The sequence below is a fragment of the Dyadobacter sp. CY312 genome, from assembly GCF_021390535.1.
Classification (GTDB): Bacteria; Bacteroidota; Bacteroidia; order Cytophagales; family Spirosomataceae; genus Dyadobacter.
The window spans coordinates 1-57671 of the sequence record NZ_JAJUXG010000020.1 but is presented as its reverse complement, the minus strand read 5'-3'; the positions used below and the strand labels follow the sequence as shown (position 1 = coordinate 57671).

The window sequence follows — 57671 nt, the reverse complement described above, 5'->3', positions numbered from 1 at the left end:
ACCCGGACAGAACCACCGGAAAGAGAATGGGAACATTTACGGATGCAAACTTCAAAATCAGAACTGTGCCTAAAACCGAAAAAGGGGAAAACCGTTTCAACATGTACAGCTCCGATGCATGGTGGCTCACACAATGGAACCTGAACGTGTTATGGGGGCTGGCCTGGCCAGAGGTAATGGACGAGATGTCGGCATCTATGATCGAGTATTCAAAAAATGGATATTTGCTTCCAAGAGGTCCGTCTGGCGGCGGGTATTCCTACATCATGACCAGCTGTCCGGCTGTAAACCTGATATCCTCTACGATCCAGAAGGGATTGCTCACCAAAGTTTCACAGAATGATGCCTACACAGCCATGAAACAAAATATGCTTCCCGGAGGCATGCTCGGCGACTCGGCAAACATTGAATTTTACACCAAAAACGGATATTGGCAAAATAACGCAGGTATTACCCTCGAAGCAGCTTTTCAGGATTATGCACTTTCGGAAGTTGCAGCCAAACTTGGAAAATCAGAGGATCAGAAGTTTTTCAGTACCAGGGCGAATGGTTGGAAAACATTGTTCAACAAAAAGCACAATCTGATTTTTCCTAAATCTCCGCAGGGAGAGTTCCTTCATGACGATCCGCTTTCGGGCAGAGGCTGGATAGAGGCAAACGCATGGCAGGCTACCTGGTCAGTATCTCATGACATTGGCGGACTGGCAAAGCTGATGGGGGGTAACGCTGTACTTTGCGATAAACTGAACTTCGCTTTTACCAAAGCAGAACCTTCCGACTTTGTATTTGCCTATAATGATGGTTACGTAAGTTATGCCAATCAGCCTGGTTGCTCGAATGCACACGTGTTCAACCATGCCGGCAAACCGTGGCTGAGTCAGTATTGGGTCAGAAAAGTGAGAGAGAAGGCTTATAGCGGAGTTACGCCAAATCTTGGATATGGAGGACATGACGAGGATCAGGGACAAATGGGAGCGATAAGCGCACTGATGTCCATCGGCCTTTTCAGTTTGAAGGGAAATGTAGATCAAAATCCAACATATGAGATCACAAGTCCAATTTTCGATACGGTAGAAATTGAACTGGATCCAAGGTATTATCAAGGCAAGAAATTTACGATTTCGACAAAAAACAACTCTGAGAAAAATATGTATATCCAAAGTGCAAGCCTGAGTGGAAAGCCTTTGAATTCTTACTGGTTCACGCACTCGGACTTCGCAAAAGGGGGAGTTTTACAACTGAACATGGGCTCCAAACCTAATGTAAACTGGGGAACGGGTATGACGGTAAATTCTAAAAAGTAGCGAGACAATTGTCAGTATCAGTCTCTGATTGCTAGATCCGTGAATTCAATTATATCGTCAAAGATGAATTTGCTTCGAATAATTATAAAAATGCTAAAATAAATGCATAATTAATTTTTTAAGTCTAAAATAATACTCATATTTGTTTTGTTCATATGTTCATACATATTAATCATGCTTTGAGCTGTTCAATAAATTCTTTCAATCCAAATCATATGCAACGTATACTACATCAATTAAGATTGATCCTGTGTTTGGTCGCTCTGCATTTCACTACAAGTGCCAGATCCCTCAATCCGAAGGATCCGGTATCCAACCGGGTTGGATACCCGGTTGCGATCCCGGTTGGAAACCCGGTTGGATACCGGATGGTTGACTCTGCAACCGAGCGTACGGTTGGCGGAAAGGTGACATCAGAAAGTGGCGAACCCTTGCCTGGTGTAAGTATTACTTTAAAGAATACGACTCAGGGAACGATAACCAATACCAGTGGAGAGTTCTCGCTCAAAGTACCGGATAACGATGCAATTCTCGTGTTCTCTTTTGTTGGTTATGAAAGTCAGGAGATTCAGACAGGAAGCCGTTCGGATCTGACAATCAAACTAGTTGAGTCCGAAAAGGCTCTTTCGGAAGTCGTAGTGATCGGTTATGGAACAGTGAAGAAATCGGATGTAACAGGCTCAGTGGTCTCTATCAAATCAGACGATCTTAAAGCAGTACCCGTTACTACATTTGACCAAGCGTTACAGGGACGCGCGGCAGGTGTGCAGGTGGTGCAGTCTACGGGTGCTCCGGGTGGAGAAACCAACATCCGTATCCGTGGAACAAGCTCGGTGAATGCAAGCAGCGAACCGCTGTATGTGATTGATGGTATGCTGATAAACGGAGACGGAGGCGAAATGTCTGTAGGAGGACGTGGGCCGAGAATAGGGGCTTTGTCGACGATCAATCCGGGTGATATAGAGTCAATAGAAATATTGAAGGACGCTTCTGCTACGGCCATCTATGGGTCTAGAGGTGCAAATGGTGTTGTTTTAATTACCACAAAAAAGGGAAAGGCGAATTCGGGAAGTATCAACTTTGAAAGTTATTATGGAACCCAGCAAGCAGCAAACAAGCTGGAATTATTGAGAGCAGACCAATTTGCTAATCTGGTCAATGAAGCGAACATTAATTCCGGCCGGGTTCCCGTATATACTAATCCGTCAACACTGGGTGCAGGTACAGACTGGCAAAATGAGCTGCTTCGTTCCGCTCCGATTGCCAATTATCAATTGTCTGTGAATGGCGGAACGACCAAAACAAAATATGCGCTTTCAGGAGGATACTTTACCCAGGATGGTATTGTCATTGGTTCCAATTTCAAAAGGTATTCACTCAGAACAAATCTTGAAACCGAGGTTACGAAATATCTGTCTGTGGGAGTCAATTTTTCTTACAACAGGTTGTCGTCTGACGGCGTTCTCACCGGTCCCGGGCAAATTGTGCCAGGCGTTATCACGGGAGCCATGCAGTTTAATCCGATTGCAACGGTTTATGATCCGAGACAAGCTCTTGGCTACACCTATGAGCACTATCTGAAAACAGGAATAGCAAACCCGGTTGCAGAAGCGCGGGAATATCAGGCCAATACGGGTACGAATCGTTTTCTTGGAAATGTGTTTGCCCAATTGAAACTCGCAAAGGATCTCAGTTTCAGATCCAGTTTTGGCATGGATGCATTGAATTCGAAATCAAATACTTTTGGTCCGTTCGGTCTCAAACGCACTGAAAACAGTTTGGGAGAGGCGAGCTCGGGAACATTACAAGCTTTTACCTGGCTAAGCACCAATACAGTTAACTATGATAAAAACATTGGTTCGGGAACGTTAAGTGCACTGGCAGGATTTGAGGTTCAGCAGTTTAAAAATGAATCTTTACAACTCCTGGTTTTCGATTTTCCTGATCCGCGTTCGGGTTATCACAATCTTGCAGCAGGACAAAATCCGCAACCACCTGCTAATGGTGAAACAGAATGGAGTCTGATGTCCTATCTGGGAAGGATCAATTATTCATTATCCAATAAATACCTGTTTACGGTTTCAGGTCGCGTGGATGGTTCTTCCAAGTTTGCAAAAGGAAACAAATATGGATTTTTCCCTTCGGCAGCTGTTGCATGGCGGGTTTCTGAGGAAAGTTTCCTGCAAGGAAATAACGTGATCAGTAATCTGAAGTTGAGAGGAAGTTACGGTGTAACCGGTAACCAGTCAATAGCGCCATATGGATCACTTGCGCTGATCACACCATTCGGAGAAGGTGTATTTAACAACGGAAGCGGCAGTCCATCCATTATTTACGGTCGCGAGCCGCTGTCATATCCGAATGAAAACCTGAAATGGGAAACAACAAGACAAACCAATCTGGGTATCGATCTGTCTGTACTGAAAGGCCGTCTTTCACTGACAACGGAATTGTATCATAAAAAAACGTCGGATCTGTTGCTTTCAACACCTATACCCGTTACAAGTGGATTTCAATACACACTGCTTAATGTTGGTAATGTAGAAAACAAGGGAGTTGATATTGAGCTAAGTTCGATCAATTTTGATGGTAAATTCAATTGGAACACATCTTTGAATGTTTCCCTAAACCGAAACAAAATTACGAACCTGGCTGGTGGCGGTGATGTATTACTTGCCGGCGGAAATATTCTCAGAGAGGGGCAGCCGTTGGGCTCATTTTATGGATATGTTTTCGACGGGATTTATCAGAGTGACGAAGAAGCCAAGAAGAGCCCGGCCATTGCGGGACAAAGTCCGGCTGCGGGAGACAGAAAATACAGAGACATCTCCGGAGCAGATGGCAAGCCGGACGGTGTGATCAACGACATGGACAGAACATTGATCGGTTCAGCTCAACCTAAGTTCTATTGGGGATTGAACAACACGCTTAGTTACCAAAATTTCGAACTTAACTTTTTCTTCCAGGGATCGCAGGGTAATAAAATGGTGAACATGAATTTACTAAATCTGCAAAATGTAAATGGTCAGCAAAACGTACTCCTGGATGCCTATGAAGATCGATGGACTCCGACCAATCCGAGCAACAAACATGCACGTCCGCTTGCAACTGCAAACGACAATATTTTCTCATCAAGGTTTGTAGAAAATGCTTCTTATCTGAGGTTGAGGAACGTCAGTCTGGGATACAATCTACCAAAGTCGGTTCTTGATAAAATCAAAGTAAACAGATTAAAAGTCTATGTGAGTGCAGCAAATCTACTGACTGTTACCAAATACAGTGGATACAACCCGGAGGGTAATGCATACGGCTCGTCGACAAACGTGGTGGGTGTGGATGATGGTAATTATCCTCAGACAAAAACCTTTTTAGTTGGAATTAACATTGGCCTTTAACAACTATTGAAATGAAGAATTTAACTTATAAAATTAAAATTGCCTTCCTGTCTCTGGTTTTGTGCACGGTCACTTTTTCCTGTCAGGATTTTTTGACCGAGAATCCACAAAACACGGTATCACAAAGTAATTATTATCGGACGGAGCAGGACGCAATAGCTGCGGTAAATGCTATTTATTCATATCTGGGATCGTATAATCTGGATTTTGCCGGCCCTTTCGCAGGAAATACTGCAGGAGCCTATCACAGTACATTTTGGGTCACGGCCGACCTGGCTTCCGATAACATGAAGAACAATCAGCTTGGTGCGATATACAACGACCAGCTGGCTAATTTTTCCTATAATTCAGATAATGCCAATCTGCTTGAAATATGGAGAATTCATTACAAAATTATCTATCTGGCCAACATCGCAGTAAACCGGATTCCAGGTATAAACATGAACGAAACCACCAGAAGCAGATTGGTAAATGAAGCCAAATTTTTACGTGGACTGATGTACTTCAATCTCGTGAGAATGTTTGGCAAAATACCTCTTCTTGTTGGTGAAAGTAATCCACTGAAACCGGATGCCGTAGCATCAGAGGTTGTATACGCACAAATTATTACAGATTTAAAAGACGCTTCGAATTTGCCGAAGGATGGGCAGATTCAGGATGGACGGGCAACACAGGGAGCCGCTCAGGCGCTTCTGGCAAAAGTGTACCTGACTCAAAAGGATTTTGGCAACGCTTCAACAGAGGCAAAAAAAGTGATTGATTCCAACGTTTACAGTCTGTGGGACAATTATGCCGACGCCTTCAAACTGGCTGCCAGGAATGGCAAAGAGGCTATCTTTTCGGTGGGTTTTGGAGATGGCGGTGGTACAATTTCCTTCTGGGAAGTAGGCCAGTTCAATGTGAGATTACTGCCTGTTGAGCTTTCGACGGCGAGAGATAAGGTAAACAATACGCAAGGGTGGCAAACAGTGACAAAGGAACTTCATGATTCATACTTACCTGCCGATAAAAGAAAGGCAGCAACCTACATGACTTCCTTCACCGGAGATGATGGCAAGGCCGTGACTCTAAATAATATATATATCAAAAAATATTGGGATGAAGCAGCCGACCCAACTGCAGGAGGTTCCACTAACGATTTTCCTGTGATCAGATACTCAGATGTGCTGCTGATGTATGCCGAAGCCCAGGCTGAGTTGGGAAATTTCCCGGCAGCGAACGAAAACATCAATAAAGTGAAAAAGCGTGCGGGATTACCTGTTGTAAATATCACTGCGATTGATGCTTTCAGAGAGGCGGTACTGGATGAGCGTCGTAAGGAATTTATTGGCGAAGGACAACGCTGGTTTGATCTCGTACGGATGAATAAACTTAGCGAAAGAGTGCACAAAGCCAAAGACGCGGAGTATACAACTCCAATTCCGGTTCTTAGCCAGAATTATCAGCTCTTTCCGATACCGCAGCAAGAACGGGATGTGAATCCAAATTTGCCTCAAAATCCTGGTTTTTAGTCTATAATCTATTATGAATATGAGCACAATTCAAAAATATATAAGCCGGTTGATTGCGGTACTATTACTGACGATCGTCATGGGCTGCGACGAAGAAAAACAAGGTCCCGATGATTTTTTTGACAATGACGGTTTCAAAGTTGAACTCGTTGCGGACAAAGCATTAGGTCACGGACAGTATGTTCTCAAAAGTGAATCGGGTCAAAAAATTACGGTGAAGGTAAATGTTGAATCGCCATCGGGATTGACAGGTTTTAAAATCAGGAAAACAAAAAATTTGACTCCGGACCTGACTTTTGGTACCAACGGAGAAATGACGGTAAACGCAAGCGGAAGTTCTTTTTCCTACGATTTTGCCTACAACACATTGAGCTCTGACGTAGATCAGCTGGTTGGTTTTTCTTTTGAAGCGCTTAATACTTCGGGGGCAAAAGAGGTTTCAGATTTGAACATGCAGGTAACGTTATCGCCTCGCGACAACATCCCTACAAAAAAATGGAGCCTGACTTCAATTTTACAAGTAAGTGATAAAAACAAGGAGGTGATCAATGATTGTGAAAAGGACAATGCGATCCTGTTTAATCAGAACGGGACGCTGGTTTACCTATATGGAAAGGATACCGCAACGGGAAGCTGCCAGTTCGACGGGTTTAATTTGTATGATAAATGGAGCCTGAGCGAAGATCAAAAAACATTCACGATTTCTTATCAGGGCTTGTTTAATCCTGCCACAACCGTCGATACTTACAAGGTACGGTCACTAACAACAGACGAGCTCAAACTGGAATTGACGGTCGATTTAACCGTGTTGGGACTGGGTATTGAAACATTCCTTTACACCTATAAAGCAGGACCAAAATAGCAGCTATGAAACTAGGTTTAGGGTTGTATTCAGAGTCGCTTACGGATGAAAACCTCCGGTTCGCAAACCAGTGCGGAGCAACACATATTGTGGCGCAGTTGGTGAATTATATCAAAGGTTCTAATCCCAAAGTGGCACGGGGAAATCTGGACGGATGGGGAGAAACCTATAACCAGGACAAACTTTGGACACTGGATCAATTGGTTTCTCTGAGAAAGAAGATTGAAGGGCATGGCCTGAAACTGGAAGCGATTGAGAATTTTGATCCGTCGCATTGGTATGATATCCTGCTGGATGGTCCACTGAAAGTAAAGCAGACCGAGAATCTGAAACAGCTGATCAGGAACGTGGGTAAAGCAGGAATACCGGTGATGGGTTACTATTTCAGTTTAGCAGGGGTTTGGGGCTGGACAACCGCTCCGGTAGGTCGTGGACAATCTAATTCCATTTTATTTGACACAAATCAGATTGATGTCAATGCCGAAATTCCGGAGGGTATGGTTTGGAATATGACCTATGCACCTAAAAATGGGAAATTCATTCCGAAGATAACAAGGGAGGAGCTGTGGAGCAGGCTGGATTACTTCCTGCAAAATATGCTTCCCATTGCCGAAGAGGAGGGCGTGAAACTGGTGGCGCATCCTGACGATCCTCCTTTGCCGACTTTGAGAAACAATCCAAGGTTGTTTTACAACACCACGGAGTACGAAAAACTTTTGACCAAATACCCGAGCGAGGCCAATGGTTATGAGTTTTGTATGGGAACGGTGCAGGAGATGCAGGATAGTGATGTGTATCAGATGCTTGACAAATACTCGGCTAATAACCGCATCGGTTATATACATTTTAGAAATGTGGTGGGAAAGGTGCCGCATTATCGTGAGGCGTTTGTGGACGAAGGAGATATAGACATGGTGAAAGCATTGAAAATTCTTAAAAAGAATAATTACGAAGGTGTCCTTATTCCGGATCACACACCCGAAATGTCATGTGATGCGCCATGGCATGCCGGAATGGCCTTTGCGTTGGGATATATGAAGGGTGCAATTCAAAGTTTAAATTCATTTTGAAAATGGAGAACTGCCGGGTCTGTGACGACTGGACTTACAAATCGATGAAGGTAGTGTTTATGGAAAACCGCTTTCTTAAAGTCGGCATTCTGGCTGATCGGGGAAGTGATATTTTCGAATTCACCTACAAACCTTTGGGAATAGATCCATTGCTTCGATTGGAAAAGGGCATCGCTAATCCCAACCAGCAGTTTAGCCAGATCCGGAATACGGCATCACAGTTTGAAGATTATTACTATGGAGGGTGGCAGGAAATTTTGCCCAATAGTCCTTCATTCAATTACAAAGGAGCTGTTTTGGGTCAGCACGGCGAAGTGTCCTTAATTCCCTGGAAATACGCCATTGTTGAAAATGACGATTCACAAATTGCAGTAAAGTTCTGGACAGAACCGCTAAGGATGCCGCTGCGCATTACCAAAACGCTTCGAATGAACGCCGGTGATCCGGTATTGTATATCGAAGAAACACTTGAAAACAGAGGCGGAGTGGAGCTGGATATTATGTGGGGGCATCACATTGCTTTCGGACTTCCTTTTCTGAAAAATGGTGCTAAAATAGAAACCAATGCGACCCAAATGATGGCAGAGGAATGTATGCCAGAGAAACGTCTGATCATTCCGGGGCAGCGGTTTCAATTCCCGATGGCAGTGAACAAAAACAATCAGGAAGTGAACGTCTCCGAGATTTCAGCAGAAGGTGAAAAGCAATATTCCGAGCTGATCTATTTGTCTGATTTTAAAAATGAAACCGGCAGATACTCCATTCGCAGCAATGAATCTGGTCTACGGTTCAATGTGGAGTGGGATACTGAAATTTTCAGATCACTTTGGTTTTGGCAGGAAAGAAATGGAATCACAGAGTTTCCCTGGTGGGGTAAGGCCTACACCGTTGCACTGGAACCCTGGACATCGCCCTGGACTTCCGAACCTGAAAAAGCCATTGAACGTGGAGAGTGGCTAAAAATCAGGGCGGGCCAGAAAGTTGAAACGAAGCTGAGTGCAGGAATATGTCAGGATTTGTAAGGCTATGAAAGAGATCAAAGTACAGGAAATTGAGATATATGCGGAAGGTCTGGATCATCCAGAATGTGTGATTTATCATCCGAATGGAAATTTGTATGCGGGAAGTGAAGCAGGGCTTATTTATGAAATTAATACCAATAGAGAAGTCTCTGAGATAGCCAATACCGGAGGGTTTATTCTTGGACTGGCTCTCAGTGCGGATTGCTCCTGGCTGGCGATTTGTGACTCGGGTAAAAAATGTGTGTGGAAGCTTGATCTTGTTAGCAAAGAGCTCACCCTATTGTTTAATACTGTGGAGAATAGGGCTCTTCAGATTCCAAACTTCTGCTGTTTTGATCAAAACGAAAATCTGTATGTGAGCGATAGTGGCGATTTTAGAAAAACAACCGGGTGCATCTATAAAATGGATCGGAGTGGCAAGGTAAGTATTTGGCATGTAGGTCCGTTCAACTTTGCAAATGGTTTGGCTTTGTCGCCGGACAATGATTTTCTATACGTTGTCTCCTCTTTTTTACCGGGTATTGAAAGGATCGCCATCATGGAAGACGGAAGTGCGGGAGCCCGTGAAGTTGTGTTGGAAATGCCTCAAACCGTACCTGACGGAATTGCATTTGATGCCAACGGCACTTTGTACATCTCCTGTTACGCTCCCAACAGCATTTATAACTATGAGCCAACCGGGAAGTTGAAGGAGTTGGTTCACGACTGGGAAGCGCATACAATCACCAACCCGACTAATATCGCTTTTGGAGGCACCAACTTCGATCAGTTATTTGTCGCCAATCTGGGCAGGTGGCATATTTCGAAAATTGATTTAGGAACTGTTGGTTTAAAACTGGTATGTCACATAAATCACAAAACTGAAAATGAATAAGAAACATGTGGTGATCAGCGGCGGAGCCAAGGGAATCGGCAGGGCTTGTGTAGAGGTTTTTCTGGAAAACAATTACAAGGTTTCTGTTCTGGATCTGGATGAGTTTACGGGTACGCAAAGTCCTGATCTGAAAAATTATATCTGTGATGTTTCCAGGTCTGTAATGGTGGAAAGGTGTTTAAATGAAGCCATTGGTAACTTTGGAGAAATAGATGTGTTGGTCAATAATGCAGGTATTTTAGGATACAGTAATGTGGTGGATACCAGTGAAGAAATGTGGGATAACATCATGAATGTGAATTTGAAAAGTGCATTTCTGTGCGCAAAGTTTGCCATACCATCCATGCAAAATGCGGGTAGCGGAGTGATTATCAATGTGGCAAGCGTTCAGGCTTTTATTACACAAAAACTGGTAGCTGCCTACACCACGTCGAAAACAGCCTTGCTGGGGCTTACCCGCAGCATCGCTGTTGATTTCGCACCAAATATCCGTTGTGTTGCAGTTTGTCCGGGAACGATTGATACACCCATGTTACAGGCAGCAATATCCGAATCGCCTGATCCCGCCGCTGTATTTCAGGAATGTGTGGATATGCATCCTTTAAAAAAAGTAGGCAGTCCGAATGAAGTTGCTGAACTGATCGCCTTTTTAGCTTCGGACAAAGCCTCTTTCATTACCGGACAGGCTTTTAGGGTGGATGGGGGTTTGGGTATAGGCATTGGAGGAAGCAGGCAGGAAGGCTGAGCTTTCAATTGGAATTGCCGAATAGCTAACAACATCTTAATTAGTTGGATTACATCATATTTAACCACAAAATAAGTTTAGCGATGAAATATTACATTCTGTTTTTTATGGCAATAATGGCCTCCTGTACTCCTAAAATTTCCGAGAAGGAAGAGGTGGCGGAGCAACCGGAAATTAATGAGAATGAATTTACCGCAGAACCCGCACCGGAATGGACGAACCTGTTTCTGAGAAAGTCTGGCTGGTTTGGCGGGGATGGGATTTTTGCTATTCCGTTTTCGGGAAAAGACTCGGAAAAAGGAGATAGTTTGATCTTCCTTTTCAGTGATACAATGATCGGGGAGATCAATGGTGAAAAACTGAAACCCGGTTATGTGATGATCAACAATTCGATTGCTGTTTTGAAAGACAAAACTCCGGATAGTACACACATCAAGTTTAAAATGGCAAAGGAAAATGAAACTTACAAAGCCATTTTTACACCAAAAACTGACAAACCCAATAAAGATACTTATTTCTGGCTTGGCGATGGATTTGTAAATCCGGCAGCAAATAAAGACCTGTTTGTATTCGCTTACAAAATCACCAATACCAACGATAAATCGGATTTCCCTTTTAAAGAAACGGGTAATACACTGATCCGAATTCCTGCAAACAGCAAGTTTCCATATACGGATCAGAAGCAGATGGAACTGCCGTTCAATAATTATAAAACAGGAGAAGAAACGATCTCCTTCGGAGCGGGTGTTTTCAACAACAGCGAGTCGGCTGGTGAGGTGGATGCAGACGGATTCGTTTATGTGTATGGAACCAAAGGTGTGAATAAAAAGCTGGTTTCTGCCCGGGTAAAACCGGATGCTATTGAGTCATTTGGACAATGGGAATTTTGGGATGGGAAATCCTGGTCAAAAGATGTGAAGTCGACGGCGGCATTGAGCGATTCTGTTTCTAACGAAATGAGTGTGAGCAGACTGGCAAAAGGAAAATATGCGCTCGTGTACCAGTTGGGCGGTATTTTTCCTGACATCTGTATGCAGGTTGGGCCTTCACCTGTGGGGCCGTTTGGACCTCGGATCACACTTTACAAGACATCTGCCGACATCCAGGATCCGGATCTGTTCACCTATAATGCCAAAGCACATCCTGCGCTTTCCGAGGATGGCGAACTGCTGATTTCCTACAACGTGAACAGTTTCAAATTCTTCAAAATAGTAGAAAGCAAGCCGAATCTATATCGTCCGAGGTTTATTCGGGTGAAATTTAAAGCGCAAACTAAACAAGCAAACCACTGAAAATGATTAATCAAGAGATCAAAAGTCCACCGACGGAAAGCAATATTCCGTACATCATTCTCATCACCAGTGTTGCCGCTTTTGGTGGATTCCTGTTTGGTTATGATACCGCTGTAATTGCAGGAGCCATCGGATATTTGCAAATCAAATTCAACCTCTCGCCACTGATGGTGGGCTGGGCGGCTAGTAGTGCTATCTGGGGGTGCGTGCTTGGTGCCATGTCTGCCGGTTACCTGAGCGATCGTTTTGGAAGACGGGCTGTGCTATTAGGAACAGCAGTACTTTTTGCAGTTCCCGCCTATGGTTCTGCCATTGCCAATGACCTCACAACGTTCATCATCATGCGTTTGCTGGGCGGTATTGGTGTAGGAGCCGCCTCTATGCTTTGTCCGATGTATATTTCTGAAATTGCCCCATCCAACATCCGCGGCAGGTTGGTTACTTTTTACCAGCTCGCTATTGTACTGGGAATCAATATTATTTATGTGATCAACCTGAAAATAAGCCAGGCAGGAGATGAAGCATGGAATATTGAGTACGGATGGCGATACATGCTTGGTTCTGAGGTTATTCCGGCGATTGTATTTTTTGTTCTGCTGTTTTTTGTTCCTGAAAGTCCGCGCTGGCTTGCTGCCAAATCCAGAGAAGGAAAGGCGATGAAAATCCTGGAAAAAATCAACGGAAAAAAGGTTTCTTTGGAAATTTTTGCAGAGATATCTGAAAGCCTAAAAAACGAAAAGGGCAGCCTGTCCGACCTGCTTGATATCAAACTAAGAAAGCCTCTGGTAATAGGTGTTGTTCTGGCGCTGTTTTCTCAAATTACAGGTATCAACGCCATTATTTACTATGCACCGGAAATTTTCAAAAGTATCGGTTTCGGAGCTGAATCCGCATTTACCCAGACCATTATTATCGGACTGGTCAATATGATCTTTACGCTGGTGGCAGTTTGGCTTATTGATATAACTGGAAGAAAAAGTCTGCTGATCTGGGGAGTTGCCGGCATGGTGATCTGTCTGTTTGCAACCGGCATCTGTTTTCATTTCCATTTCGACCAGGGGCCCTGGTTACTCATTTTCATTTTAGGTTATATTGCCAGTTTTGCCATCTCACTCGGGCCCATTCCCTGGGTTTTGATGTCGGAAATTTTTCCAACAAAAATACGCGGGATGGCCATGTCTCTGGCTACTTTGGTTTTGTGGATCGGCGTTGTCGCCATCACCCAACTGACACCCATTTTTCTGGAAACCCTCGGCGGAGCGGTAACCTTCTGGATATTCATGATCAACTCGATCATCATATTGGTTTTCACGATTAAGATGATCCCTGAAACGAAAGGCAAGACTTTGGAAGAAATAGAAAAAACGTGGTAAGATTTTTAAGCATGATGATATGAAAGAAGTATTTGCAGGTATTGATTTTGGAGGTACCAGAATAAAGATCGCACTCATTTTTGAGAATAAAATTCTTGTAGAGAGAAACATTGAGGCTGCATCTCAGCAAACCTTTGAAGAGCGGCTCGCTGACATTGCCCTGGAAATAAAGGATTTATTACCGGGTACTGATTTTAAAGTTTCAGGAATCGGATTTGCCTTTCCGGGAATTGTCAATTTTCAAACCAATGTCATTCTTTCCAAATATGTAAAATATCCCGGAGCAGAGAATATTGATTTAAATGCCTGGGCAACTGCAAATTTTGGTGTACCGTTGGTCATAGAAAATGATGCAAGAGCCGCGCTGATAGGAGAATGGAAACATGGAGCTGGCGTTGGTAGCTCGGATCTGGTGCTGGTTACACTGGGAACAGGTGTAGGAACTGGCGTGCTTGTGAATGGCGTTCCACTTCGCGGCAAGAATTTTATCGCAGGCAATCTGGGAGGGCACACCACAATCAATTTTGAAGGTAATGTCTGCAATTGTGGAAACATTGGCTGTGTAGAAAGCGAAAGTTCTACCTGGGTATTGACAGAGATAGCTCGAAAATCCCCAGACTTTTTAAGCAGTAAACTGTCTCAGGTGGAAGTGATTGACTTCAAGAACCTGTTTCAGCTTTCGGAAGCGGGGGATTCGCTGGCTATTGAACTTAAAAACCGTTGCCTTAAAGTATGGGCTTTGTGTGTGATCAATCTTGTACATGCATATGATCCTGAGAAGGTAATTTTTGGAGGAGGAATTATGAAAAGCAGCCACATTATCCTGCCTTACATCAAAGAAATGATTGACAAACACGCCTGGATAAATTCAGCAGATGTAGCGTTGATTGAAGCATTTCAGTTGGAAAGCGCCGGGATACTAGGGGTATATGAATTATTTAAACAAAAATATAAATGATGGTTTCCAATTACGAAAAATTTCCATTTGTAGAAGTAAGCAAGTCCGGCGATAAATGTGTGGTTGGATGGCAAAATATTGTCAATGAAATTAAAGATTTGATTCGTGCCAAAAGCAAAAATAGAACCATTGTCGGGATTGATCTTTACCACGGCGTACAGGCCGATCAGGTTCGCTCAGCAATAACGGAATACCTGAAACCTGATGTAATTATCAATACCAATGACTTTTTGAAAAGTGTGGATGAAATTCAGGAAATGGTGTATCCATTCGTGACCGACGACCAGATTTTTGGAAAAATGAACAGTCTGCAAATCTCGGATTTCTTCGATCTGGAAAAAGTAAATAATGAAAGAGAAGCAGTTGCTGAGTCAGGTTCCGGAACTGTGGTCATTTATGGTGAAGGTGCAGCCCTATTTGCAGATTGTGATGTACTGATTTATGTGGATTTGGCAAGATGGGAGATTCAGAAAAGAATGAAACGAAACGAGGTGGGCAACTTTGGAACGGATAACCTCGACGAAAGTTTTGCTCTAAAATACAAACAAGCCTACTTCCTTGACTGGCGGGTTCTGGATCGCCATAAAGTGGCTTTTTTTGACCAAATAGATTATTTTGTTGATGCGAATGTATCAGAACAAGCTAAAATGATCAGTGCCGAGGATTACAACGCAGGTCTGGATGCAGCCGTGAAACAGCCATTCAGAGTGGTTCCCTTCTTTGATCCTGGACCATGGGGTGGACAATGGTTAAAGGAAGTTGTGGATCTGGATCGAACAGAAGTGAACTTTGCCTGGGGATTCGACTGTGTACCCGAAGAAAACAGTCTGCTTTTCAAATTTGGTGAACATACCTTCGAGCTTCCATCGATTAACCTGGTTTTGAAACGACCAGAGCAACTACTCGGAAAATCGGTTTATGATGTTTTTGGAGCTGAATTCCCAATCCGTTTCGATTTTCTGGACACCATGGACGGCGGCAATCTGAGTTTACAGGTGCATCCAACCAAAGCGTATATCAAAGAGCACTTTGGCATGGATTACACTCAGGATGAAAGCTATTATTTTTTGGAGGCGGAGGAAGACGCCTGTGTTTATCTGGGCACCAAAAAGGATGTCGACAGCGAAGGAATGATAGCCGAGCTGGAAGAAGCACAAAAGGGAATCAGTGATTTTGATGCGGATAAGTATGTAAATAAGATGTCTGTCAAAAAACATGATCATATTTTAATCCCTGCCGGAACCATACATTGCTCCGGTAAAAACGCGGTCGTTTTAGAGATCTCTGCAACACCCTACATCTTCACTTTTAAATTGTGGGACTGGGGTAGATTGGGACTGGATGGTTTACCCCGCCCGATTAATATTGAGCACGGCAAAAAGGTAATTGACTGGACACGTGACGACGCCTGGGTGAAGGAAAATCTTTTTAATAACATTACGGAGATATCAAAGAACGAACATGTGAAGGAGGAGTCGACGGGATTATATCAAACGCAGTTTATTGAGACAAGAAGACATTGGTTCGATGATACTGTTGTGCACCAAACCAATGGTAACCTGAACGTGGTAAATTTGGTGGAAGGCGAAGAGGTGATAATAGAAAGTCCCGATAATCGGTTCGAACCCCAAATTATTCATTACGCTGAAACCTTTATTGTACCTGCAAATGTGGATGTTTACACGGTGCGTCCATATGGGAAATCAACTGGGAAGAAATGTGCAACGGTTAAAGCGTACGTAAGGGAGGGAATTTAAATCAGTATCAAATTACGTTTTGTATGTCCGGTTTTAAAAAATCCTGTCTGTTTTTCCAACTGCTGATGCTGGTTTCCGTATCAGCAGTTGGTCAGGTTAAAATGCCACAGATCTTTCAAAATAATATGGTTCTGCAAAGAGATAAACCTATTACTGTGTGGGGATGGGCGAAACCCGGTGAAGAAGTGATTGTGAAACTAGGCTCAGATCAAAAGGCGGTTAGGACCGACGGAAATGGTAAATGGCTGGTGAAAATGAATGCCGTGCCAGCAGGAGGACCTTATACCTTGCACATAAGCAGCAGCAATTCCATCAGTTTTGAAAATGTACTTATTGGTGACGTCTGGATTTGTGGAGGGCAGTCAAATATGCAATGGAAGGTTAAACAGACCGGATTTAAAGAAACAGATAGTTCGCTGATCAAGTCCAACCGAATCAGACTTTTTACAGTACTGACAGAAATGGATTACCAGCCAAGAACAGACCTCAAAGGCATTGGCTGGCAGGAACTGAGCTGGAATAATATTGAAGAGTTTTCGGCAGTGGCTTACCACTTTGGTAAAAAACTGAATAAGGATCTGGATGTACCCATCGGGCTTGTCAGTGACAACCTGGGGGCTACTTCTGTTGAAACCTGGATGAGTAATGAGTCTCTCCTTCAATTTCCTGTATTTCAGGAGGAGATGAAAGAAACAGTAAGTACCGGAAAGAGTTTCCTACAGTTGTATGCAGATTTTGAGACCTATAAGAAAAAGTGGTATCACAAGCACTATTACCGTGGAGAGGGTGTAGATCAGAAATGGTACTTGCCGGAGACCGACTTTTCGGATTGGAAACCCATTAATCTTGCAGGAAATACCTGGGAACAGGAACCTGACCTTAAAGATTTTGATGGGGCGGTATGGGTAAAGACAAGTTTTGATTTTGATAAAAGCAAACACCAGGATTCGCTTAACATCCAGTTATTACAAATTGATAATTATGACATTACCTGGGTAAACGGCGTCAAAATAGGAGAGACCTTCGGCAACCACAATCACCGTAACTACAAAGTTCCTGTGTCAATATTAAAACCAACGGGTAATGTTTTAGTAGTAAGAATTTTTGATACAGGAGGTATTGGCGGATTTACGACTTCTCCGTTTTGGGGCAATTCTATTTTGTGGGGAAAATGGTTTTACAAAAAAGGACTGAGTATTGATCCTGCAAAATTCCCGAAACCGGTTGTCCCTAACACAACGCCCTTTTCTTCACCCAGCGTACTGTTTAATGCCAACATAGCTCCTTTGGCCAATTTGGTTGTAAAGGGTGTAATCTGGTATCAGGGAGAAGCCAATGCGGATCGGGCTGAGGAATATGGGGCTCTGTTTCCGGCGATGATTGGTAGCTGGCGAAAGAATTGGAATGATGAAAATCTGCCGTTTATCTTCGTGCAACTTGCCAACTATATGAAGGAAAAGCAGGAGCCGGAGGAGAGTGCCTGGGCAGAATTAAGGGAAGCTCAGGCGAAGACATTAACGCTACCTTACACTGGCATGGTAACTGCTATTGATGTTGGCGAAGCCGCTGATATTCATCCGAAAAATAAGGAAGATGTCGGCAAACGCTTGGCTGTTGCTGCACTAAAAGTGGCTTACAAAAAGCAGATTGACGGACAAGGGCCGACATATAGTAAAATGAGTGTAAAAGGAAAGGAGGTTGCTTTGAATTTTACCAATATCACCGGGGGGATTTACACGACCGATAAATATGGTTATGTAAAAGGTTTTCAGATTGCTGGCAAAGAGGGAAAGTTTGTATGGGCGATGGCAAGAATTACAGGAGATCAGGTGATTGTCAGCTCAGATCAGATTAATGAACCTGTTGCAGTAAGGTATGCCTGGAGTGATAATCCTGGGGAGCTGAACTTGCTTAACAAGGAAGGTTTGCCTGCTGTGCCATTTCGGACAGACGACTGGAAAGGAATAACCGATGGTAAGAAGTTTCAAAGTGGTCCCCGTTTTTAGAATTCATGTGCGGATTTGGGAGGAAAGACTTAAATTGTGAGCTTAATATAGACCTGACGCATGGAAATTGAAAATAGTGAAGAAGTAGCTCAATTGGAATTTAAGATAGATCACAGCAGCCCATTGCCGTTGCACGTTCAGGTTGAAAGCCTTCTAAGGACGCTGATAGATTTGCCCGAGTACAAAAACGGTAAAATGCTTCCTAAGGAAGTGGAACTGGCAAAGCGTCTTGGAATATCCCGAAATACAATAAGACAGGCTACCAATAAGCTAAAAAATGAAAATCTTCTAGAGCGCAAAAAAGGTGTGGGAACCCGCACCATAAAAAACACGGTCAGTACAAAATTGGTGAATTGGGTAAGTTTTAGCTCCGAGATGAATTCTCAGGGAATGGACTTTCACAACTATAAAATAAAAGTGGATTGGGTTAAAGCCAGCACAGAGGTTGCTGATATGCTGCGCATCCAGAAAGACAAAGAAGTACTCCGTCTCGAAAGGGTCAGGGGATTGCAGGACGGGCCATTTGTTTTGTTCGTTTCTTATTTTCATCCGCGTGTTGGTCTAACAGGCAAGGAAGATTTTTCGAGACATTTGTATGAAATCCTTGAACATGAATATGCAACCGTACCTTTTGTTTCCAAAGAGCAGATCAAAGCAATTGGAGCTGATGAAGTCGTTGCTCACGAGTTGAAAATACACAAAGGGTCACCTGTTTTGTTCCGAAAGAGGTTAGTGCTTGATCCTGGTGAAAGACCAATAGAATACAATCTTGGCTATTATCGTGGAGACAGCTTTACCTATGAGATTGATATCAATCGCTAGGTAGAGGAAATTAACCGAACTTCACTGCAAACAAAATGGCCCGGGAAGATCTTCTTAGGCTAAGAGTTTTCTTGTTTTAATGCCATTATATTTGTGAGGTCGTCGGAAATTTACCATCCAGTTGATGCCAAGCTCCTGAAATTAGCCCATCACCGCACAACTTATTGTATTCCCAGAAGGTATAAAGGTCTCCCAGTTAGACCCTTTGCCCCAAATAAGACCTGTTACCGTTAGTGTATGGTCGACTTGCTTAGAGATGAGAAACTTCAACATGTCCAGGCACTTACTTTCTGTTCTGATTTCCCGTATGATATAAAAAAAGGTATATTTCCTCCAAAGCCTGGATGTAACTCTTGAAGGACTGACCTCGGGTGTACATATTTATTAACTCGTAAATCAACGGTCGGCCCTCTACTGTTTGGTTTGGGTTAAACCATTGTCAAAACATTTCCTAATTCCGTCAACAGAATGAATGCCGAAGTCAGTGATGATTTTATTTAAATAATCACTAGACTAAAAATCTGGTATTCGCTTGCAACCAGGGAAATTTCAGTGCACATGATTACTGTTTCTTTTTTTTCGGTTTTGGCATTGGTAGCTTCTTCTCAGAAATCCGTACCAGTTCGCTGAGCCATTTCCTGTTCTCAATTTTCTCTTCAATGAGAAAACTTGATTTTGCCCCTTCGTAGGCAGGTGCTTCAAGTAAATCATCACCTATAAATTTCCTTCCGGTGATTGCAGTTAGTTTTTCTATACTTTTGAATTTGAAACTGCGCAAAACATTACGATGATTGATAAGCGTTGCCGGATATTTGGCAAATTTAAGAAAGCGGTCTTTAGGAAAGGTGCGTCAAGATCATAACAATAAATCAAATATAGTTAATCTAAATTAATGAAAAGTATCTTTCTTCTGACTTCTCTTGTCGCCCTTTTCTTTACTTCCAGCAACTCTTTCGGACAGCAAAAAGGCAACTATGCAGTAAAAATCGATAGTTTGCTGCAAGCCACAAATCCAAGAAATTTTAACGGCGTAGTTTTCATCCAACAAAATGGAAAGGAAAAATATTCGAAAGCTTACGGTCATGGAAATTTCGATAAAAAGACACCTTTGAAAATTTCCGACAGGTTCTCGACCATGTCCATTGCCAAGCAGATTACCGCTACACTTGTTTTGCAAGAAGTGGAAAAAGGAAGCATCGATTTAAAAACACCAATTCGCAAATACCTGCCTGATTTTAAATACACCTGGGCAGACACGGTTACAGTACACCATTTGCTCAATAACACTTCCGGATTGTGGAGCGAAAACATGGACAAACCCTTGAAATTCAATCCGGGAGCGGCTTTCAGTTATTCCAACGTTGGCTATTACGTTGCAGGACTTGTTCTTGAAAAGCAAAGTGGGAAGAGCTTTGAAGAGCTGGTAACGGCTTTATTCAAAAAGTGTAAAATGAATAACAGTTATTATCCGAATGAAACAGCAAGCAAAAATTTGACCAACGGACATACCATCAAAAAAGACGGCGGTTTCCAGCTCAACGAACAATTGAGTTTTGATGCTCACAATTTTTTTGGGAGCCATTTGATCGTTACAGCACCCGATTTGGCAAAATGGAATGAATGTTTACACGGCGGAAAATTACTAAAACCGGCTACATACAAAATGATGACCAGTTATGTAATCACCAATACGCACCAGCTTTTCAGCGAAACGCCGATTGGGTATGGATATGGTTTGCGGATCAATGATAAAGGCAGCATCAATGAAATCGGACATACAGGCTTTCATCCAAGTGAAGGGTTTACGGCGGTCAATATATATTATCCTAAAACCAAAACCAGCGTGATTGTAATGGAAAATCAAGCCAATGAGAATTTTGATATTGCCTATTATTTCGAGCAGGAAATCAGGAAGATTGCCAGGGAAAGTGAACTTGTGAAATAATATTGTAGATGAAAAGACCAGTAGCAGTAAAAGTTGCTTCGCGAAGATTTCACTGCTATTGACCACACCACCTTAATAAACACACTCTTTTAACACAGTTAAGCCTCGAGCGTCAATGTTCCGGGCTTTTCTTTTGTCAGGCTTTCTGACAAATTACTATGGATAGTTAAATTTGAGATTCGGCATATCGCTCCTTACCCGATGTATGACTCAACTGCCTTGGCCGGATCGAATAGCCCGTGTACATCATCACTTGTTTTTTCGGTATGTATAGCAACCCTGCGTCATTTTCGTAATAGCAGTCAACAGGATCGGTCGCTGATGTTTCACCACGCCGACAACTTTCACTAACATCTGCATTTTGTATGAATTCAGGTCGAATCTGTTAATGCTTCAACCTATTCCGATTACCTACTGATATCATAACACAACGTTTGGTAAATGTTTTGAAAGACTTAATTAAATTGCATAATCAGTTTCTCGAAATTCTCTAAGTGATGATTCACAAGCTCATTTTGATGTTTAAAGTCTGTATAATCTTATTTTCTGTTTCTTCACTTGCATATTCTAAGACCGATACACTCAGGATCACGGGCTCTTCCTATTTTGATGAAAAAAGAACACAGATTTTAAGTCAATACATTTCTTCGAAGTTAAAAGTACCTGTCAAATATGAAAATATTGTATCCACCAAACGGATGCATACACTGCTCAGGCAGGGGCAGGTAGACCTGGCGATGATGAATACCTTTCAGTATGTGTTTGCCAAAAGCGATAGTATAAAAAACATTGAACCCTTCATGATTTTGGGCGACAGCGCTGGTAAGGCAAAAACCTACCGTAGTTGTCTGATTGTCGCTCCGTCAAGCAGTTACCGAAATATTCAGGAGGTTATAAATGATGCTGCTCATATTAGCCTGGACTTCGCGTACGTCTCATCTACATCGGGGCATATTGTGCCAAGAATGAAACTTGCTGCTTTAAACATTCCATATCCCGAAGCGCAGTTTGCGAGTATTCATTATTCAGGTGGGCATTTGGAGGCCATACAATCCGTTCTTGAGAAACGGGCCGACGCTGCTTTCGTTTCTTATGATGATCTGATCAATTTCGAGCTGACCGGAAAAGTTGGAAAAGATGCCGTCAGAGTCGTATGGACATCCGAGCCGATTACGCAAAGTCCTGTTGTCATTCGAAGTAACCTTCCGAAAAGTCTAAAAAAAGATCTTCGCAATCTTTTTCTGAATCTTCATCACGACAATCCTGCTGTATGGCGTCACGTTCAGGAAAACTGGGGTGCCGTGGATCCTGCCCGTTTCATGGATGCAACTGCGGCCGACTTTGTGTCGGTGCAGCAGGCGGCAGATAAGGTTGGAAAGCTTGTTTACTTTTTGAACTACTATGAAGAACGGCTTGCTCAGCAAGCGCAGGAGCTAACAAAAGGAGACCAATTGATCGGCAGACAGCAGACCGCAATCACGAAGCAAAAGACCATTCTCGATCAGCAGATCATTCAGATCAAAACACAAACATTTTCTCTGTATTTACTGGGTCTGGTGGTCTTGGGAATTATTGCAATCATTGTCGTGATCACGCAGGCGAGCCGGTCGAAGCAAAAGCTGAATGATGCCCTCACTACTAAAAATGAAGAACTCGAACATGCGGTATACGACCTGAGTATTGCCCAGGACAAACTTGTTCATTCCGAAAAAATGGCTTCCCTCGGTCTTCTGACCGCAGGCATCGCGCATGAGATCAACAATCCGGTTAACTTTATTTTTTCCGGTATAAATGGTCTTGAAAAGAACATGAAAGCGCTGATGAATGTGGTGGCCGAATACGAAAAGGCGGAGCACTTAACTTCGGATCAGCTTGCAATTCAGCGAGAGAAAATAGCGGAGATAAAGCGTAAAAACCGATACGATGCTGTAAAGGAGAGTCTGGCAGAATTTATCGTTGGCATACGGATCGGTGCCAAACGCACCGCCGATATTGTGAGCGGACTCAGAAATTTTGCGCGTACAGATGAGTCGGAACGTACACAGGCCCACGTGCACGATTGCCTGGATTCGACGCTTGTATTGCTTCACTTTAAACTCAAACAGGCGGGTATTGAACTTGTTAAAAAGTACGATGAGCGCGTTCCGGAAATGCTCTGTTATCCGGGTCCGCTCAACCAGGCCTTTATGAATTTGTTTACAAATGCTATCCAGGCGATTGAAGCCCGCACTGATCAAATCAGCAGTCGCATTGAGTTAAAAACCACTCAAAAAGATGAAATGGTTGAGATTGTGATCAGCGACAATGGGATAGGTATTCCGCAGAATATTATTGCGAAAATCTTTGATCCTTTTTTCACGACAAAACAGGTTGGAGAGGGTACCGGTCTTGGTTTGTCGATCACTTATGGTATTATCCAAAAGCATCAGGGGACTCTTGAAGTTAAGACCGAAGTAGGGGTGGGAACCACCTTTTTTATCTGTTTGCCTACAAACTTAATACTGACGTAATTTAAGAAAGCAGATCGATTCCTATGTTTAATATTTATTAACTAATGAGCATGGATCAGAAGTCTTATACCATTTTGTACGTTGACGATGAAGAAATCAATCTGACTTTCTTCTCGGCCACTTTTTCCTGGGAATACAATGTCATTACTGCCTTATCCGCGGCAGATGCGATCAGACTTTTTCAGGAAAATGAAGTGGACCTGGTCGTCGCCGATCAAAGGATGCCCGGTATGTCGGGTGTTGAATTTTTTGAGCATATATATGGTCTCAATCCGGAGCCGGCGCGTATACTACTTACGGGTTACGGAGACCTTGAAACAATTATTCAGGCAGTAAACCAGGGCAAGATTTTTCATTTTTTTCAAAAACCATGGGTTGAAGAAGACCTGATAGCTGCGTTCGAAAGGGCTTTGAAAATCCGCACGTTGCAGCGGGAAAACGCAGACCTGATTGCACATTTGAAAAAATCAAATGATGACCTGAGTCAAGCACTCGGGGAAGTGGAATCGCTGACAATACTGCTTGAAGAAGAGAACCAATTGTTACGTGAAGAGGTCAATGATAATTTTAACTTCGATGATATCGTTAGCAACAGCGTAAATTTTCAGGAAATTCTTCAGCGAACGGCCCGGGTGGCTGCCACTGAGGCAACAGTACTGATTACCGGTGAAACTGGTACGGGAAAAGAGTTGCTGGCAAGGGCCGTTCACCGGCTGAGTAAGCGCAGGCAGAAGCCGTTTATTAAGATAAATTGTGCCGCTCTGCCCATACAGCTCATTGAAAGTGAATTGTTTGGACATGAAAAAGGTGCTTTCACCGGAGCCATATCCTCCCGTCCCGGTCGCTTTGAGCTGGCACACCAGGGTACAATATTCCTTGATGAGATCGGTGATTTTCCGCTAGAATTACAAGCCAAGCTGTTGCGCGTTTTGCAGGAGGGCGAGTTTGACCGGCTAGGCGCAACAAAAACTACCAAAGTGGATGTTCGCGTGATCGCAGCCACACATGTTGATCTGGATTCAGCTGTTCGTCAGGGAAAGTTTCGCGCCGACTTGTTTTACAGACTTAATGTCTTTCCCATTCACACGCCTCCCCTAAGAGAAAGAAAAGAAGATATTCCCATGCTGGTGAGGCATTTTGTGCGAAAATACGCGCTCAAAAATGGGAAAGTAATCCGCCGTATCTCAAAAAAAACCTATCATATTTTACAGGCACATCACTGGCCGGGTAACATCCGCGAGCTCGAAAATGTGGTAGAACGTGGCGTGATCATGAGTAAAACCGATAAGTTCAAGATGCAACCGGATGAGCTTTGGTCAATGCCTGTGAGTAGCAGGACTAATAATGGCGCGATTCAATCTTTGGATGAAAACGAGCGTTTACACATCATCCGCGCTTTGCAGCAGACAAGCTGGCGTGTAACCGGCGATCAGGGTGCTGCCCGCCTTCTTCAGATAAACGAGCGCACACTGCAGTCTCGCATCCGGAAATTGGAGATCAAAAGACCGAAAGAGATTGATGATTAATCATCAGCATTTTTGTATTTAAATTCGTCGTCTTATCCGGGCATTGCTGCAACTATTCCAACAAGTCCTGATTAGGAAAAAATATAATAGCACTTTGCCTCTATTTACCTGAATCGTTTCAACTATTTGAACATCTGTACATTATCTGAATGTTTCCCTGGGAGGGGTAAGGTTTAGTTTTTGACTAAATATCATCAAATAAGGTGTTTTTAATCAAAATAGCTTGCTTTGTTTATATTAACTTGTTGTAAATCAATAATATAATATCTGGTTTGTTTTTTGAATATAGAGTAGCAAATGCTAATCACTCTATTGTATGAAAAACAAAATTTACTTCTTTAAAAGAAAGCAACTGTTGCAAGGGCTTCTTCAAGCCTCGCTTTTGCTGATCGCGGTAGTTTGCATTCCTGCGGGTGCGACGCCAGTTGCCAACTATCTCACAGGTAACACCAGCCCGACAGTCGAGACGATCAAGGGGAAGGTGGTTGACGCCTCTAACAGTGAGCCGTTGCCAGGTGTGAACGTCATGATTAAAGGAACATCCAAAGGTGCGATTACCGACGCATTTGGAAATTACTCTCTTGAAATGCAAAGCGCCAGCGATGTGTTAATCTTCTCTTTTCTGGGATTTACCAGCCAGGAAGTCCAGCTTGGAAACCGCACCGTAGTGGATGTCGCGTTAACTGCCGACCCAAGACAGCTTAATGAAGTAGTTGTAACAGCATTGGGTATTAAAAAAGAGAAAAAAGCAGTGGGTTACGCGGTGCAGGAAGTGAAAGGCGAAACAATGGTGAAAGCCCGTGAACCAAATGCTATTGCTTCACTGACAGGAAAAGTGGCTGGTCTTACCATTGCACAAAGTACAGACTTGTTTTCAAGTCCCGCAGTGACTTTGAGAGGACGTAGCGGCGTGCTGTATGTGGTGGATGGTGTGCCTGTCAGCACCGACTCCTGGAACCTGAGTCCGGATGATATTGAAACTTACTCCGTATTAAAAGGTGCCAGTGCAGCTGCATTGTATGGTAACCGCGGACAAAACGGTGCGATCATTATTACAACTAAAAAAGGATCTAGTAATAAAAGAGGCTTTCAGGTTGATTTCAATTCCAGCACCCAGCTGCAAGCCGGTTTCAACGCAATCCCAAAATATCAGACTGAATACGGTCCGGGCAGTAACTTCCGGTATTCCTTTGTGGATGGCCGCGGCGGCGGTATCAACGACAATGATTACAACATCTGGGGACCTCGCTTCGAAGGTCAGCCGATTACACAATACAATAGTCCGAAAGATCCTGCAACGGGTAAACTGGTGCCACTTCCCTGGATTGCAAGAGGCAAGGACAACTTCACCAACTTTTTGCGTAACGGTCTTCTGAGTACCAATAACATTGCTATTTCCAATAAAAGTGACTTTGGAGATTTCCGCTTATCGGTTTCACAACTCTTCCAGCGCGGACAGGTTCCCAACACAAAGCTGGGTGGTACAACCGTCAACATCGCAGGTGGGATTAACGCCGGAAACAAACTTCGCTTTGATGCTAGTATCAACTATAACCGTCAGTATTCACCCAATTATCCAACACTTGATTATGGCCCGGCAAGTCCTATTTACATTTTCACCGTTTGGGGTGGTGTAGATTATGACGTGATGGACATGCGCAACTACTGGCAACCAGGCAAAGAAAACGCGCAGCAGTTCAACCGTGAATACACCATTTACGACAATCCATGGATGACGGCTTATGAAGCTTTGAAAACCTACTACAAGAATGATACGTACGGGTTTTTACAGATGAATTACAAGCTGACAGACAAGCTGACTTTCAACCTGCGTACCAATGTAAGCACATGGAACAGGAACCGCAGCACACGTGCTCCGATCTCTTCCAACCTGTACAATTTCGGTTTCCCGAACCAGGCAGGGGGCTATTCTGAAACCTATGATACTTTCTTTGAAAACAACACAGAAGCTTCTTTGAAATATGATCAGAGGCTTTCGCCAGACCTTGGCATGAGTGCATCTCTTTACGGAAACCTTCGTTCGGTAAAAGTAACTTCACTGAATGGTATCACCACAAAAGGCCTGATCGTGCCGGGTGTGTATGCGTTGTCGAACTCGGTGCAGCCTGCTACTTCCAGCAATGACTATGCAAAACGTCAGGTAGGGAGTGTTTATGGTTTTGTGGATATGGATTACAAGAATTTCCTGTATCTGAACCTGACCGGACGGGTGGATAAATCCAGCACAATGCCTATGAAAAACAATACTTACTTCTATCCATCGGCTTCATTGAGTACCGTTTTGTCCGAAGTAATCTCGTTTCCCGAAAAAATTTCATTTGTGAAAGTAAGAGGTTCCTATGCGAACGTAGCCAGTGATTTTGTAGATGAAAACTATCAGTATGACATTTACAGTCTGATTCCTACTTATTCAAATTCCGGCCGCTGGAACAACTCTTATACCGGCGTGAACTACACGGGGACACTGTACAGTGATAACCTGGAAGCTGCCCGCGTGAAGACGCTGGAACTAGGACTGGAAATGCGTTTTTTCCAAAACCGCCTTGCCTTTGACGGAACGATATTCCGTAATGTAGAAGGTCCGGGTATTGTCAATGTGCCGACTTCGATCGCTTCTGGTGTTTCAGGAATTCAGCAAAATGCGAAAACGTATATTAGAAAGGGTATTGAGCTGACCGTAGACGGAACTGCCATTAAAACAGAAGATTTTTCGTGGAATGTTGCTGCAAACTGGTCAACGAACCACCGTTGGCTGGATAAGATTGACGGAACGCAAATGCGTGACGGGAACATCAGGGTAGGCGACCGCGCAGATGCGTATTACATTAAGGATTTCCAACGTGACGAGCAGGACAATATGATCGTGGGTTCAAATGGAATGCCTGCATACAATCCGTACAATACCAAAATAGGCTACTCCGACAACAAATTCACAGCCGGGATTAATAACACCTTCAAATACAAGTCATTGCTTGTCAGCTTCCAGGTGGATGGCCGTTTTGGCGGAAAGGTGAATAACTACATGTATACCAAACAGTTTGGTAGCGGAACTGCGCCGGAATCAGCAAACGAATTTCGTCTGAAAGATTGGGAGAACAGGGATGTGGCAGGATACAAAGGAAGTGTGATGACAGACGGTCAGCGCATTGTAAAAGGGCAGTTGAATACCGATCAGGATGGTGTTGTAATCTCAGATACACGTGAATTTGCGCCAAACGATGTTCCGGTACTTTGGCAGGCCTGGGCTACCAATTACTACCAGTCGGCATATGTGGCAGCAAAAAACCGGACTTACCTGAAACTTCGGGAAGTGGTAATCAGCTACAATCTGCCATCGAAACTATTGGCAAAAACCAAATTCGCATCTGCTGCCAGTATTTCACTTGTAGGTCGTAACCTGCTTTACATCACAGGTAAATACACGAAGAATATCGACCTGGATCAGTTTACCGGAACGATCACGAGCTTCCAGACTCCTTCTGTTAAAAGCTTCGGCGCCAACCTCAATCTGACATTCTAATCATTTCAATGATGAAAAAGCTAAAATATTTGATCCTTTCCCTCGCGGTATCCCTTGCATCCTGCGAAGACATTACCGATTTGCAAAAAGACCCGGGCGCAATCACAAGCCCATCTGCTGACCTGATTTTTACCGGGATCCTGCTGAATTCTTACGATTCGCCATGGAGCCTGGATCAGCGTCATAACCAGTATATGACGCAGAACGAAGCCTACTACGAAGGTCAGCCTTACAGCTGGACAACTGGTTCTTATGACGTGTTTTACACTAGTTTGAGAAATGTAAACCAGATGGAACAGGTTGCCGATCAGGCAGGAGCAGTGGGGGCGCAGTACAAAACAATGGCCAAGTTTTTCAAAGCCTACTTTTATGCCCGCGCTACCGAAATGTTTGGTGATGTGCCCATGACTGAGGCGATCCAGGGTGTGAGCAGCCAGAACTTCAAACCTAAATACGATAGCCAAAAGGATATCTATTTGCAGGTGTTGAAATGGCTGGATGAGGCTAACGCAGAAATGCCGGCTTTGATAGCGAACCGCGCAACATTACCAGGAGATTTTATCTACAACGGTGATCTTTCCAAATGGCAGAAACTCATCAATTCTTTCAGGCTGAGAACACTGATCAGTCTGAGTAAAAGGGCTGACGATACCCCCGAATTGAATGTTAAACAGCAATTTTCAACTATCCTTTCTAATCCTGATAAATACCCGCTCGTCCTGACCAACGCAGATAATTTCCAGATTGTATACAACACATTTAACACCTATCCGCTTTGGCCGAGCAATGGTGTGGTGGTTAAAAATGACAAAAGGAATACGTTGGGAGCAACTTACACCAACATCGCGAAGACAACCAGAGATCCGCGCCTGATGGTAGTAGCACTTCCTGCTGAGGCACTGGCGGGTAATCAGGATGCATTCGCAAAATATGCAGGAGGCAAAACCGGTGATTTGCAATCGACGCTACTGGACCAGGCCGGAAAAGGTCTTTTGTCTATGATCAATTTTGACTTCTGGGAAGCTTCGGCAGCGGGTGTACCTGCTATCCAGCTCGGAGCATCGGAAGTGAATTTCCTGATTGCAGAAGGTATAAATCGTGGCTGGGCAACCGGCAACGCCGCCAACTATTACAAAGCAGGTATCGAGGAATCCATGAAGTTTTACAACATCGGCACAGCAGACGTAGCCAGCTTTATTGCGAGCAATCCTTACCCGGCGACCCAGGCTGCTGCGTTAAATAAAATCCTGGAACAGAAGTATATGTCGTTCTTCGAGAACTCTGGTAAGCAGGCCTATTATCAGTACCGCCGGACAGGTGTGCCTACTTTTGACGTGGGGCAGTCCAATGGTAATAACAATCAGATTCCAACGCGTTGGGCTTATCCAACCTCGGAGTACACCACCAATGAAGCCAATGTAAAAGCTTCCATTCAGGTGCAGTACAATGGAGCGGATACTCAGAACGGTGGAATGTGGCTCGCCAAATAATATCTTAAACAAAGCTTAACATTCAATAATATGAAAACAAAAATCATATTCTTCTGTTTGCTGGCCTTTGCCCTCACCGGCAAGGCTCAACAAACTCAGAACATCGTCCTGATATCCATTGACGGTTACCGTTGGCAGGAGATCTTTCAGGGAGCAGATTCGACGTTGATCTTTAACAAAAAATACCGCAAGCAGGATTCAACTTTCCTTTTCAAAAAGTATTGGGCTGAATCTGCAAAGGAGAGAAGAGAAAAGCTGATGCCTTTTCTATGGAAAACCATCGCCAGTCAAGGGCAGCTTTACGGCAACAGGGAGTTGGGCAATGAAGTGAATCTGCGAAACAAATACTGGTTTTCTTACCCCGGACGCAGTGAAACGCTCTGCGGCTTTTACGACGAAAAAATCAATAGCAACAGCTACCCGAATAACCCCAATGAGAATGTCCTCGAATTTTTCGACAAGCAGAAGGGCTTCAAAGGCAAGGTAGTTACGTTCGCATCCTGGGATGTGGTTAAGAACATCGTTAACCGCGATAGAAACGGCATGCTTGTAAACATTGCCGGCGAAATGGTAGAAGGCAAGCTTACTGAGGCGCAGGAACTCGCCAATGAAATCCAGGATAATTTCCCTCATTATTTCGGAAAAGGTATCCGGTTTGACGTGAATACATACGCAATGGCGAAATCCTACGTGAATGCCAATCACCCGCGCGTTTTGCACATCGACTTCGCGGATCCGGACGACTTCGGCCATGCAGGCGAATACGATTCTTATCTGGATTCAGGACATTATATCGACGCCATGATTGGCAGACTTTGGGAAACAATGCAAAAGGACCCTTTCTACAAAGGCAAAACCACTTTTTTGATTTATCCTGATCATGGAAGAGGCATTGACAAACGTTGGACGGGCCATGGGACGTCAGCACCGGGATCAAATGAAACGTGGCTGGCAGCGATTGGTCCGAAAACGCCGGCTACTGGTGAAATGAAAGATAAAGCGCGCATTTATCAGGACCAGATTGCGCAGACTGCGGCACAAATCATGGGTTTCAAGTTCACTGCAAACCATCCAGTAGGAGAACCTGTACAAAGCGCAATCAAGAAATAAATCTGTCTATCAATTATAAAAAACAATATGAATCTTAAATATGACCTGGTGGTAATTGGCGCGGGCGCTATTGGCACATTCCATGCATACCACGCAGCTCTTTTAGGTAAAAAAGTGCTTGTGCTTGAAAAAGACCAACGGCCTGTTAACGCTACGGTTCGCAATTTCGGACAGGTAATCGCCTCAGGAATGTCGAGCAAATGGTTTGACTATGGCGTTTACGGCACCAACCTTTACAAATCCATTCAGGAGCGTTATGATGTTTCTGTTCGCAATAACGGTTCTGTTTACATTGCTTCTGACGACGACGAGCAGCAATTGATCCATGAGCTAAAAGCAATTTACGACACAAAAGGATACGGTAGCGAGCTGTTTTCGCAAAAGCAGCTGCTCGACAAATACCCGACCATGAAGGCGTCTTATTGCCGGGAAGCGCTTTATTTTCCGCAAGAAGTAAGCGTTGAACCAAATTTGTTCATCCACAGGATCCATGAATACATGGAGCAAAGTTTTAAAAACCTTACGATTCAGCGTTCGTCACCGGTTGTTGGCTGTGAAGTGTCAGGCCATGAGGCTGTGATCACCACTTCGGGCGGAGAGAAATTCCTTGCTGAAAACGTGGTTATTGCGTCCGGTCATGAATTCAAAATGCTATTTCCTGCCCTGTTCAAAGCACAGGATTTGTCTGTGAGCAAACTGCAAATGATGCGGACCAAACCGTTGCCATCACTGTCGCTTCCCGGTAATATCGCTACCGGATTGACCATTCGTCGCTACGAGGCTTTTGAGGAATGTCCCGGATTCGCAGGGATAAAGACGCCCGAGCATTTACAGGAACTTGAAAGTTACGGTATTCATATTTTGTTTAAGCAGGCAATTGACGGCACTGTTATTGTCGGGGATTCTCACGAATACGCAAAAATTGGCGAGGAGGAAAATTTGGGTTATCAGCACAATCAGTATGTCAATGATCTGATGGTGAAAGAGGCCAGCCGCATTGTTGGTTTTGATCTGAGTGATATGACCGAAACCTGGGCTGGTTATTACGGCTTGCATGAGAATGGAGAAATCTTCGAACATACGATAGAGAACCGCATTCACATCGCCGTGGGCATTGGCGGAAAGGGGATGACCTGCTCGTCGGGTTATGCAAATGACAACACGAACAGGATTTTTGGAAATTAAAGCGCAGCAACATGCACAATAGAAGACGTTTTCTCAAAGACATTGGAATTGCGGCTGGCGCTACGCTGCTGACCAGCTCTTCTTTCGCCATCCCGGCGAGTCAAACGGCGAGCCGGAAATTGCTCCGCTTTGGCTTTATCACCGATCTGCACCATTTGCAGTTTGGCAAAAACGAGGAGGCAAGAATGAAGGGTTTTATGAACGCTGTCCTGAAAGAAAATCCGGACTTCATTGTGCAATGCGGTGATTTTTGTAGGCATACCAATTCGGACGAGATCTTGACCGAATGGAATCGCTTCAAAGGTCCAAAATACCATGTCCTTGGAAATCACGATATGGATTTTTGTGACAAGGCGACGATCATGAAGTTCTGGAACATGCCTAAGCGATACTATTCCTTCGATAAAGATGGATTTCATTTTGTGGTGATGGATCGTAACTTCTTGAAAAAGCAAGACGGTACCCTGGTGGATTATAATACATCCAACTGGGGGCCGTTTCCTTCGCCGCAACGTAGTTTTACGGATCAGGCCCAGCTCGACTGGCTCCGGGAAGATCTGGCAACCGCGCAGTTTCCTGTTATCGTATTCATGCATCAACCGGTATTTCTCAGTGATTTTTATCAGGAAATGGGCAATGCCGACGATATCCTGGAAATCTTCGATCAGGCAAATCTGAATGCGACCAAAAAAAATACGGGTAATAAAGTAGCTGCTGTTTTCATGGGTCACGACCACGACGACCGGCATGGTGAGCGCAATGGTGTGCATTATTTCATCATCAACAGTGCTTCTTATGTGTATACCAACAGCGGTGCGCATTATTACAAGGATCCGTTGTACGCATTCATCACCCTGGATCCGGTAGGAATTTTAACGATTGAAGGGCGCAGTACCACCTACCGGGACGAAACGCCCGATGCAGTACGTGCCAGATTCCCAACCAAAATCAGCAATCACAAAGTCGGTTTTTAACTACTAAAAAAATTTATGAAGATAAAGCTCCGGAGCTGGCTGTCCAGCTCTCCAGTATTCTTTGTTGCCTGGTGTATCGTGGCCGCCTTCGGTGCTTACTTCTGTATGTATGCATTCAGGAAGCCTTTTGCCGCAGGAACTTATGCCGATTACAGCCTCTGGGACGTACATTATAAGACAGTGCTAATCGTTGCGCAGGTCATAGGTTACATGTGTTCCAAATGGATGGGTATCAAAATCATTTCCGAATTAAAAGCCGCATCCAGGCAAAAACTGATCATTGGGTTAATTGTATTTGCAGAAATCGCCCTGGTATTGTTCGGGATTGTTCCCGCACCGTACAACTTCATCCTGCTGTTTTTTAACGGTCTTCCGTTGGGTATGGTCTGGGGCGTTATTTTTAGTTATCTGGAAGGACGTAAGTTTACAGAAGCACTGAGTATGGGGTTGAGCATCAGCCTGATTATTTCTTCCGGATTTTTGAAAACGATCTATTTTCAAATCAATGATTTCATGCCTGATTTAAGCGAGTTTTGGCTGCCTGCCATTGTGGGGCTGCTGTTCCTTCCCGCTTTTCTGCTCTTTTCCTGGATGTTGCATATCATTCCCGCACCAGACGCCGCTGATAAAATACTGCGGTCTGAACGGTTGCCGATGACATCGGTCGACAAAAAGCTGGTTTTGAAAAATTATGGATGGGGGATAGCGGCCTTTGTTTTCATATATATGCTGCTGTCAACCATGCGCGATTTCCGGGACAACTTTTCGGTTGAGATCTGGAATGAAATACAGCCAGGATGGAATGCCAATATTTTTTCAACAACAGAAACGATCATCGGATTTGTAGTGCTCATTAGCGTGGCGTGTCTGTCCTTTTTTCAGAGCAATTTCAAAGGGTTTGTCGCGGTTCAGGTACTTATTGCCATCGGTCTGATTACCTGTGGTGCCAGTACTTATGCTTTTAACAACGGATTTATTGATCCATTCAGCTGGATGCTGACGTTGGGAGCTGGTATGTTTATGGCTTACACGCCCATCCAGGTCGCTTTATACGAACGTATGATCGCTCTGTTCAGAATTAAAGGCAACGCGGGATTCTTCGTTTACATCTCCGATGCTTTCGGGTATTTGGGCAGTGTTTTTCTTTTGTTATACAAAGAGTTTTTCATGAAAAGCCTGGAATGGTCTCAGGTGTTAATACAGTTTTCCTACCTGCTTACGGTGCTGGGAACATGTGCTCTATTATTTTCCTGGATATACTTTGTGAAAAAGTCCCGGGCTGTACCGGAAACAACACTATTGCCCGACACAGCCTCGCTTTGCTAGTTTATTTCAATCTAATCTTTAAAACCTATTCCGATAAAAAATGAAGAGAAGAGATTTCCTGGTTTGCGGCGCAGCCGCTACTACTGTCATCGGGCAGGCAGACTATGCACATGCTATGCCAGGTTCGAAGTCGAAAGTTGCACTAACTGTTGCACACATTACTGACGCGCATATCCGCCCGCAAGACGACATTCCCGTTCGTTTCAAAAAGTGTCTTGAAGAAGTCAAAAAACATAAAATGGATTTTGTACTCAATGGCGGTGACTCCATCTTCGCGGCGGATTACAAAGATGTAACCCGCGAAAAAATGCTGGAACAATGGGCCTGCTGGGATGACTGCATTCGGTCTCTTTCTGGTTTCGAGGTTTACAGCTGCATTGGTAATCATGATCCCTGGTGGCAGGCGACCTCAAAAGACGACGAAATGTATGGTGTCGCATATGCTGCTAAGCGGGTTGGAATGCCGCACCGGTATTACAGCTTTACGAAGAAAAACTGGCATTTTATGATTCTGGATGGAAACAACCCGGAGGTCAGACTGGATGCTGAACAATTTGCCTGGCTTGAAACTGAATTGGAGAAAGTGCCTGCCGGACATCATGTGTTGCTCATGTCACATTATCCCATTCTATCTGTAACAGCTCTTTGGGAAGGTGGGCAGCATAAGGATCATGTTGCGTTGAGAAAACTGTTTTACAAGCACAAAGATAAAGTCAGGGTTTGTCTTTCGGGACATCAGCATTTACTGGATCGAAATGTATTCAACAATGTACAGTACTATTGCAATGGTTCAATCAGCGGTTTTTGGTGGGGAAAAGGTGACGAAAATTCTGCCGGCCCTTATTATTATCAGGAGACTGCGCCAGGTTATGCTATTCTCAAACTGTATGAAGACGGAACAGTTGAAAACATATACCACGAACATCAATTTTAATCCGGCACCACATCAGGTGCCACCTACAACAACCTTTAATTTTACTTTATTATGATCAAAATGGTAGTTTTCGATATGGCTGGAACAACAGTCGATGAAAACAATGTGGTATACAAAACGCTGTTGCGTGCAATCAACGAGCGACAGTTCGATTTTACATTGGATGAAGTGCTGGCGGAAGGGGCGGGCATGGAAAAATTGCAAGCCATACGAAGCATCCTCGCTTCGAAGCAGATTGCAGACGAAGCACTGGCAAAGGATATTTTTGAAACGTTCAGGAAATTGCTCAAAACGGCTTATGAAAATCTGGATGTTACGGAGCAAAACAATGCTACTCCGCTTTTTACCGAATTGAAGAAAATAGGAATATCAGTTGTTCTAAACACAGGTTATGACCGGCAGACAGCCGAAGGTTTGATAGCAAAAATTGGTTGGGAAAAAGGCACGCATTACGATGAACTGATCACAGCTTCCGACGTGGAAAAAAATCGCCCTAATCCGGATATGATCTTGCTGGCTATGAGTAAGCTGGGAATAGAGCATGCAGATCAGGTGATCAAGGTGGGAGATTCGACAATTGATATAGAAGAGGGCCGGAATGCCGGTTGTGTTTTGAATATCGGTATCACCACAGGTGCTCAAACTCGGGAGCAATTGCTGACTGCTCAGCCTGACTTTGTGATTGATGATTTATTGGAATTGTTGCCTATTGTCAAACGACATTCGTTTGAGGAACAAGTCTGATTTCGGATAAAACCAGAGTTAAACTTCAAGAGGGATTAGCTTCAGATCTTGCAGCTGGTCCCTTTTGCATTGTCCATGTTCTACCATCTCCGGTACGTAACGTGCTGGTTTGAAAAGGAGCCGTCATCATAGAGATCAATGATGGCTTTGCAACTTGACTAGCAATGGAGGCAAACCAAGACTTTCTATTTTATAAAGTTGATCGATTTTATTTTAGAATCAGTTTTCTTGCAACTTTTTCAGGTTTTGCCGCCAGATATAAATTGACCCAAGTCGATCGGGTTGGAACCTTAGGAATAAATCAGTTTTGTATTGACGCTAAAAAACAATATCAGGCTTAATTCATAAAATGAATCAAGCCTGATATTATCTAAGATGAACCGTGTTTCGGTTATTTAATGCCGATTATAATTTTGTAGCTGCTTACTGTTCCGCTAGTCTGTGTTGTCTTAAGGATGTACATACCCGGTGTCAGACCCCGAACGTTGATTTTTTGATCCCCAACACTAGATGACTGAAATACTTTTCGTCCATTCAAATTAAACAGAACGGTTTCATTTAAAGTGTCACCGGTTTTTTCACTAACATTCAGAACATCCGACACTGGGTTGGGGTAAACTGATACCATTACGCCATCAGTGAATGATAATTCTCTAATACGGCTGTAAGCAAAACTTCCGTCTCTGTCTACCATTTTTAAACGGTACAGATTTGATCCTTTTAGCGGATTATTATCATTGAAGAAGTATCTGGTCTGCTCGTTGCTTTCACCTTTGGCGTTTACAATACCTAGATCTTGCCAGCTTTTAGCGTCTGAGCTCCGTTGCACCTGGAAAAAATCACTATTGGTTTCTTCAGTGGTTACCCAGCTAAGTACTGAAATTTTTCCTTCCTTCGCAGCAGTAAAACTTACCAGCGTTACAGGAAGTGGTGTGTTCCAGGTAACATTATAGCTGCCAGATGTTCCTGTTTGGCTTGCTGCGTCTATAAATGTGTAATCAAAACTAAGGGATGTTGTGCCTACCGCTGTGAATTTGATAGTCAACAAGGCAGGGTCATAATTGTCAATCTCAGTTCCGGGAGTAATTAAAACATTGTTATAGTAAAGCTCATTACCGTTCATGCTTGTCAGATCTGTGATCACAACTGTCTTGGAGCTTCCCATGACTCCGTCTTCTGTATCATTGCCCGACAATGGTCCTGGTGAATCGATTGAGCCGGTTCCATTCAATTGAAGCGAGGTGCCAATAGCTGGTGTTGCGATTGTATGGTTTTTCTCGTCAGCAACGGGAGGCTGTTCAATACCGAAGTTCGCATCAAACAAGGGGGTTTGGGGTACCATTGTGATTGGAAGTATGGTATTAACAACTCCGTCGTTACCCGCATTGTGCCCCAGATTCTCACCTGTGGAAACCCATCCATCAGGTAAAACGACAGCCGGTGCCGGCGAACCTATTACACCTTGATTTGTTGACAACTGTAACGTGTAGTTTCCAGATAATGAACCTCCAAATTCGTATGTGCCGTCGCTTCCTACCGGCACACTTGCCACAACAATTCCTGAATCATTTACAAGATTTACATATAAAACTCCTCCAACATTTGTTCCTGTTCCGTCAACCTGGGCATTTGTTAATCCGTCAACGTCGTGAAAAACATTTCCGGATATTGCAACATCCACTCCCAGCGCATAATCTTCCACTTCTCCATCTGTCGCTCCTGCATTTGGACTTGAAAGAGGATCTGTTGTTACCCTGACCCTGACAAAGTACTTAGTATTTGGATCAGGATTTGTGGTTAGATTGTTCCAGGTAAAGCTGGCATTTGTCTGAGAGGCAGGGTTAGTGTGTAATACTGCTTCCGAAGCATCAAAAACACCATTCTGATCCCAGTCAATCCATGCCCCAACATTTGAGGGCTGTCCGGTATTGTTGGTGATAGGAATGGTTAAAGTGTATGAGCCACTGCCATCATAGTTGGGTACGGTAGTAGCACCATCAATGTCTGCATTGGGGCTGAAGTGGTTTAATCCTCCATCCGGGTCAGGTAGTTGATTAATATAAATATTTGCGGTAGGTACTACCAGGGAAGCAATCTGCTGACTGGTAACTGAATATGTACCATCAGCGGTAAGGGGCGTACCATTTAGTGTCAGATTGTCAATGTAGTGAGGAACTTCTCCATAGGAAGCGGGTGCATCCCCGTAATCAAAAGGGGCAATAAAACCCAGGGCCAGAGCCGTTACACCCTGCCCCTGCATCTGCACGTTGGTCAGTGTGGTGGTGCCTTGTGCATACATGACCGCCTGCACGCCCATGTTGTCAACACGGTTGTTGTAGAGCCTGAAGTACTTTCCACTGTTGCCGATCTGCAACTTGTAGTTAGTAGGGTTCTGGCCTATCGAGGCAGCATCATTGCGTACATCCAGAATCTGCCATCCGGTTGTTCCGTTTGTTTCCGCAGAAATGTACTCCGTACCTGATCCGTTGGACGCCATCGTTTCTGCATCTGCCATCACCATACCCGGATAGTTAAGGTCGGTCCAGACACCGTTGATCAGCATCTGTAGCTTCAGGTTAATGTCAAATTCAATGACACCGCCGTTGTAAGAGCCCACGCTTGCACTGTTTTTGGTAGCCATGCCAATTGGGTTTACACCCGGATACATCAGTTGCAGACCATCTCCCAAACTGGTGGTGCCATTACCTGTATAGGTACCTGATGAATATGGAGTCAGAGTTAGTGTGCCTGATGATGGGGCAACCGGATTTTGAATATTGTCAACCTCACCAACAACCCTTACCAGTCCCGGCTCTAGATTCCAGACATATGTTCCTTCAACAATGTGTGTAGAAGTATAGCCAGCTGGCGTCGAAATTAAACTTGGGCCGCCCCAGGCAAGCCAAAAGATCTGGTTTTGATGCAAGCCTGTCCCTGTACCGTTCGCATATTGGGCTTGTGTATACTTGGCAGATAATAAAAGTAGTGAGGCTATAAATAATTTACAGTAGAAATTTCTCATTTTTAAATTGTGGTAGATAAATCGCTTTTTCATGGAATGTTAATTTTGTTGACGATTGGAAAAGTCCAAGTAGCAAACGCACATGGATAGATAAATTGAGCTGCAAAATTAGGTAGGTGAAGTAATCGTGAAGGGGTGTTTTCTTGTCAAAGAATGGAGAATATTTTACTTATGTAAATTATTTTGGTAGGTATTGAAGGAATAATTACATTATAAATTGCAATAATTCCAAGCTGGTTTGCATGGATAGCAATCCTTGGAAAATACAGAAATACGGAGTCGTATTATCATTGTATGTAAAAGGTCTGGTGATGTTGGCCAACCAGAAAGGGAAGCTGAAAAGTAGTTTGATCTTTGATGAATTTCCTATGATCTAACTAATAACATGGACGGCTTGATCGCCACAGTCAGAAGCAACAAAGTCGCCACGACACTGGGCATACAGTATTCAAGCCAGCTAAAATAGGATTACGGGCATGAAAATGGAGAATACGGAGTCGTTGACCACCTCAATTGGGGAATTAAGATCATATTATGTCATTTTGGGTCTAATTTTCTGATATAAATGACTGACTATTAATTATTTGAGTAGAAAAATAAAAGTACGGTTTGATGGTCAATCTGCCACGGAATCTAGTGGCCAAGTCATCAGAATTCTCCATTTGCGTGAAGAAATGTATTACATTAACAATAAAAATATTAGGTTGTCAAATCATACTTTGTTGAGCCGTTACTAATCTTAATTCGACGCATCAAGCCGCTATTTATACTTGTCATTCAAACCTATGCTTTGCATGATCATAGGTTTAATCTTTTGTACCCGGCTTGTTTTCGTACTTCCCTGTTTGGCTTCGTTAATATACAATATGTATTCCTTTTGACGTCCTGGAGTGAGTTTTTCAAATGCTGCCTTAAATGATTCGTCTTTTTGAAATTCGATTTCAAGAGCTACCGGAACCAATAAAGGCGTAAATTTTTCAGGCTTAATTTTTAAGCCTTGCTTTTCAATTTCAATGGCTTCCTGAACATATTCCAATATCTTCTTTTCATCAATCTCATTCAGGGAAGTGAAGCGCCATTGGCGGAGCGATTTTGTTTTTCCTTCCTGCGCATTGACCAAAACCTGGTATGGGTCTTTCAAAAAAACTCCGTTATAAAACCATATCGTAAAGTAGTTTTTAAAACCTCCGTAACTGACTACGTTATTTCCCTCATACGTAAGGACTTCCGCTCCCCATTTGATTGCTTTTTGTAATGGTGCTTTGTTTAGAATGTCCCCCACCACTGCAAGTTCTTTGTCCCAACTGGTATTAGTTTGCATTCTCGTATGCTGTTTTAACCCAGTTGATTACTTCATGGTCAATGCCATTAAGGTCCGAAATGCTGATCTTGTGCGAACACATGGCATTGGCTGCTGTGATGGTTTCCAATATTCCTTGCGCCTGCTGTCCTTTCAGATTGACGCCAATTTCAAAACGGGTTTTGGTAGCAGGAGTGAGAGTGGCAAATTGCTTTTTTCTCCGCAGACTAACGTAGGCGTTTTTGGGAGCGACTTCAATATCATTTCCGAATTTTAGGATCTCAGTGATCAGCTTGTCATAGATGGGTTTCAGATGCTCTTTACCCTGATACTGTTTCAAGATCAGCTCATCTGTATTTTCCGCCGAGCCAGCATCGGTTCCCTGGCTTTTAAGTGCGATGAGATTGGCAAATCCGTGTGTGAGTGCATGTTCTTCTTTCAAAAATTTCACGATTAACCCATGCTTCTGAAAGTTCCCTGCTTTTACAATCTCAATCCATTGATCAAGGGGTTTTCCTGTATTTTTATACAGATTATCGATCATCGTTTGTGTGCCTTTATCCATAGTGATCGCTTTTTACTCGTTATCCGTGATGAGTTGCAAGCTATTTCCAACAGGTTGGTGAAAGGTTAAATCAGCTCACGATTCCGTCCTTTTTGCCTGTGAGAAAACCAAATGTAGCAATTTATTATAAATCATTAAGCTGCTAAATACGAAGAAATAGTTGTGCTAAAACCTCCATCTTCACCCGAAAATTATTCAACTTGTAAATAACAAGAGCTTCGGTCACTACGAATGATTGTCAATCACCGGTTACGTCCATACGTCAGCCTGCAACAGGAGTAACTGTTGTTATTAACTTATTCATTTAAATACTTATTGGGAATGTTTCCCGGTACATAGTCCATGCCGTATCGCGCTTTCACCAGCAGTGAGATAACTTCATAGATATCCTCCTCAGTTCTTTGAAACTGGCGAAGTAAGCCCATCATCGCATAACTAATTGGATTCACAGAAGGAATAAAAGTCTCCCAATCATAGCCTTTGCCCCAGATAAGACCTGTTACCGTAATTGTAAGATCGGCCTGTTTTGAGATTAGAAACTTCATCATGTCCAGGCACTTATTTCTGTTTTGGTTTACTGTATGAAAAATGGGTGTATGCCCTCCAAAACCTTGGTCATCAATACCTGCCTTTGAGTTGACATCAGCCCCGTGCTGCACAAGAACTTCGGCACAAGCCAAATGATTATATTCCGCACAAATGTGCAGGAGTGAAACCTCGTAGAGCGGTGTGAATGTACATTCAAACGAATACCTTTTGTTCACTGCATTTGCATTGGATGCCAGTTGAGTCGCAAGTGAGGCAGCGTTGTCGAGCAATACAGAAAGTAAAATTTCATCCTCGAATTCCAGGCCGTAGTCTACAAAAGCCTGTATGCAACTCTTGAAGGACGGACCTCGAGAGTACATATTTATGAGTTCGTAAATCAACGGCCGACCCTTTACTGTTTGATTCGGGCCAACTCCGTTTTCAAAACATTCCCTGATTCCTTCAACAGAATGAATTTCGAAGTCAGTAATGATTTTGCTTAAATAATCCATTTGATTAAAGTTTAGTATTGGCCTGCAACCGGGGAAATTTTATTGCACATAATCCTTCCACGAAAGCATTTCTTCTTTTGCAAATTGATGGTAGAATGAGCTGTTGAGGTTACTATTTCTTCTTTTTCAGTTTTGGCATTGGTAGCTCCTTTATTGAGATCCGTACTAGTTCGCTGAGCCATTTCCTGTCCTCAATTTTCTCTTCAATGAGAAAACTTGGTTTCGCTCCTTCGTAGGCAGGTGCTTGAAGTAAATCACTACCTATAAATGCACGACCGGATTCTGTTGGCTTAATAAACAACTTGTTGTCGGCAATGAGTCCGAATATTTTTCCATCAGCATAAATGCCGTATTCACCAAACATCTTTTTGGCAGTGATTTCACCGGCGTTTTCGATTTGTTCCAGCACAAAGTCTACAAATTTCTGGTCAGATGCCATTTTAGGTTGAAGGTTTGGTCACTGCAAAGATGGTACGATCTCCATTCTCCAACAAGCTCTTAGCAACGTTATTTGACAGAGCTTTTTTGTAAGGCCTATGGTTTTATTGAACATTAATCTGAAATTCAATTTTTCTATTGCCATATTCAGAACCGATAATTGCGAAAAAATCGTAATGACTAAGAGCTTCGCAATCCATCTCTGATAAGTTGATATGATAGTAGACTTTATCACACCCTTCTGTCAACTGTTGATCCTGAAATTTTATACATTGATGCCATTTTTTTCTCCCGGCTACCAGAATATGGTTTGCGAAGTCTATAACTGGCAATGTCGTACTACTTTTAACAAACTTTTGATAATCATTTTGATTATCAATAATCAATGATACTTCATTTGAGTCATTCACATTCTGTAGCACTAAAACCCCGTTGTTGGGAGCACTTAAATCTTCAGACTTTACAGCGGTTCGATCAGCGACCAAACAAGGTTCAGTTTTTTGGCAAGAAAAAATTGTTGGAATAAAGATAATTGCTGTAAAAGGGATACTCCTTATCAGGAATTTTACATTTGATAACATGATATTTTTCATAGCTTGTAGGATTATGATTTTTGAGAAACACGCTTTATCAGTTCTATTCCAATATTTGTATTGATAACCGTAACAACTACGATACAAATTCTCTTATTCATGTTGCTTCATAGCGTTTGGAAGCGTCAGGTTCAGAATTGTCACCTCAAGTAAAAGGTAGTAAGGGTAAAAGCAGAAATTTTGTCAAAAGTACCAAAAGCCGGCCGCTGACAAGGTTTGAAGTAGTGTCATGGAATATCTCTTGAGGTTGTAAATATCAGAGACAAAAAAAGTGATCAAGAGGTTGGAGCAATTATATTATTTGTCCGGAAATATTGGATCGCCTGAAATGAGTATGTCTCAAAACTGAAATAGTGCATCTCGTTTTTTGCCCCGATTTATTACAAGATTTTTTCGGTACCCTCTTCTTTCGAGACAAGGTTTTTTTAAATTCTTTCCAAATATTTTGATATTTTAAAATTAAGTGTCAAAATTACATTTTAATTGACTGGGGTGATTTTCGTGGAAGGTGCTCCTGTCGGAAAACGACAACTAGTCGCACGCCCGGAGGTACCATGAAGATATCTTAAAGTATTCGTAATTTATACCACAATTTGACTGTGCGACTCGACGGAACCAACCCTTTTCAGGAGGTATTGGAACATACTTCGATGATGAAGGAAGGCAATTGTTAACAACGTTGTGAAGAACCATCCAAGCGAATACAAATGGGCTGCTTATGAAATAGGATTTGAATAGATGGATTAAAATTTAAAAGGATTTAAGGTCAGTGGCGGTCGAACATAAAAAATCCGGTATCACGCGAATAGAAGGCGATGCATTAACCAAACGCCAAATGGTGAAACGAATGAGCTTATTGGAGTCTGTAAGGTTGATCATATTGATTTTACTGGTGTATACCCCTTGCAGGTCGTTGGGGCAGGAGCATCGGTTTGTCCATATCGATGCCCGGAATGGTCTTTCGCATGGGCATGTAACGGCCATCTACCGAGACCAGACAGGTTTCCTGTGGATCGGTACAGAATCGGGTCTGAATCGTTTTGACGGGTACACCAACAAGGTTTTTCGTAAAGATGCGTCCGACTCTACAACACTCTTTTACGACTACATTGCCGGATTGTTTAAAATGCCAGAGGGTAAAATGGGTGTTCTTACCTCCATAGGCCCGTGCCTTTATGACCCTGCAAAGGAAACCTTTTCCGGACCTTCACAAGGTTTTAAGGCGTATTCAATCGAAAATCCAAATAATCTTAAAACGGCTGTATCGGATAATAGTGGTAACTTTTGGTTTATCCTTAAGGATCAGGGACTGATTTGCTACAATGAAAAAAGCAAAAAATCCATTGTCATCAAACATTCAGACCGTGATGCCGCTTCCATAGTCAGTAACAACGTCACATCGGTCGCCCAGTACAAAGATGGCACCTATTGGATAGCCCATTCCAACGGGACGGTCGAAAATATTATTCTTGGAAAACAGGGCGTGAAGGTGATCAAAAGGCTCAATTTCTTCAAGGATCGCAGGCCCGCCGGGAGCAATTATCTGCAATGTGAGCTGACGGTTGATAGTGACGGAGATATTTGGGTGTATCCCACCAATTACGATATCGGTGTCGCTTATTTGAACAGGCAAGAAGGCAAGATACGCTATCTTGGAAAGACATTCGGGGCTCCTCGCCTCAGTTCCGACATGATTACAGGTGTTGTCGGTGATAACAAGGGCAATATCTGGATTTCCAATGGTCAAAACGGTATTGATGTCCTGGATAAAAAGACGCTATCGGTGACCAATATGTCTAATTCCGCGGAGGACGATCAAACGCTGAGCCATAATGCGGTGACCACCATGCTCAAAGACAATGATGGGATCATCTGGGCGGGAACCTACAAAGGCGGATTGAATTATTTTCACAAGAACATCATGCAGTTTCCGCTCGTCAACCGGTATTCGAAACCTTACGGGCTGCCCTTTGATGATGTTAATACTTTTGCAGAGGATAAAATGGGTAATCTCTGGCTTGGAACAAATGGCGGCGGGCTGATATACTTCGACCGGCGTACCCGAAAATTCACAACTTACCGGCACGATCCGAATAATTCGCAAAGTCTGGCCAGCGACGTGATCGTTAGTTTGCGGTTCGACCATCAAAATCAATTATGGATAGGTACCTTTTTGGGGGGATTGAATTGTTTTGACGGACAAAAATTCACCAGGTACCAGCATCATCCTGCGCAACCGAAAAGCCTTTCAGGACGAAGTGTGTGGGAGATATTTGAGGACTCGCAGCGGCGACTTTGGATTGGCACGCTAGACGGCGGACTTTGCCTGTTTGATCGAAATACAAAAACCTTCACCAGGTACAATCACCCGGCGCAACGTGCACTCCACTCGGTTTATGTTCCTACGATCTTCGAGGATTCCCGGGGTAATATGTGGTTTGGGACAGCCAATGGAGTAGATGTGCTAATGAAAACATCCGGTGATATCGTCCACTACAACACGGAAAAAAACAATCCCAAATCCATTGGCAGTAACGACGTTTTAAGTATTCTGGAAGACTCAAAAGGGCGTATCTGGATCGGGACCCGCGGTGGGCTAAGCGTATGGCAAAGGAAATCGAATACATTTATCAACTATACCGAAAAGCAGGGTCTTCCTCACAATGCCATTCTATCGATGGTGGAAGACGAAGACGGGCGGCTCTGGCTGGGCACGTCAAACGGACTTTCATCTGCGACCATTTCATCGGATAACACCGGTTTAAAGGTGAGCTTTAGCAATTATTCTGAGATCGATGGGCTGCAAGGTAAGCAATTCAACGAGGATGCTGCGTTCCGGACGCGCAAGGGCGAGTTGATATTTGGCGGGGCCAATGGATTTAACATATTCAGGCCGGGCGATCTGGATAAGAACCGGATTGCTCCCCGGCTCGCGCTTACTGATTTTCAGCTGTTTAATCGTAGCATTGTTCCCGCACATCCGGCCGGGGACAAGTTCACATTGGCAGCTTCCATTACAACAAATCCGCCCATTGTGCTCCGGGCGAGCGACAATGTCTTTTCCATTGAGTTTGCGGCACTGAGCTTTATTCAGCCTTCAAAGAATCAATACCGATACAAGCTGGAAGGGTTTAATAAAGAATGGCTGGCCACTGATGCAGCTAACCGAAGGGTTACCTTCACCAATCTTGATGCGGGCGACTATGTTTTTCGTGTCATTGCCTCAAACAATGATGGACTCTGGAATAAAAATGGAATCGCATTGCAGATTAAAGTGCTTCCTCCTTTCTGGAAATCACCGGCGGCCTATGCACTGTATGTACTGGGTGTGGTTTTACTTTTGCTGGCCATTCGCAGGCTGATACAGGAAAGGGAGAGGATGAAGTTTGCCATCAGGCAGACGAGCGAAGAGGCGAAGCGTTCGAAGGAACTGGATATCCTGAAAACGAAATTTTTTACCAATGTAAGCCACGAGCTGCGGACGCCACTTTCCCTTATCCTCGCCCCGGTCGAAAAGCTGAGCCAAAAAGCCGTCGACAGCCATGAACGCCAACAGTTTGAGCTGATCCAAAGAAATGGCCGGCGATTGCTGAACCTGGTCAATCAGCTGCTCGATTTCCGTAAAATCGAAGAAAAGGAAATCCGGTTTCACCCTTCGGACGGCGATCTTATCCTGTTTATCAAAGACACGGTGTACTCATTCTCGGACCTTTCCGATAAAAAGGAAATCCGGCTTAGCTTTAATTCAAATGTCCCCGCACTGGAAACGATCTTTGACCATGACAAACTGGAAAAAATATTGTTTAACCTGCTGTCAAATGCCATTAAGTTTACACTTGGTCCCGGCGAGGTGTCCGTAACGGTGGATGTGCAGCAGACCATGGAGGAAAAGTTGGTCGAGATCCGGGTAAAGGATACTGGCATCGGGATTGCCCCGGAAAAACATGAGCTAATCTTTGAGCGGTTTTTTCAGAATGACCTGCCGAATACGATCATCAACCAGGGAAGCGGTATCGGACTTGCCATTACAGCAGAATTTATCCGGATTCATGGCGGCACCATTCGTGTAGAAAGCGAGGTTGGGCAGGGAAGCTGTTTTATTGTGAAGTTTTCTTTTAAAATGCAGACAGGGACAGTGCATGAAGTAGTTAACGAGCCTGTCCAGCCTGTTTTGCCCGATGCCAGAATCCAGACTGGGCATGTCTCCCAAGGCAAGCCACTTGTTTTGATCGTAGAGGATAATGAGGATTTTCGCTTTTATCTGAAAGACAACCTGAAACATTCGTATTCGGTGATTGATGCTTCGACAGGTGAAGAGGGTTGGGCCAAGGCCATTGAACAAAGACCCCGTCTGATTGTGACGGACATTATGATGCCTGGACTGAATGGCCTCGACTTTTGTAAAATGGTGAAATCAGACGAACGGATAGCCCATACGCCCGTTATCTTACTTACCGCGCGATCGGAAGATGAGCAGCGCCTGGAAGGATTTGATGCGGGAGCCGATGACTACATTGGCAAACCATTCAATTTTCAGGTACTGGAATCAAGGATCAAAAACCTTATTTCGTCCCGTCAAGACCTTCGTGCCCTGTTTGCACCCAGGAATGGGATCAAGGCAAGTGAAATCCCGATTACCTCGCTGGATCAGCAATTTCTTCAGGAAATGGTTCAGGTTATCGAGAATCACATTTCCGATGCCGAGTTTACGGTTACTGATCTGGCCCGTGAATTGGGTGTGAGCCGGTCGCAATTTTTCAAAAGGGTTCAGACACTCACAGACAAGTCTCCACTGGAAGTAATGCGGTTGATCAGGTTGCAGCGTGCTGCCCAGCTACTGGAAAAGAGCCAGCTTTCGGTTGCAGAAATTGCCTATCAGGTAGGTTTTAACAATCCGAAATATTTTACCCGCTACTTTAAGGAAGAGTATCACACGCTGCCTTCCGCATACGCCGGCGGCAAACGAAGAAGCTAATCGGTACAAACTCGGCGCTTACGGACGATTTTTACCTTTATTTGGGATGTTTTGTCCCGTTTTCAAAGAATCTGTTTTCCTACTTTTGGGCCACACATTCTTTGGTATCCCATGAAAAGAAAACTAACAGTATTACTTTGGCTCGAAGTCTTTTCTTATGTTCTGCTTTCCGCGTTGATCAGTTGGGTGGTTGCTTTGTTATGCAATTTATTCTGACGTAAGTTGATTTGCCTCTGCGTATAGCCGGAGTTCTCTGGAGTTTTTCTAAGGAGATTTCTTCTCAAACCAACATCGTGTCGCACTCAGTCTATAACAGGGTTGCGTTCCCATCTCCGTATCACAAAAACAAGTTTAATTAAGACAAAATATCTATGAAAATTGTGCATTTGGATCATCTGTGGACTTTTTATCACTTTAATTAGGACTAATCCGTACCATCCAAAAGTACGTTGACCCCATACCTTTGATGCAGAGAATTCCCCGAAATGAACAGCTTGGCAAAGGTAGGCGCGCACCGGATGCAGATCTGTACATAAGACAGGAATTCGATTTCAAACTGCATTGTGTAACGTACTTAAGGTAAAATCAATGATGAAAAAAATTTACAGATCCTTCTGTGTCGCTGCCCTTATTTTGTTTTCCTGTATAGTGACCCACGCGCAGCGACGTCAGGTGTCAGGGATAGTGAAGAACGAAACAGGCGGCGCGATGCCCGGCGTAACGATCCTGCTGAAAGGGACAACGATGGGTATTACAACGGATGTCGATGGAAAGTTTGCTATCCAGGCAATGCCCGAGGATGTGCTTAAAATTTCCTATATCGGTTATCTGTCGGAGCAAATTCCGGTTGGTAACAAAACGCAATTTGACATTACCATTCAACCCGATATTGCTACACTTTCAGAAGTCGTGGTGATCGGGTATGGGGAATCGAAAAGGAAAGACGTTACCGGCTCGATATCTTCCGTGTCCGGAGCGGAACTGCGTAAAACGAACCCGGTCACCATCGACCAGGCTTTACAGGGAAAAGTGGCCGGTATGGTAGTGCAGCAGGCATCGGGGCAGCCCGGCGGAGGTGTTTCGGTGCAGATCAGAGGGATATCTTCCTTCGGGGGCGGGGGGCCGTTGTATGTAATCGATGGTGTGATTATCGGTGGCACAGCCACGCTGGGCGCTGGTACCAACCCATTGGCTGCTATTAATCCGTCTGAAATTGAGTCGGTTGACGTGCTTAAAGATGCCTCCGCCACTGCTATTTATGGCTCACAGGCCACGAATGGGGTGATTATCATTACCACAAAACGTGGCGCGGTAACACCTCCAAGAATCTCTTACGATTTCTATACAGGTTTCCAGCAAGTGCCAAAGCGAATTCCCATCATGAATTTGCAGGAGTACGCCACCTTCATCAATGAGCGAAATGCAGGTTTGCTCTGGGGATTCGATAAACGGCCTGAATTTGCCAATCCGCAATATCTGGGGAAGGGTACCGACTGGCAAAAGGAACTCTTTAGAAACGCGCCGATGACTAACCACACAGTGACCATAAACGGAGGAGACGCCAGAACGCAATACCTGCTTTCAGGTTCATATTTCAAACAGGAAGGGATTGCTCTGGGCTCGGATTTCAGAAGGATATCTGTCAGACTCAACCTCGACAACAAGACGACCAACTGGTTGAAAGTCGGGACCAGCCTGCAAATGGCCAATATCAAAGAGAATATAAATTCGACCAGTTCAAACGTCATTAACGCCGCGCTCAGCCAGACTCCCGACATCGCGGTGAAAAGTAGCGATGGCGGCTGGGGTGGTGCGTATAACCCTAACGGTTGGGTGAACAGTACCATCAACCCATTTGCGATCGCGATGATCAACAAGGACCAGGTGAACAGAAATCAGATATTTGGAAATGCCTATGCTGAGATTCTGTTGAGCAAATCGCTGACGTTGCGGAATGAGGTTACGGGAAGCTTTTCAATGGCTACTGAGGATAGATTCAACCCAACCTACACGATGGGGCTTGTGAAAAACACGAACAACAACGGTTCGTACCGCTACGAACAAAACATGTATACAACGGTAAGAAATTACCTCACCTATTCGCATTTGTTCAGCGACAAATACAATACAAATGTCATGGTGGGACACGAGGCGCAATTGAGCAAAGGCGAGAATGTAAGTGCGGAACGCAATAATTTCCCGTCCAACAATGTGCAGACGATAAGCAGCGGTGATCCAACTTCTGCTATTAACTCAGGCTCAAAAAGTCAGAATGCCCAGGAATCGTACTTTGGCCGGTTGAATTTGGGGTTGTTTGACAAATACCTGATAACCGCAAACGTCCGGAGCGACGGCTCTTCCAGATTCGCAGCCGGAAACCGGTGGGTGACTACTTACTCGGGTGCTGTTGCCTGGAAGATCCAGAATGAGGTTTTTTTGAAAAGTTTCAAAGACATCAATGAATTGAAACTCAGGGTAGGCTACGGTTTAACAAATAATCAAAATGTCAGGGATTTCGCATATACCTCCACATTAGCTACTGTGGCTACCGGTCTGTCGGGTATATCCCAGCTCACCGAAAACATCGGGAACCCATATGTGGAATGGGAGAAAACGAAATACGCCAATATCGGTCTTGATGGAGCATTATTTTCATGGCGTATCAACTTTTCGGTCGATTTTTATAACCGGAAAACGGATGGTCTGTTAATGCAGATCCCGTTGCCATTTTACTCAGGAACGACCGTTGGCTGGTCTCCGGGAGCATTGGGCGCGCCGTATGTGAATATCGGGACGATCAGCAACAAGGGATTCGATTTTAGAATCAGCTCTACCAACATCCAGACAAAATCGTTTTCCTGGAAAACCGATTTGACTGCATCACGCAACATCAATAAAGTTATAAAACTGAATACCGACGGGGCATCGCTTGTTGGATCGCCATATAGCCAGACGGTTGTAGGGAACTCGATCGGTCAATTCTTTGGATACAAGGCAGATGGTGTTTTTGCAACTGCGGCGGATTTTGAGACACACGCCTTACCCACTAAGAACGGAGAACCGCTACCCGTTGGCGCGGCAGGAGGTAGTATCTGGTATGGCGACCTTAAGTTCAAGGACATCAATGGCGACGGGGTGATCGATGAGCGCGATCAGACCTTCCTCGGATCACCGATCCCGAAAATTCAATTGGGGCTGAACAACTCATTTTCCTACAAGAAATTTGACCTGAACATATTTCTGACTGGTAACTACGGTAACAAGGTATTCAATCAAATGCGTATGAACGGAGAATTTCCGGGGACCAGCTTCGGATACCTTAAAGCACTGAACAACTACGCCAAACTTGCTTTGATTGATCCCGCTAAACCTGCTACCGACGTCAGCAACGTCTATGTGGTTAATCCGGATACAGATATTCCGGGTATTAGAAATGATAATACAAACGATAACAAACGGGCGTCGGACAAATATGTAGAGGATGGGTCGTTCATCAGATTTAAAACCATTTCGCTGGGATATTCGCTTTCCGACAAACTGCTGGAAAAAGCCCACATCCATTCATTGCGGGTTTATGTGAACGTATCCAATGCATTCCTGATCACAAAGTACAAAGGAATGGATCCTGAAATTGGATCATGGAATCCACTGAATGCAGGCTATGACAATGGTTTTTATCCGCAACCACGTGTGTTTACTGTTGGTGCGAGCTTGCAGCTGACCAAATAATTGCTTCGAAACAGGTGTCAAACACGAATGTTCGGGACAATTCTTCATTTGATGTGTATCTATAAAAATATTGAGCAATGAAAATCAAAAAAACAATGGCGGCTGCCGGGCTTTGCCTTGCCCTGTTCTCGGCCGGATGCAGCGAAAGCTTTCTGGACCGTCCTCCATTATCCCAGATAAGCGCAGACAATTTTTACCAGACCACCAACGACCTCAGATTGGCCACCGCCGCTCTGTACGGCGGCAAGCCATGGGCCGAATGGAATTATAACTGCTTCTTGCCAATAGGCGACGTCCTTAGCGGTAATATGGCCGTGGGTTATTGGGGAGACGCTATACAGCTGAATACGTTTTCAGTTACGGGTAGCAACGAAATTATGATCGCCAACTGGAAAGGCATGTACAAGGTCATCGCACATTGCAATGTGACCATCAAGGCCATTGAGGAGAAGGCACCGGCTTCAATTCCTGAAAAAGACAGGCTTGGCGCCATTGCTGAAGCAAGGTTTTTGCGGGCGTTTGCCTATTACAATCTGGCCCTGTTATGGCGGGATGTGCCTATTATTAAAGACAATACAGAGCTCATTACCTCGCCGCTGGTTCACCGCAATCCGGTGGAAGACGTGTACAGGTTTGCTGCGAATGACCTGCTTTTTGCTGCGAAAAACCTTCCGGCGAAGGATGCTGCGGGAAGATTGACAACCTGGTCGGCACAAGGCATGTTAAGCAAAGTATATCTGACCTGGGCCGGGGTAGAAGCAAAAGGCAATGGCCCGCGCAACCAGGCACTTCTCGACAGTGCGGCACTGCATGCCGGCAATGTCTGTAAACAAAGCGGATTGTCGTTGCTACCCAATTATGCCGATCTTTTCAAAACCCAGTTTAATGATAATCCCGAATCCTTATTTGCATTGCAATGGTCACCGGGTACCGGCTGGCTTGAAGGAAACATGCTGCAGGTTTATTCGCCCGGTGGCCCGGAGATATCGGCGGCTGGACAGTCGGGTTGGTTTGGCATAGCACCTACCTATGACCTCTACAAGCAATACGCGAAGGAAGACACGATCAGACGGAAGGCTACTGTGATGCTTAAAGGTGACTATTACGCTGAGCTGAATGCGGCAGGAGGAGGTTATAAATTTACTGGTAACTCCGGTTTGAAAAAGCACATCATCGGCACAAGGGTCGATAACAGTGCACCGACGATGAGCTTGACATCTTCTATTGAGCACAATGCACTGTTAAGGCTTGCCGAAGTGTACCTGATCTATGCGGAAGCTGTTATTGGCAATAGCGCGTCTACAACCAATGCGGATGCCCTGCTGTATTTCAACAAAGTGCGTAGCAGGGCTGGCCTGGCTGCGGTGACTTCCCTTGATGAGGAAACTTTGTTCAGGGAAAGAAGAGTTGAATTGGCAGCCGAAGGGCATTTTTGGGAAGATCTGGTAAGGCTTTCTTATCACAACGAACCGAAGGCGATCAAAAAACTTAACGAGCAGGAACGGGTCTTGTTCACGTTCGATAATGGAGTTTTAACAAAAAGCAACCCACTCGGTGCTATCACGCCCGCCAACACCACTACCTTCAAGTTGCCAATACCTTCACCAGAGGTGACGGCTAATCCAAAATTGTTAGAAGCTCCCGTGCCTTACTCGTTTTAAAAATTAAAAGAAATGAAAAAGATCATATACAACAGAATTTGTTTTCTTCTGTTTTCCTGCATGGCTGGTGTTTTGGTGCTATCCTCATGTGAAAAAGATGATGACATAACCTCACCACCGGTTATCACTGAAATACGGAATTACGCCGCATCACCCAGCGACAGCCTGGTGGACACGCTGAGGGCCGGACAATGGGTGGTTGTGCTCGGGCAGAACCTGGGAGAGGTTTCACAGGTTTATTTCGGCAGTATACCTGCTACCATCAACAATACTTTATTTACTGACAAAAGTATCGTTGTACAGGTACCTTACATTCCGTTCGATTCCGTGGCGAGGGACAAGGTGAATACGGTCACGGTGGTTGGCGGCGGTGGTTCGGCGTCGTTTACGATCAACATTACAGGTCCGCCGATTATTGCCCGTGTAAGAAATTATGCCGCTGCGCCGAAGGATACCGTTCTCAACATGGTAATGCCTGGCCAAAAGATCAATATTGTCGGATACAATCTCAAAAAAGCTGTTAAAATAGCATTTCAGGGAGTGGATGCCAATTTGGGCGGGGCAGTTTATACCGACTCGAGCATTGTTGTGCAAGTTCCCGGTAATTTTTCCGGCGCCGATCCCTTGCTGGCGAATAGAATTACCTATGCCACGGCGGCCGACACAGTCACGTATTTCATCCGAATTTTTGACCCGGCCATCCTGGAATACTATAAAGATCCCATATTTACCTTGCTTACCGGCGGAATTGGTAAAGAGAAAACATGGGTATTGGACCTTGATGCAAAAGGCGTTTCAGCCAAATTCAAAGGCCCATTGTACTTCTCTGGCGTTGATTATGGCTGGGATAACCAATGTACCAAAACAGGAGGGGATTGCTGGTTGTATGATCCGGCTTATGAAAGCTGGATGGGTGCGCCTCAGGATTACGGCACGATGACGTTAGGCCTAACGAGCGGCTCAGCCGAACCGGTGGTAAAGGTGAGTCAAAAAGGGACAACCAAGAACGGGGCCTTCCTGGGTAGCTACTTTTTTGATATCAAGACAAAGACAATATCGTTCATTGGTGTTGTTCCGCTTAATCTGGGGAGAGACCAGGTTTGGTCCAGGGCATATGTCATCAGCCTTAAAGAGGATAGGATGCAACTGGGTTTCAGGGATCCGGTGAAATCGGAATTTTCGATTTATAACTACATTCGGAAGTAATAAGAAGGACTGGTAACCGCCAGTAAGCGAGGGGGCTCTCTTTCAAAGGACTGAGAAACCTCAAACCAACCCAAAAGCAAAAACCCTGCAAATCAACGATTAACAGGGTTTTTGTTTGTGAGAAAGTATCAAAATATAACCTTGTACCAGCGGGTGAGATGATCGACTGCTTTCATTTGTCATTCCGCGGGCATAGTCATGACTTGTTACTGAGGTATCTGTTTTGACGCTTTTGAAATCATAAAACCTGAGAAATCATCCGGGCAACAGACAAAACTGCTGCCCGGAATGATTGTCTATTTTACAATGACTACCTTTTGTGAATGGGTAGAACCGTCAATCAGCGTGAGTATAGCGATATACATTCCCTTGGAAAGACTACTCACGTCCACTCCCGCGGATGATATTGTTTTGGCATTGAGTACTTTCACTCCAAGTGAATTGTAGATTGCCACGTCTTTAATCTCGTTAAAATTTGTGAAGAAAATGCTTCTGCTGGCCGGGTTAGGGTAAACAGGTTCGTCCGTTTTTGTAAATTCACCAAACCGGATGCTGCTGTAGGTGAAAGTGCCGTCCTTGTCCACCATTTTCAATCTATAGTAATTCCCTCCTTTTAACGGAGATAGATCAATAAATTCATAATTTTTCAAGGCAACGCTTTCACCCTGAGCTGCTACCGCGCCAATCTGCTTCCATGACTTCCCATCCCCGCTGCGTTCAACCTGGAAGGATTCACTATTGATTTCTTCCGTTGTTGCCCAGTTCAGCCTTACAATGGATTCTTCCTTAGCTAATGTGAATGATACCAGCGTTACAGGTAATGAGCAGCCAGTTACGGTGATTTTCGTGCTCAATTCACATCCCGCACTGCTATAAATTGCATAGTACGTTCCTTCAGTTGCCTTGGTAGGGTCACTCACCAGTGATTCATTTGAAGGTGTTGCACTTGTGTAAAACGCCAGCGTGCTTCCCGATGGAGTATTGCTTGTTACAAGCGCAGTCAGATCCGCGGTGACGATGGGGCATAACAGCTGGACCGTGTTTTGCGATACGACCGGTGCATAAGGAACGTCACACAGTGTCACTGTCGAGCAATTGGCGCCGTCATTGCTGGCGGAAGGGGTAAATGTATTGATAATATTAGCTGTATTACTTGCTAAGTCTATCCTATAAAAACCTCCGTTGCTATTATTGAATGCATATAAATTCCCGCTGGCATCGGTAACAACAGCTCCGTACCCTGCATTTGGTAATCCATTTACAGATGTTTCTGAAACCACAACATCACCGGTAAAAGGGTTCAGCGAAGCTAGCTTGGCATCAAGCGTAATACCATAACACAGCTGTTCACGGGACACAAAAGCAATATCCGAGATATTAAGGGGAGCACTCACTGCAGTACCATAATTGGGACCCGTTTTTAGTATAAAACCAGCCGTTGGATCCACCAGTTGAAGATAGGTAGAACGGGTTGCATTAATATCTACAACATAATAATGAGCATTGTTGCTGGAAGTGAGCATCATGTAACCATTGGGAAGCTCAACACCGATGTTAAATCCACTCGGCAAATTCGCTATTGAATGCGTAACTACACCTCCGTCGCGGTCGATCCGCACAATTCTGTTTGAGTTATTATTATTGACGTATGCCCAGAGCATATCATCAGCTGAATTGTAAACCAAACCATTCAATGTAAAAGGCATCGGTGCGATTAACGTGCGGTCTCCGGTGGACACATTAAAGGCATAGAGAGAGGAGGGGTTACCACCAGCAGCGGCAACCTGGTATGTTGTGCCGTCATTACAGGTGAATGGAAGATTTTCAGCAAGCATATTGACACAACTTGCTCCGTCATTATTGCCAGATGGAGAATTCGTTGAAATTAAAGTAGCCGAGTTTGAAGTAATATTTATTCGGTAATAAGATCCGGTAGCATTATCAAAAGCATATATTCGTCCCGTAATATCACTGACAACTGCACCATAGTTACTTGCTGGCAATCCATTCACGGCTGCTTCTCCTACCACAACACTGCCGGTCAAATGATTTAGCGAAGCCAACTTAGCCTCGGACGTAATACCATAACTTAGCTGCGTGCTGGTCACAAAAGCGATATCTGAGATATCAAGCGGAGCGCTGACCGCGGTACCATAATCCGGACCGGTTTTTAGTGCAAATCCGGCAGTCGGATCTACCAGCTGAAGATATGTTGCACGATTTGGATTAAGGTCTACAACATAATAATTAGTATTATTGGTGGTAGACAGCATCATATAGCCACCCGGGAGCTCAACACCAATGTTAAACCCACCCGGTAAATTCGCAATCGGGAATAATGTGGTCGCACCTTCACGGTCGATCCGAACAATAGAAGTACCAACAGCTCCCCACAACATGTTATCCGCTGAATTGTATATCAATGCATTTACAGAATATGGCAACGGAGCAATCAACGTACGCACTCCGCTTGAGACATTATATGCATAAAGCGAGGAGGTTGGACGACCGCCTGACGCTGCTACCTGATAGGTAATGCCGTCTTCGCAGGTAAATGGCAGATCTGCCAGGCTTGTGGTAGCGCAGCTTGCTCCGTCATTATTACCAGACGGAGCACTGGTTGAAATCAGGGAAGCAGTATTAGTGGAAGGATGCACGAGATAAAAAGAACCTGTACTATTTTGAAACGCGTATAGTCTTCCAGAAATATCGCTGAATACGGCACCATAACTATCCGATGCCGACAACCCGTTTACTGTGGCCCCAACCACTACATTACCAGTGAAAGGATCCAGCGTCGCAATTTGGCTGCTTGTTGTAATTCCGTAACAAAGTTGATCTTTAGACACAAAGGCTATGTCGGAGA

The 57671-nt window shown here is 44.1% G+C and carries 39 protein-coding genes (1 of these 39 running past the window's edge); 31 read left to right on the top strand and 8 right to left on the bottom strand.

What is annotated here, in order from left to right; genetic code table 11:
* The 14 genes from LZG71_RS25455 to LZG71_RS25390 all read left to right on the top strand — a co-directional run.
* Positions 1-1304, top strand: partial view of a GH92 family glycosyl hydrolase gene (locus LZG71_RS25455; protein ID WP_233825269.1) — the end only. The gene continues 1414 nt to the left of window position 1, outside the view; the window shows 1304 of its 2718 coding nt (coding positions 1415-2718); the start codon falls outside the window, past its left edge; its stop codon occupies positions 1302-1304.
* Positions 1305-1519: 215 nt separating this feature from the next.
* The gene (locus LZG71_RS25450; protein ID WP_233825268.1) at positions 1520-4699 is read left to right on the top strand and encodes a TonB-dependent receptor; all 3180 of its coding nucleotides are present in this window, start codon (positions 1520-1522) and stop codon (positions 4697-4699) included.
* 11 nt (positions 4700-4710) lie between these two features.
* Positions 4711-6210, top strand: coding sequence for a RagB/SusD family nutrient uptake outer membrane protein (locus LZG71_RS25445; RefSeq protein ID WP_233825267.1), 1500 nt, complete (start codon positions 4711-4713; stop codon positions 6208-6210).
* Positions 6211-6229: 19 nt separating this feature from the next.
* A complete protein-coding gene (locus LZG71_RS25440; RefSeq protein WP_233825266.1) occupies positions 6230-7072 on the top strand; it encodes a lipocalin family protein in 843 nt (280 codons plus the stop codon).
* 5 nt (positions 7073-7077) lie between these two features.
* Positions 7078-8142 (top strand): mannonate dehydratase, encoded by a 1065-nt coding sequence (locus LZG71_RS25435; RefSeq protein ID WP_233825265.1) that lies wholly within the window; start codon positions 7078-7080, stop codon positions 8140-8142.
* 2 nt (positions 8143-8144) lie between these two features.
* On the top strand, positions 8145-9164 hold the full coding sequence (locus tag LZG71_RS25430; RefSeq protein ID WP_233825263.1) for a DUF4432 family protein: 1020 nt from the start codon (positions 8145-8147) through the stop codon (positions 9162-9164).
* Positions 9165-9168: 4 nt separating this feature from the next.
* Positions 9169-10038 carry an SMP-30/gluconolactonase/LRE family protein gene (locus tag LZG71_RS25425; RefSeq protein ID WP_233825261.1) on the top strand — a complete coding sequence of 290 codons (870 nt, stop codon included), beginning with the start codon at positions 9169-9171 and terminating at the stop codon, positions 10036-10038.
* Positions 10031-10783 carry an SDR family oxidoreductase gene (locus tag LZG71_RS25420; RefSeq protein WP_233825259.1) on the top strand — a complete coding sequence of 251 codons (753 nt, stop codon included), beginning with the start codon at positions 10031-10033 and terminating at the stop codon, positions 10781-10783. Before LZG71_RS25425 ends, LZG71_RS25420 begins: the two co-directional genes overlap by 8 nt.
* Before the next feature lie 83 nt (positions 10784-10866).
* Complete coding sequence (locus tag LZG71_RS25415; RefSeq protein ID WP_233825257.1) at positions 10867-12075, top strand: DUF4185 domain-containing protein; 1209 nt, start codon at positions 10867-10869, stop codon at positions 12073-12075.
* Positions 12076-12077: 2 nt separating this feature from the next.
* The gene (locus LZG71_RS25410; protein ID WP_233825255.1) at positions 12078-13448 is read left to right on the top strand and encodes a sugar porter family MFS transporter; all 1371 of its coding nucleotides are present in this window, start codon (positions 12078-12080) and stop codon (positions 13446-13448) included.
* Between the two features lie 19 nt (positions 13449-13467).
* A complete protein-coding gene (locus LZG71_RS25405) occupies positions 13468-14406 on the top strand; it encodes an ROK family protein (protein ID WP_233825254.1) in 939 nt (312 codons plus the stop codon).
* Complete coding sequence (locus tag LZG71_RS25400) at positions 14403-16163, top strand: class I mannose-6-phosphate isomerase (protein WP_233825252.1); 1761 nt, start codon at positions 14403-14405, stop codon at positions 16161-16163. Before LZG71_RS25405 ends, LZG71_RS25400 begins: the two co-directional genes overlap by 4 nt.
* 23 nt (positions 16164-16186) lie before the next feature.
* Positions 16187-18169 (top strand): sialate O-acetylesterase, encoded by a 1983-nt coding sequence (locus tag LZG71_RS25395; RefSeq protein WP_233825250.1) that lies wholly within the window; start codon positions 16187-16189, stop codon positions 18167-18169.
* Between the two features lie 60 nt (positions 18170-18229).
* Positions 18230-18991, top strand: coding sequence for a GntR family transcriptional regulator (locus LZG71_RS25390; RefSeq protein ID WP_233825248.1), 762 nt, complete (start codon positions 18230-18232; stop codon positions 18989-18991).
* A 562-nt stretch (positions 18992-19553) separates the two neighbouring features.
* On the opposite strand, the gene LZG71_RS25385 is transcribed toward LZG71_RS25390, so the two are convergent.
* Positions 19554-19769, bottom strand: a complete 216-nt coding sequence (locus tag LZG71_RS25385; RefSeq protein ID WP_233825246.1) for a hypothetical protein — start codon at positions 19767-19769, stop codon at positions 19554-19556.
* A 114-nt stretch (positions 19770-19883) separates the two neighbouring features.
* On the opposite strand from LZG71_RS25385, the gene LZG71_RS25380 reads away from it, so the two are divergent.
* From LZG71_RS25380 to LZG71_RS25325, 12 genes are all read left to right on the top strand, one after another.
* Positions 19884-20936: a serine hydrolase gene (locus LZG71_RS25380; RefSeq protein ID WP_233825244.1), complete on the top strand. Its 1053-nt coding sequence runs from the start codon at positions 19884-19886 to the stop codon at positions 20934-20936.
* A gap of 497 nt (positions 20937-21433) precedes the next feature.
* Positions 21434-23446, top strand: coding sequence for a phosphate/phosphite/phosphonate ABC transporter substrate-binding protein (gene phnD, locus LZG71_RS25375; RefSeq protein ID WP_233825242.1), 2013 nt, complete (start codon positions 21434-21436; stop codon positions 23444-23446).
* A gap of 50 nt (positions 23447-23496) precedes the next feature.
* Complete coding sequence (locus tag LZG71_RS25370) at positions 23497-24972, top strand: sigma-54 dependent transcriptional regulator (RefSeq protein ID WP_233825240.1); 1476 nt, start codon at positions 23497-23499, stop codon at positions 24970-24972.
* 316 nt (positions 24973-25288) lie between these two features.
* Entirely contained in the window at positions 25289-28513 is a 3225-nt protein-coding gene (locus LZG71_RS25365; RefSeq protein WP_233825238.1) for a SusC/RagA family TonB-linked outer membrane protein, read from the top strand.
* An 8-nt stretch (positions 28514-28521) separates the two neighbouring features.
* Positions 28522-30003, top strand: coding sequence for a SusD/RagB family nutrient-binding outer membrane lipoprotein (locus tag LZG71_RS25360; RefSeq protein WP_233825236.1), 1482 nt, complete (start codon positions 28522-28524; stop codon positions 30001-30003).
* Between the two features lie 30 nt (positions 30004-30033).
* A complete protein-coding gene (locus LZG71_RS25355; RefSeq protein ID WP_233825234.1) occupies positions 30034-31113 on the top strand; it encodes a phosphoglyceromutase in 1080 nt (359 codons plus the stop codon).
* 27 nt (positions 31114-31140) lie between these two features.
* Positions 31141-32298 carry a TIGR03364 family FAD-dependent oxidoreductase gene (locus LZG71_RS25350; protein WP_233825232.1) on the top strand — a complete coding sequence of 386 codons (1158 nt, stop codon included), beginning with the start codon at positions 31141-31143 and terminating at the stop codon, positions 32296-32298.
* A gap of 11 nt (positions 32299-32309) precedes the next feature.
* Complete coding sequence (locus LZG71_RS25345; RefSeq protein WP_233825230.1) at positions 32310-33272, top strand: metallophosphoesterase; 963 nt, start codon at positions 32310-32312, stop codon at positions 33270-33272.
* A gap of 15 nt (positions 33273-33287) precedes the next feature.
* Positions 33288-34598, top strand: coding sequence for a DUF5690 family protein (locus tag LZG71_RS25340; RefSeq protein WP_233825228.1), 1311 nt, complete (start codon positions 33288-33290; stop codon positions 34596-34598).
* Positions 34599-34638: 40 nt separating this feature from the next.
* The gene (locus LZG71_RS25335) at positions 34639-35532 is read left to right on the top strand and encodes a metallophosphoesterase (protein ID WP_233825226.1); all 894 of its coding nucleotides are present in this window, start codon (positions 34639-34641) and stop codon (positions 35530-35532) included.
* Positions 35533-35583: 51 nt separating this feature from the next.
* Positions 35584-36276 (top strand): phosphonatase-like hydrolase, encoded by a 693-nt coding sequence (locus LZG71_RS25330; RefSeq protein WP_233825224.1) that lies wholly within the window; start codon positions 35584-35586, stop codon positions 36274-36276.
* Between the two features lie 164 nt (positions 36277-36440).
* Positions 36441-36617, top strand: a complete 177-nt coding sequence (locus LZG71_RS25325; protein WP_233825222.1) for a hypothetical protein — start codon at positions 36441-36443, stop codon at positions 36615-36617.
* 50 nt (positions 36618-36667) lie between these two features.
* Here LZG71_RS25325 and LZG71_RS25320 read toward each other — a convergent pair whose 3' ends face one another.
* Entirely contained in the window at positions 36668-39298 is a 2631-nt protein-coding gene (locus tag LZG71_RS25320) for a CshA/CshB family fibrillar adhesin-related protein (protein WP_233825220.1), read from the bottom strand.
* Between the two features lie 242 nt (positions 39299-39540).
* On the opposite strand from LZG71_RS25320, the gene LZG71_RS30510 reads away from it, so the two are divergent.
* Entirely contained in the window at positions 39541-39675 is a 135-nt protein-coding gene (locus LZG71_RS30510; protein ID WP_255713204.1) for a hypothetical protein, read from the top strand.
* 383 nt (positions 39676-40058) lie between these two features.
* Here the strand turns inward: LZG71_RS30510 and LZG71_RS25315 are convergent, their stop codons facing one another.
* From LZG71_RS25315 to LZG71_RS25295, 5 genes are all read right to left on the bottom strand, one after another.
* A complete protein-coding gene (locus tag LZG71_RS25315; RefSeq protein WP_233825218.1) occupies positions 40059-40619 on the bottom strand; it encodes a YdeI family protein in 561 nt (186 codons plus the stop codon).
* A complete protein-coding gene (locus LZG71_RS25310; protein ID WP_233825216.1) occupies positions 40609-41163 on the bottom strand; it encodes a DUF4287 domain-containing protein in 555 nt (184 codons plus the stop codon). Before LZG71_RS25310 ends, LZG71_RS25315 begins: the two co-directional genes overlap by 11 nt.
* A 296-nt stretch (positions 41164-41459) precedes the next feature.
* Positions 41460-42203 carry an ankyrin repeat domain-containing protein gene (locus tag LZG71_RS25305; protein WP_233825214.1) on the bottom strand — a complete coding sequence of 248 codons (744 nt, stop codon included), beginning with the start codon at positions 42201-42203 and terminating at the stop codon, positions 41460-41462.
* Positions 42204-42315: 112 nt separating this feature from the next.
* Positions 42316-42642 carry a TfoX/Sxy family protein gene (locus LZG71_RS25300; RefSeq protein ID WP_233825212.1) on the bottom strand — a complete coding sequence of 109 codons (327 nt, stop codon included), beginning with the start codon at positions 42640-42642 and terminating at the stop codon, positions 42316-42318.
* Positions 42643-42745: 103 nt separating this feature from the next.
* On the bottom strand, positions 42746-43234 hold the full coding sequence (locus tag LZG71_RS25295; protein WP_233825210.1) for a hypothetical protein: 489 nt from the start codon (positions 43232-43234) through the stop codon (positions 42746-42748).
* Between the two features lie 769 nt (positions 43235-44003).
* Between LZG71_RS25295 and LZG71_RS25290 the strand changes: the two genes are divergently transcribed.
* From LZG71_RS25290 to LZG71_RS25275, 4 genes are all read left to right on the top strand, one after another.
* Complete coding sequence (locus LZG71_RS25290) at positions 44004-48209, top strand: two-component regulator propeller domain-containing protein (RefSeq protein ID WP_233825208.1); 4206 nt, start codon at positions 44004-44006, stop codon at positions 48207-48209.
* 588 nt (positions 48210-48797) lie between these two features.
* Positions 48798-51938, top strand: a complete 3141-nt coding sequence (locus tag LZG71_RS25285; protein WP_233825206.1) for a TonB-dependent receptor — start codon at positions 48798-48800, stop codon at positions 51936-51938.
* A 77-nt stretch (positions 51939-52015) separates the two neighbouring features.
* Positions 52016-53599, top strand: a complete 1584-nt coding sequence (locus LZG71_RS25280; RefSeq protein WP_233825204.1) for a RagB/SusD family nutrient uptake outer membrane protein — start codon at positions 52016-52018, stop codon at positions 53597-53599.
* A gap of 12 nt (positions 53600-53611) precedes the next feature.
* Positions 53612-54805 (top strand): hypothetical protein, encoded by a 1194-nt coding sequence (locus LZG71_RS25275; RefSeq protein WP_233825202.1) that lies wholly within the window; start codon positions 53612-53614, stop codon positions 54803-54805.
* 296 nt (positions 54806-55101) lie between these two features.
* Here LZG71_RS25275 and LZG71_RS25270 read toward each other — a convergent pair.
* A partial coding sequence (locus LZG71_RS25270) for a T9SS type A sorting domain-containing protein (protein ID WP_233825200.1) occupies positions 55102-57671 on the bottom strand: 2570 nt, incomplete at its 5' end.

Excerpts from the sequence above, each read along its gene's own strand:
- LZG71_RS25340 (WP_233825228.1), top strand. The coding sequence starts at position 33,288 with ATGAAGATAAAGCTCCGGAGCTGGCTGTCCAGCTCTCCAGTATTCTTT.
- LZG71_RS25305 (WP_233825214.1), bottom strand. The coding sequence starts at position 42,203 with ATGGATTATTTAAGCAAAATCATTACTGACTTCGAAATTCATTCTGTT.
- LZG71_RS25365 (WP_233825238.1), top strand. The coding sequence starts at position 25,289 with ATGAAAAACAAAATTTACTTCTTTAAAAGAAAGCAACTGTTGCAAGGG.
- LZG71_RS25400 (WP_233825252.1), top strand. The coding sequence starts at position 14,403 with ATGATGGTTTCCAATTACGAAAAATTTCCATTTGTAGAAGTAAGCAAG.
- LZG71_RS25420 (WP_233825259.1), top strand. The coding sequence starts at position 10,031 with ATGAATAAGAAACATGTGGTGATCAGCGGCGGAGCCAAGGGAATCGGC.
- phnD (WP_233825242.1), top strand. The coding sequence starts at position 21,434 with ATGATTCACAAGCTCATTTTGATGTTTAAAGTCTGTATAATCTTATTT.
- LZG71_RS25415 (WP_233825257.1), top strand. The coding sequence starts at position 10,867 with ATGAAATATTACATTCTGTTTTTTATGGCAATAATGGCCTCCTGTACT.
- LZG71_RS25395 (WP_233825250.1), top strand. The coding sequence starts at position 16,187 with ATGTCCGGTTTTAAAAAATCCTGTCTGTTTTTCCAACTGCTGATGCTG.
- LZG71_RS25450 (WP_233825268.1), top strand. The coding sequence starts at position 1,520 with ATGCAACGTATACTACATCAATTAAGATTGATCCTGTGTTTGGTCGCT.
- LZG71_RS30510 (WP_255713204.1), top strand. The coding sequence starts at position 39,541 with ATGGATAGCAATCCTTGGAAAATACAGAAATACGGAGTCGTATTATCA.
- LZG71_RS25325 (WP_233825222.1), top strand. The coding sequence starts at position 36,441 with ATGGAGGCAAACCAAGACTTTCTATTTTATAAAGTTGATCGATTTTAT.
- LZG71_RS25345 (WP_233825230.1), top strand. The coding sequence starts at position 32,310 with ATGCACAATAGAAGACGTTTTCTCAAAGACATTGGAATTGCGGCTGGC.
- LZG71_RS25370 (WP_233825240.1), top strand. The coding sequence starts at position 23,497 with ATGGATCAGAAGTCTTATACCATTTTGTACGTTGACGATGAAGAAATC.
- LZG71_RS25350 (WP_233825232.1), top strand. The coding sequence starts at position 31,141 with ATGAATCTTAAATATGACCTGGTGGTAATTGGCGCGGGCGCTATTGGC.
- LZG71_RS25310 (WP_233825216.1), bottom strand. The coding sequence starts at position 41,163 with ATGGATAAAGGCACACAAACGATGATCGATAATCTGTATAAAAATACA.
- LZG71_RS25440 (WP_233825266.1), top strand. The coding sequence starts at position 6,230 with ATGAGCACAATTCAAAAATATATAAGCCGGTTGATTGCGGTACTATTA.
- LZG71_RS25445 (WP_233825267.1), top strand. The coding sequence starts at position 4,711 with ATGAAGAATTTAACTTATAAAATTAAAATTGCCTTCCTGTCTCTGGTT.
- LZG71_RS25430 (WP_233825263.1), top strand. The coding sequence starts at position 8,145 with ATGGAGAACTGCCGGGTCTGTGACGACTGGACTTACAAATCGATGAAG.
- LZG71_RS25335 (WP_233825226.1), top strand. The coding sequence starts at position 34,639 with ATGAAGAGAAGAGATTTCCTGGTTTGCGGCGCAGCCGCTACTACTGTC.
- LZG71_RS25315 (WP_233825218.1), bottom strand. The coding sequence starts at position 40,619 with ATGCAAACTAATACCAGTTGGGACAAAGAACTTGCAGTGGTGGGGGAC.
- LZG71_RS25275 (WP_233825202.1), top strand. The coding sequence starts at position 53,612 with ATGAAAAAGATCATATACAACAGAATTTGTTTTCTTCTGTTTTCCTGC.
- LZG71_RS25300 (WP_233825212.1), bottom strand. The coding sequence starts at position 42,642 with ATGGCATCTGACCAGAAATTTGTAGACTTTGTGCTGGAACAAATCGAA.
- LZG71_RS25330 (WP_233825224.1), top strand. The coding sequence starts at position 35,584 with ATGATCAAAATGGTAGTTTTCGATATGGCTGGAACAACAGTCGATGAA.
- LZG71_RS25355 (WP_233825234.1), top strand. The coding sequence starts at position 30,034 with ATGAAAACAAAAATCATATTCTTCTGTTTGCTGGCCTTTGCCCTCACC.
- LZG71_RS25380 (WP_233825244.1), top strand. The coding sequence starts at position 19,884 with ATGAAAAGTATCTTTCTTCTGACTTCTCTTGTCGCCCTTTTCTTTACT.
- LZG71_RS25280 (WP_233825204.1), top strand. The coding sequence starts at position 52,016 with ATGAAAATCAAAAAAACAATGGCGGCTGCCGGGCTTTGCCTTGCCCTG.
- LZG71_RS25295 (WP_233825210.1), bottom strand. The coding sequence starts at position 43,234 with ATGAAAAATATCATGTTATCAAATGTAAAATTCCTGATAAGGAGTATC.
- LZG71_RS25410 (WP_233825255.1), top strand. The coding sequence starts at position 12,078 with ATGATTAATCAAGAGATCAAAAGTCCACCGACGGAAAGCAATATTCCG.
- LZG71_RS25435 (WP_233825265.1), top strand. The coding sequence starts at position 7,078 with ATGAAACTAGGTTTAGGGTTGTATTCAGAGTCGCTTACGGATGAAAAC.
- LZG71_RS25425 (WP_233825261.1), top strand. The coding sequence starts at position 9,169 with ATGAAAGAGATCAAAGTACAGGAAATTGAGATATATGCGGAAGGTCTG.
- LZG71_RS25320 (WP_233825220.1), bottom strand. The coding sequence starts at position 39,298 with ATGAGAAATTTCTACTGTAAATTATTTATAGCCTCACTACTTTTATTA.
- LZG71_RS25390 (WP_233825248.1), top strand. The coding sequence starts at position 18,230 with ATGGAAATTGAAAATAGTGAAGAAGTAGCTCAATTGGAATTTAAGATA.
- LZG71_RS25405 (WP_233825254.1), top strand. The coding sequence starts at position 13,468 with ATGAAAGAAGTATTTGCAGGTATTGATTTTGGAGGTACCAGAATAAAG.
- LZG71_RS25285 (WP_233825206.1), top strand. The coding sequence starts at position 48,798 with ATGATGAAAAAAATTTACAGATCCTTCTGTGTCGCTGCCCTTATTTTG.
- LZG71_RS25360 (WP_233825236.1), top strand. The coding sequence starts at position 28,522 with ATGATGAAAAAGCTAAAATATTTGATCCTTTCCCTCGCGGTATCCCTT.